Raw genomic sequence first — 54769 nt, 5'->3', positions numbered from 1 at the left:
AACGTCGCCCGGAACGTCGGCGGCTCCATGGGCGTCTCGCTCGCCCAGAACGTGCTGGCCTATCGCAGCCAGTTCCACCAGAGCCGGCTGGTCGAGAGCGTCAACCCGACGGCGCCGGGCTACCAGGAGACCATGCGGCAGGCGACGCAGTACTTCTCCGAGCACGGCTATGCCGGCGTCGAGGCCCAGAGCCAGGCGACCGCCTGGATCGGCAGCGTGCTCCAGACCGAGGTCGCCTACTGGGCCTATATCGACGTGTTCTGGGTGCTGGGCCTGGTCGCCGCCTGCGCGGTGCCCCTCGCGCTGAGCCTGAAATCGGTCAAGCTCGGCGGTGGCGCGGCGGCGGGCGGGCACTGACCGTCGATGGCGTCAGACGCCGTCCGGCGGCAGCGCCTCCGTGACCTCGACGCGGCGGTTGTCCGGCGACGGGGCGGCCTCGTTGGCGGCGGTCTCGGTCTGGGCCGGCGCCCTGTCGACGGCCGCCGCCACCGCGGCGACACCCTGGTAGCGGGTCAGGCGTCGATCGATCATGTCGTCGATCCGGCCGTGCAGCTCCGCGACCGTCAGGCTGCGGCGCTTGCCGCCGGACTTCTCGGTGAACAGGCTGCGGTTGGCCCGGGCGGCGCTGCGGAACTCGCGCCCCGCCACCTCGTCGGGCTTCTCGGAGGAGAGCGACAGGAAGCGCCCGGCGCTGGCGCTGCCCAGGAAGTGGGCGAGGTACAGCTCCGTGGTGGTGAGCGTCCGGCCGACCCGGGCCTCGATCCGCTCGCGGTCGCGCTTGATCAGCTCGGCCGCCATCAGGGCGGCGATCCGGGGATCGTTGCGCAGGTTGAGCACGCGGGCCCGCATGGAACTCGCGACGGTGATCGCGGAGCCACGGCCCTTCACGGCGGCGGCCTCTTCGTCGAGGCCGTAGCGGGCGCCGTAATCGCGGATCATCTCCAGCCAGGTGCGGGCGACGAACTGGAACAGGCCCTGCGCCGAGGAGGTCCCGGCCTTGGCCTCCGTGTCGAAGCTCGATTCCTTGTCGGCAAGCGCCATCATGTAGACCGGGTCGACCCCGGCTTCGTCGGAGGCCTTCACGATCGTGTCGACCACCTTGCGCGGCACGCTGCGCTCGCCGAACCGGACGGCGTCCTCGCCCTGCTCCTGGGTGACCCGCGGCAGGCTCGCGAGGTCGTCCTGGATCAGCGCGGCGGTCGCCGGCTCCTGGTCCTCGACGGGGAGCCCGGTCCAGGCGGCCGCGCCCTCGGCCGGCGCCGCGTCCGGGAATCCGGCCCGCAGGCCCTCGTCCGGCGCGCCGTCCCGCAACCAGCCGGTGCGGCCGTCGGCGGCGAGGGCCTGGGCGGTGCGCGGGCTAATATCGATCCGGTCATGGGCCTGCGCGGCGGGCGCGAAGAAGGCCGGCGCGAAGGCCGCCTGCGGCAGGCCGAACCCGGAAACGAAGCCCAGAGCTAGGGTCCCGGTGAAGCGCCGGAGGCCGTTGCGGCCCATGCGGCGAAGTGCCCGGTGCTTGGTCCCATCCTGCTGCCGCGGCAGCCAGGCCACGGTCTCATCCTCAAAACGACTCGTGCGGTCGGACGTCTTCGGCACGAGTCGGCTCACGTCGTCGGCGCAACGCGCCGGCTCCGGGAAAACCCCCATCACTGGTCCTCTTCCAGATTGTCCCTTGCGTCGGCCCGGCGTCTGGCGGCCGGGCTCTTTGAAGCGGCGGCCCTATCGGCGCCGGCCGTGACCAGAATGGGACGGCTCCGTGATTCAAGCGTGGCACGGTCAACGAAGGGTTAACCCTGCTTTTTCAGGCCGCCTTAACGCCGTGATCCGGCCGTGCTTGCCGGTCTCGAAGCGCAAAGTTGTCGCATTCGACTTGGAACGGGCCACGGTCGAGCCAGTTAAATATCGCCCCGGGGGGCTCGACTACTCATTCCCCAGACGCGACGCGCGTCCCCACAAGGACACTATTTTCCGATGAGCATGCAGACCGGTCGCCGCGTCGGCGTCGCGTTCGTTGGCATGGGTGGCGCCGTTGCCACCACCGCCATCGCCGGCATCGAAATGATCAAATCCGGATCGAACCGGCTTGACGGGCTGCCGCTCGCCGGCCTCTCCGTCGCGGGCATGGTGGACTACAAGGACCTCGTGTTCGCCGGCTGGGACCTGAACGGCGACGACCTCGCCTCGGCCGCGACCGGTCACGGCGTGCTGTCGAGGGACGACATCGAGAACGGCGCCCAGGTCCTGAAGGGCATCACGCCCTGGCCGGCGGTGGGCAGCGCGAAGTTCTGCAAGAACATCGACGGGCAGAACCGCATCGTCGCCAAGGACCATCGCGAGGCGGTCTCGGTGATCGCCAACGACCTGCGCCGCTTCCAGAAGGAGAGCAACCTCGACGAGGTGGTCGTCGTGAACCTCGCCTCCACGGAGCGCTGGCCGGACCTCAACGACCCGACCCTGAACTCCACCGCCGCCTTCGAGAAGGGCCTGGATTCGAGCGACGAGGCGATCTCCCCGGCGATGCTCTACGCCTACGCGGCGATCAAGAGCGGGATCCCGTACGCCAACTTCACCCCGAGCATCGCGGCCGACGTGCCGGCCCTGCTCGGATTGGCCACGGAGATGAACGTCCCGGTGGCCGGCAAGGACGGCAAGACCGGCCAGACCATGATGAAGACGGTGCTGGCTCCCGCCTTCAAGGCCCGCGCCCTCCATGTCGACGGCTGGTTCTCGACCAACATCCTGGGCAACCGCGACGGCCTCGCCCTGAACGACCCGAACTCGCTGCAGTCGAAGCTCAACACCAAGGGCACGGTGCTCGACTCGATCCTCGGCTACCCGGTCGAGGACCACCTCGTGCACATCCACTATTACCGCCCCCGCGGCGACGACAAGGAAGCCTGGGACAACATCGACGTCACCGGCTTCATGGGCCAGCGGATGCAGATCAAGGTCAACTTCCTCTGCAAGGACTCGATCCTGGCGGCGCCGCTCGTCATCGAGATCGCCCGTGTGCTCGATCTGGCGAAGAAGCGCGGCGACGGCGGCGTGCAGGAGCAGCTCTCGACCTTCTTCAAGGCCCCGATGGTGAAGAACGGCCGCGGGCCGGAGCACGCCTTCGGCAAGCAGGAAGCGATGCTTCTCGACTGGCTCGGCGTCCACTGATGTCGGGTGCCGCGGCGCCGGCCGCGCTGCGTGAACTCTTCGTGGAGATGAACGACCTCAAGCGCGTCCGCTCCGCGGGCCGCGAGGGGTCGATCGCCGAGCGGCTGTTCGCGCAGGGGTGGGGCCTACTCACGGGTGGGGCCTCGCCCGACGATGTCGCCCTCGACATCACCGCGACGACGCTCGCCGCGACGCGGCTCTGCGACCTCGACGCCGCCTTCCTGTCGGCGGCGGGGCTCTCCGATGCGGCGGCCTCCGCGGTCCTGGTCGCGGGCTTCGATGCCGTGACCGGCGACCTCGATCCAGCCCTGCGGGATCGCCTGCGCGGCCGGCTCGCGCCGCGCCCGCCGGGCCGGCCCGGACCTTTGCCGTCCTTCGTGGCGGCCCTGGCCCAGCAGCCGCGGGCGGGCGTGACCTGCCCCGGCCGCGCCCGGATCCTGCTGGAACCGCCGGAGAACCACGCCGAGCATTGCCTGATCGTGGCCGTCTACGGCGTCTGCCTCAGCCCATTCTACCGGGCCGATCCCGGAACCGTGTTCCTGGCCGCGATGGCGCATCACTTCCACAACGCCGCGATGCCGGATGCCGGCTTCACCGGCGAGATGCTGCTCGGTGACCATCTCGGCCCGATCATGGCCGTGACCACCGGCTGGGCGATGTCCGAGCTCGACGGGCCCCTGCGCGGGCATGTCGAGCGGGCGCGCGCGGTGCTGCCGGACGACGCCACCGCAGAGGGCCGTGCCTTCCACGCGGCCGACTGCGTCGATCGGGTCTTGCAGATCGCCCAGCATCTGCGGGGTGCCTCGACCACGATGGCGGCGGTGCTCGACGAGTGGGAGCTGGTCCATGCCGGGCCGGTGAAGGGGTTCCACGACCGTGTCCTGCGCGACATGCGCATCCCTTAGGACCGAACCCGCGTTGTCCGTCAGACCCGGTCGCCCATCTGACGGGGCGGTCTTGAGAGCCCATGATCCCGTTCGAACTCCAATCGCCGCAGACCGGCAACCCCCTGAAGCCCGATGCGCCGCACGCCCTGCGCGACGCCGGCACCGGCGCGCGCTGGCCCGTCATCGACGGCATCCCGTACCTGCGGGTCGGCCGCGAGGCGCTGGTCGAACGTGTCCTGGCCCACCTCGATGCGGGCGAGCCCGACGAGGCCCTGGCCGCCCTGCTGGTCGATCAGGACGCGTGGTGGAACGGCCCTCCCGCCGACCCGGCCGGGATCATCCGGCTGATCAAGGGCCGGCGCGACGCGACCCTCCGGGAGGCGGTCGACTGGCTCGGCTGGGGCCGGGTCGGCGACTACTTCCTGCATCGCTGGACCGACCCGACCTTCCTGGCCGGCCTGACGCTGCTCGAGGCCCATTGGAACGAGCCGCGCTGCGTCTTCGAATTCGCCTGCGGCATCGGCCATTACCTGCGGGAACTCGAGCGCCGCGGCTGCAAGGCCGCCGGCGCCGACGTGGTCTTCGCCAAGCTGTGGGTCGCACGCCATTGGGTCGTGGGGCCGAAGGCGCAACTCGTCTGCTTCGACGCCGGCTCGCCGCACTGGCCGATCCCCGGCGCGCCGGTCGATCTCGTGGCCTGCAACGACGCCTTCTACTTCCTCGACGATAAGCCGGCCCTGCTCGAGAACCTGCGGCTGAATGCCGGGGACGACGGCTGGCTCGCGCTCAGCCACATCCACAACCGCGATTGCCCGGGCTTCTCCGCCGGCCGGGCCGTCACCGCCGAGGAGATCGCCGACCTGTTCCCCGACGCCCTCGTGTACGACGACGCGGAATTGACCCGCGCCCTGGTCGAGGGCCGGGCGCCGGTGCCCCAGGAACCCACGGCGCTGCGGAGCTGCGAGGCGTTCTCGGTGGTGGCGGGCCCCGGCATGCGTCCGGCTCCGCGGGCGGTGGTGGACGGCCTGACGCTGCCGAAGGCCGGCACCGTCGTGCAGCTCAACCCGCTGTATCGGCCGGAGGGGGACGGCTACGCGATCCGCTGGCCCTCCGAGCGCTACGAGGCGGAATACGCCCCCCGCGCCACCTACCCGATGCGATCGCCGGGCCCCGCGCAGCTCACCTTCGACGGCCGCATCGACGGGCCCGAGACGCAGCGCGTCCGCGCCCGCGAATTCGTCGATCTGCCGGAGCGCTGGTGATGGACGGGGTCGGCTGGGGCATCGTCGGCTACGGCTGGGTCGCCCGCGACTACATGGCCCCGGGCATCCGCGCCGCCGGGCACCGGCTCGTCGCGGTCAGCGATCCGAACCCGGAGAGCCGCGCGGCGGCCGAGCGCGAAGGCGCCCGCGTCCATGCCGACCTCGCTGGCCTTATCGCCGAGCCCGCGGTCGAGGCGGTCTACGTGGCGACGCCGAACCACCTGCACCGGGGCGCCGTCGAGGCGCTGGCCGCCGCCGGCAAGGCGGTCCTGTGCGAGAAGCCGATGGCGGCGACGCTCGATGACGCCGAAGCCATCGTGCGGGCGGTGGAGTCCCGGAAAATCTTCTACGGGACGGCGTTCGACCAGCGGCACCATCCGGCCCACCGAATGATTCGGGCCCAGGTCGCGGCGGGGCGGCTCGGCACCGTCACGGCTTTGCGGATCGTCTACGCCTGCTGGCTCGGGCGCGACTGGTCCGAGGCCGGCCAGCCGAACTGGCGGATCGACGCCGCCCAGGCCGGCGGCGGCGCCCTCATGGACCTCGCCCCCCACGGGCTCGACCTCGTGGATTTCCTGCTCGGCGAGCCGATCGCGGATCTCGCGGCCCTCACCCAGACCCGCGCCCAGGACTATTCGGTCGATGACGGTGCCCTGCTGATCGGCCGCACCGGCGGCGGCGCCCTGGCGAGCCTGCACGTGGCCTACAATTGCCCCGACGCGCTCCCTCGGCGGCGCCTGGAGGTGGTCGGCACCAAAGGCATGCTCGTCGCCGAGAACACGATGGGCCAGACGGCCGGCGGCACGCTGCTGTTCATCGACGGCGCGACCGGGCGTTCCGAGCCGCAGGCCTTCGATGCCGACAGTTCGCCCTTCACCGAGCAGGTCCGCGCCTTCGGCTCGGCGTTGCGCCGGCCCGAGGAACGGACGGCTTATTCGGCGGCTCGCGACCTCCACACCATGCGACTCGTCGCCCGCGCCTACGGGCAGGGGTAGGCGCGTCAGGACGGGATAGCCAACCACGGAACCAGGCTCCGGGGCGTCCCACCCCCACTCCCATATCCCGACGCGGGCACCTCGGGATGAGGGAGAGGGGTGGAGAGAGGCCGCGGCGAACGGTTCGACGAAGACGGGAACACGACTTGACCAACCCAGACGCCATCCACGACCAGGACGACCGCGCCCGCCACGACCGGATCAAGGCGCCGCGGGCCTACCGCTTCGGTGCCAAGAGGCCGATCGAGGGGCTGCCCGCGATCCTGCCCGACCCGGTCAAGGCCTATCTGGACGTCCTGCCGGAGGGCCGCGTGGTCGGCTTCCCCCTGGCGCCGCTGGACCGCACCGGCGTGCCGGTCTGGTTCGTCGCCCTGTTCCTCGACGACCCGTTCTTCGTCGGCGCGATGCCGTCCGGCATCGGCTACGGCGCCACCGACGAGGAGGCGCTGATCGGCGCCGTCGCGGAGATCGCCGAGAACCTGATGCCCTCGCTGGCGGTGCTGCCGCGAGCCAAGGAGCGGGCGAGCTACACCGACCTCGCCCGGGTCTACGGCGCCGCCTCGGTGGCCGACCCGCTGACCCTCTGCCTGCCCGCGGGCTCCCCGGTCGGCCGCGACACGGTGCTCGAATGGACGCCGGCGGTCCGGTACGCCACCGGCGAGATCGTACTGATGCCGCTCGATGTGGCCGCCACCGATTATTTCGAGCTGTCCGAGGGCTACAAGCCCTTCACGAACCTGATCACCAACGGCCTCGGCGCCGGACCCGACGTGCCCTTCGCGCTGGGCCACGGCGTCCTGGAACTGCTCCAGCGCGACGGCAACGGCCTGCTGTTCCGGGCGCTCGACCAGGGGGTGATGCTCGACCTCGACGGGATCGGGCCGGAGAACGCCGCGATGCTGGCCCGGCTCAAGGAGCTGGGCATCCGGGCGCTGCCGAAGTTCGCCACCGACCAGTTCGGCCTCACCAACCTCTACGTCGTCGGCTACGACGAGGATCCGGCCCGCACCCCGGCGCCGATCGCCCTCTCGGCCTGCGGCGAGGCCTGCGATCCGGACCGGGAGCGGGCGCTGCGCAAGGCGCTGCTGGAGTTCCAGGCGGCGCGGGTGCGCAAGACCTTCGGGCACGGCCCCCTCGACATGGCCGCCACCGTGACCCCGCCGGGCTACGTCGATGCATTCATCCAGAAGGCCCTGCCGAGCCTCGATCTCGAGGAGAGCCGCGCCCTTCAGGCGATGCTCGAATGGATCGAGATGCCGGCTGCCGGCCTCCGGGACGTGCTGGCCGACACCGTCTATGGCCAGCGGAGCACCAAGCGGTTCTCGGAGCTGCCCTCCACCCCGGCCCCGGACGGCCATGCCCGCGGCAAGATCGCCTGCGACCGGCTGCTGGAGGCGGGGTTCGACGTGCTCTACGTCGATTGCTCGCCGCTCGGCGGCAGCGTCGGCGTGGTCAAGGCGATCGTGCCCGGGCTCGAGGTCGAGACCATGAGCTACTACCGCATCGGCGAGCGCAACACGCGCAAGCTGCTCGAGCGCGACCATCCGCTGATCCGCTTCGGTACCGAGAGCGAGACCCTGCGCCCGGTGCGCCTGACCCCGGAGGCGTTGGAGCGCTTCGGGGGCCAGCCGCTGTTCGACACAGCCCTCGCCGAGCGGATCGTCGGGCGGCACTATCCGCTCTACCGCGAGCCGGAATCGCACCACGCGCCGTTCCGGCTCGCCCAGAAGCAGGGGAGGGCGGCGTGACCCTGCGCTTCGCCTACAACACCAACGGCGCCGCCAACCACCGCCTCGACGACGCGCTGCATCTGATCAAGGCAGCGGGCTACGACGGCGTGGCCCTGACGCTGGACATTCACCACCTCGATCCGTTCGCCGAAACCTGGGCCGCGGAGGCCGGCCGGGTCGCGAGCCTGCTGGAACGGCTCGAGCTGGCCTGCGTCATCGAGACCGGCGCCCGCTTCCTGCTCGACCCCAACGCCAAGCATGAGCCGACCCTGGTGACCGCCGACGCCGCCGGGCGCGCCCGGCGGGTCGGCTTCCTCAAGCGCGCGGTGGAGATCGGCGCGATTCTGTCCGCCGAGGCGGTCTCGTTCTGGGCGGGCGTGCCCAAGCCCGGCGTGGATCACGGCGAGGCCCGGCGCTGGCTGGGGGAGGGGCTGCACGAGGTCGCGGCCTTCGCGACACAGGCCGGGATCGTGCCGTGCCTGGAACCCGAGCCCGGCATGCTGATCGAGACCCTGGACGATTATGCGGCCCTCGACGTCCCCGGGCTGAAGCTCGCCCTCGACACCGGGCACTGCCTGGTCACCGGTGAGCGCGAACCGGCCGCGGCCGTCCGCGAGTTCGCCGACCGTACCGGCACCGTGGCGATCGAGGACATGAAGCGCGGCAGCCACATCCACCTGCCCTTCGGCGAAGGCGACATGGACGTGCCGGGCGTGCTGGAGGCGCTGGAGGCGGTCGGCTACGGCAAGCTGGTCTGCGTCGAGCTCTCCCGGGAGAGCCACCGGGCCGACGTTATGATCCCGCAGGCGCTCGATTACCTCCGCGCCTGCCGCCGCCCCGGCCCGGTCCTCGCCGGCGAGCAGGAGACGCGGCGGCAATGGCAATGATGGGATGCGCGATCGGGGCTCAGGACGCGGCGCGGGTCCCCTCTCCCGCGCGGGCTACGATGTTCACACATCGCTGCCGGATAAGGGCAACGGCTGAACCCACGCGCGTCTCCCTCCCCCCTCTGCGGAGGAGGGTGGCCCCTGCGTCAGCAGGGGTCGGGAGAGGGGAGCACGGTTTCAGGATGGAGCGTTTCGAACGCAGCTGCCCCATCCTGCACCGTCGCTCCCCTCTCCCGACCCCTTCCGGGGGCCACCCTCCCCCGCAGAGGGGGGAGGGAGAGCGCGTGGCTGCTGAGATGCGACGTCCGTTGCAGCCGAGAACCCGTCGTGTCGCGATGCGCGAATCCACCCGCCCGCACGGGAGAGGGGGCAGCCGCGTGCGTCCTGTGTCTCGTTGAGAAGCGTCCCCCAATGCGAATCCTCTTCCTCAGCCGCCGCTACTTCCCGGCGATTTCGGGCATGAGCGTCTACGCCCAGAACCTGCTGCGCGAGCTGGTCGGCGCCGGCCATGACGTGACGATGATCTCCCAGTACCGGGGCGATGCCTTCGGGACCCGGGTCTATGGCGGCGGCCCGCCGCCGCCCGTGCCCGGCGTGCGGGTGATCGGCCTGGAGCAGCTCGGCGAGCAGCAGGCGGGCGATTTCGAGCGCGACATCGCCACCATGGTCGAGGCGATCGAGCGGGAGCATGCGCGCACGCCTTTCGACGTGCTGCACGCGCAGTACGGCTATCCCACCGGCTGGGCGGTCCTGCTCGCCGCCCGAAAGCTCGGGGTGCCGAGCGTGGTCTCGATCCAGGGCGGCGACGGCCACTGGGTCGGCTCCTGCTGCGAGACGCACCGGGTGGCGATGTGCGAGGTCCTGGCCCATGCCAACGCCCTGCTGATCGGCGGCGCGTCCTTCGTGGACGAGGTCTGCGAGCGCCTCGGCTCCGATCCGGGCCGGTTCACGATCGTGCCCGGCGCGGTGGACACCGACCGCTTCGCGCAAGGGACGCCCGACGGCCTGCCGGCGCCGCATGCCGGCCCGGTCCGGCTGTTCTACCACGGCCGGGTCGACCGCCGGAAAGGCGTGCTCGACTTCATTAACGCCCTGGCGATCCTGCGCGAGCAGGGCACGCCTTTCGCCGCCACGATCTCGGGCATCGGACCGGACGTGGATCCCGCCCAGGCGCTGGCCGCGGACCTCGCCTTCGCGCCGCGGGACATCGCCTTCACCGGCTATGCCGAATACGGCCACGTGCCGGACCTCTACCGCCGGGCCGACGTGTTCGTCTCGCCGACCTACGCGGAGGGGTTCTCCAACACGATCCTGGAGGCGATGGCGGCGGGGCTCGCGGTGGTCTCCTGCCACGCGGTCGGCGTCTCGGACTGCCTGCGCGACGGCGAGAACGGCCTGATGGTCGATCCGGGCGACGTTCCGGCCCTCGCCGCCGCGCTGACCCGGGTCGTCACCGACGCGGAGCTGCGCCGCGGTCTGGCCACGGCCGGCCTCGAGGAATGCCGCCGGGTCTATTCCTGGAGCGCCGTCGGCCGGCAGATCATGGAGGTCTACGGGCGCGTTCGGCATGAGCGCCCGGCCACGGATTTCTCCGTCGACCTGCCCGACGATCCCACCTGCCGCTTCCGCACCGAGCCGCACCTCCTCTGACGCAGGAAGCCCCGCCGCGTGCCCACCGCCCTCGCCTTCTCTCCCCATCTCGACGACGCGGCCTTCTCCTGCGGCGGCCTGCTCGCGAGCCTCGCCCGGGAGGGCTGGCACGTCGTGATGGCCACGCTGTTCACCGGCAGCGTCGCCGATCCGACGGGGTTCGCGCTGGCCTGCCAGCTCGACAAGGGGCTGTCGGCGGAGGTCGACTACATGGCCCTGCGCCGGGCCGAGGACGTGCGGGCCGCGGCCGAACTCGGGATCGCGCCGCCCCGGCACCTGCCGTTCCGCGAGGCGCCGCACCGGGGCTACGGTTCCGCGCCGGAGCTGTTCTCCGAGACCCGCGCCGAGGACGCCATCGCGGCCGACTTGGCGCCGGCCCTGGCCGCGCTGATCGCCGCGGAGAAGCCCGCTCTCGTCCTCGCCCCGCAGGCCATCGGCGGCCATGTCGATCACGTCCAGGCCGTCCGGGCGCTCCGCAGCCTCGACGGGCCGCCCCCGATCCTGTGGTGGCGCGACTTTCCCTACACGGTCCGCGAGGCCGCACCCCGGGAGCCCCTGGCCGAGCTGTTCGCCGGGTTGCCGTCGCACCGGATGACGCTGGATCCGGAGGCCCAGGCGCGCAAGCGCGCCGCCTGCGCGGCTTATGGCAGCCAGATCGGGTTCCAGTTCGGCGGCCCGGCCGGCCTCGACGCCCGGCTCGCCCGGGAGGAGGGGATCGAGCGCTTCCGCCTCGCCGGCCGCCTCGCCGCACCGATTCCCGGCCTCGATGCCGCCTGAGCCGCAGGCTCCCAAATCCCTCGCCGACCCGGCGGCGCTCGCGGCCCGCCGGGCCCTGATCGACGCGCCGCACATCGCCCCGATCCGCGCGCTGGCCGACCGGATCGCCGCCGAGCGGGGCGCGCCGGTCCCGGTGCCCGATCCCCTGGACGGCGGCGTCGCGGCCCGGATGCTGCTGCTCCTGGAGACGCCGGGGCCGGCCGTGCTGCGCACCGGCTTCGTCACCCGCGACAGCGCCAACGGCACCGCCGCCAACCTGTTCGGCTTCCTGCAGGAGGCCGGCATCGCGCGGGGCGACACCCTGATCTGGAATGCGGTGCCCTGGCTGATCCACGCGGCGGGCGCCCTCAACCGGGCCCCGCGCCGGGCGGAGGTCGCGGCGGCCGCGCCCTATCTGGCGCCGCTGCTGGACCTGCTGCCCGGGCTCGCCGTGGCGGTGCTGGCCGGACGCACCGCCGGCGGGGCGGCGCCGGCGATCGCGGCCCTGCGCCCGGGCCTGCCGCTGATCGCGGTCCCCCACCCGAGCCCGACCTATGTCTGCACCGCCCCGGAGGTGCCCGCGCGGATCCGGCGGGGCCTGTCGGAGGCGGCGGCGATCCTGTGCCGCGCCCCGCGCTGAGGATCGGATCCCCATCGGATCCCGGCCTTCCCTGGCCTTGGGCGCCGGTTCGGCCTACATGGCGAGGCAACGGGCCGCGGTCCGGGATCATCCGGTACGGGCGCAGGCCTTCGGCCGGGCCGCGCAGCCGGAAGGGCGGACGCCGAACGGCATGAACTTTCAGGGACAGCACCGGGGACCGGCGGAGCCGGTCGAGCCGGTCAAGCACGACGCTGTCGCGGACAAGCCGCGCAAGAGCTGGACCGGCCGGTACGCCTGGATCGGCACGGCCGCCAGCATCGTGCTGTTCGCGGTCTCTCTCGGCGTGCTGTGGAAGCTCGTCCAGAGCGTGAGCTGGGCGGAGGTGCGGGCGGCGGTGGCGGCGGCCACCGGCGAGCAGCTCGGCCTGGCCTTCCTGTTCGTCGGGATCAGCTACCTGTTCCTGACGGGCTACGACGCGCTGGCCCTGCGCCAGCTGCGGATCAAGGTGCCGTACCGGATCACCGCGCTCGCCTCGTTCACCAGCTACGCGGTGAGCTTCACCCTCGGCTTCCCGCTGCTGACCGCCGGCACGATCCGCTACTGGATCTACGCCCGGCAGGGCCTGTCCACGGCCAAGATCGCCGCGCTCACGGTCATCGCGGGCTTCACCTTCTGGCTCGGCATGGGCGTGGTGCTGGGCCTGAGCCTGATCATCGAGGCCGGCCAGCTCGCCGGGCTCGCCTTCACGTCGATCCGGATCAACCAGGGCGTCGGCCTCGTGGCCCTCGGCCTGGTGCTGGGCTACCTCGCCTGGGTCTCGGCCAAGAAGCGCAGCATCACGGTCAAGCAGTGGCGGCTGGAGCTGCCGGGCGCCTCGGTTTCGATCGGCCAGATGATCGTCGGGATCGGCGACGTCTGCGCGGCGGCGGCGGTGCTCTACGTCCTGCTGCCCCAGGGGATGACGCTGGGCTTCACCACCTTCCTGGCGATCTACGTGCTGGCCGCGATGCTGGGCATCGCCTCCAACGCCCCCGGGGGCATCGGGGTGTTCGAAGCCACCGTGTTGCTCGCCCTGTCGAGCCTGCCGCGCAACGAGGTGCTGACTTCGCTGCTGCTGTTCCGGGGCTGCTACTACGTCGTGCCGTTCATGGTCGCCCTGGCGATGCTGGGTCTCTACGAGATCGTGAAGCGGGCCGGCGGCGCGCGCGATCCGGGGCCGCCGGAAGGCACGGCCGGCCCGTCCGGCCGCCCCTGGCCCGACGACACCGAGTCCCGGTAACCCCACCGGACCGCCGTCGACCATGACCGACCGCCCGCGCAGTTCCCAGGCCTGGACGGGCGCTGCCATCGCGGCCGGCCTGTTCGCCGTCGCCCTCGCGCTGTCCGGCCGGCTCGACCTTCCGCTGATCCTGGCCGGCCTCGGCTCGGTCTGCCTCGGCGGCTGGCTCGGGGGGCGCGGCCCGGAGGCCCCGCGGCCGCGGCCGGCGGCGACGGCCCAGCGCCACGCGATCGCCGAGGCGCTGCTGGCCCACGTGCCCGATCCGGTCATCCTGGTGGACCGCCGCACCCTGGTGGTGGAGGCCAACCCGGCGGCCCGGGTGCTGCTGCCGGCCCTGCTTCAGGCCCGGCCCCTGTCCTTCGCGCTGCGCAGCCCGGAGGTCCTCGACGGGGTCGAGGCGGTGCTGAGTTCCGGCATGCCCCGCCGGGTCCCTCTGTCGACACGGGTGCCTCTGGAGCGGACCTTCGAGGTCCAGATCGGCGCCCTGCCGATGCCCGACGGGTCGGGGGTCAGCGCGGTGCTGTTCCTGCGCGACCTCACCTCGGCCCGCCGGCTCGAGGCGATGCGGGTCGATTTCGTGGCCAATGCCAGCCACGAGCTACGCACGCCGCTGGCCACCCTGATCGGCTTCATCGAGACCCTGCAGGGCCCGGCCCGCGAGGACACGCAGGCGCGCGAGCGCTTCCTGGAGATCATGCGCGTCCAGGCCCAGCGCATGACCCGGCTGATCGACGACCTGCTGTCCCTGTCGCGGATCGAGCTGCGCGAGCACGTGGCCCCGACCACCGTGGTCGATCTCGGGGCGCTCGCCCGCCAGATGGTCGACGCGCAGGGGCCCCCCGCCGAGGCGCGGGGCGCCACCGTGCGGTTCGCGGACGGCGACGGCCCATATCCCGTGCCCGGGGATGCCGACGAGCTCGCCCGGGTGATCGAGAACCTGATCGAGAACGCCGTGAAGTACGGCGGCGGCCATGTCGGCGTCGGCCTGTCCCGGGAGGACGACCCCCGGCTCGGCCGCCGGATCGTGCTGTCGGTGACGGATGACGGCCCCGGCATCCCGCCCGAGCACATCCCGCGCCTGACCGAGCGCTTCTACCGGGTCGACGTGGCCTCAAGCCGCGCCCGGGGCGGGACGGGCCTCGGCCTCGCCATCGTCAAGCACAGCCTCAACCGCCACCGGGGCCGCCTCGCCATCGAGAGTACGGTCGGGCAGGGGACCACCGTGCGCGTCAGCCTGCCGGAATACGGCGGCGACGCCGAGGTGGCCCGGGTCGCCGATCAGGCCGGGCCGGCATAGGGGTCGATCCCGAGCCCGGCCTCGACCCGCGGGATCCAGGCGCGGATGGCCGGGTAGGCGGCCAGGTCGAAGCCGCCCTCGTGGGCCATGCGGGTGTAGGCGACAAGCGCCACGTCGGCGAGCGTCAGCACGCCGCCGGCCATGAAGGCGGAGCGTTCGAGCGTCGCCTGCATCAGCCGGAGCGCGTCCGCGCCGCGCTCCGCGAGCTTCGGATCGAGCGCCTCCGGTGCGCGCTTGAGGTAATGCATCTGGTAGCGGCGGACCGCGATGTAGGGCTCGTGGCTGTACTGCTCCCAGAACATCCATTGCAGCATCCGGGCCCGGGCCCGCGCCGCTTCGGGAATCAACGCCGAGCCTTCGGCCAGATGGATGATGATCGCGTTCGACTCCGACAGCGTCTCGCCGTCGGGGAAGACGACCAGGGGCACCCGGCCGGCGGGGTTCAGCGCCAGGAACGCCGGCTCACGCGCCCCGCCGCCCGGCACATCGATGGTGCGCCACGTCGCCGGGATGCCGAGATGATCGGCCACCCATTTGACCTTCAGGCAGTTCCCGGAGCCCGGATCCCCGTAGATGACCAGTGGTTCAGTCATCGGCGGCCTCGCAGTGCTGGGTGACACGGTTCACATATCGGCTGGTGGATGTGGGCCAAGGCTGACCCCAAGCGCGTCTCCCTCCCCCCTCTGCGGGGGAGGGTGGGCCGGCCGTCAGGCCGGGTCGGGAGAGGGGAGCAACGGTGCAGAACAGGACTTCGCCCGTCAGGCCAGTCGCGCCCCCTCCTGAACCCGGGTTCCCCTCTCCCGACCCCTGCTGACGCAGGGGCCACCCTCCCCCGCAGAGGGGGGAGGGGCGGCGCGTGTTGGCCTGGGACAGGTTTCTCTCGCGGCCCAGAACCATCCGGACTGCAATAAGTGAATCCGTTAGCCCGCACGGGAGCGGGGCCCCGCATTTCGAGCTACCCACGCGTTACCCGGCCCGACGAAGGAATCCGATCGCATACCGATGCCCGCCCACTCTGTCGGCCCATCCGCGATTCGGCAACGCGATCCGCAAGGCCCTTGACCTTCCCATGATGGGAAGCCCCATCTGAGGCGGCATGGATGCTTCGATCGGAACCGCCCCCGTGCCCGAACCCGTCTCCCTGAGCTTCCCCGTCGACGGGATGTCCTGCGCGTCCTGCGTCGGGCGGGTCGAGCGCGCCCTGAAGGCGCTGCCCGGTGCCCGCGACGTGGCGGTCAACCTCGCCACCAACCGCGCCAGCCTCGTCCTCGACGGCGGCGCGGGTCCGGCCGACGCCGCGGCCGCGCTGGCGGATGCCGGCTACCCGGTCCCGGAGACCGAGAGCCGGATCGCCGTCGCGGGGATGTCCTGCGCGTCCTGCGTCGGACGGGTCGAGCGCGCGCTCGCCGCCCTGCCGGGGGTGAGCGGCGCCAGCGTCAACCTGGTCACCGGCCAGGCCGCGATCCGCCATCCGGAGGGCCTGGTCTCCACCGGCGACCTCGTGGCGGCCGTGGCGGCGGCAGGCTACGAGGCCCGCCCCCTCGACGACGGGCCGCGAATCGATCCCGCGACCCGGCAGCAGGCCGAGGGCCGCGCGCTCCGCCGCGACCTCGCCGCGGCGGCTTTGCTGTCCGCCCCGGTGGTCGTCCTCGACATGGGCGGCCACATGGGCGGCCACGTCCTGCCCGGCTTCCATGCCGGCCCGGCCGCGGCCCTGGTCCAGGCCGCCCTGGCGACCCTGGTGCTCGCCTGGCCCGGCCGCCGCTTCTTCCTGCGGGGCGTACCGGGCCTGCTGCGCGGCCATCCCGACATGAACGCCCTGGTCGCCCTCGGGGCGGGGGCCGCCTACCTTTACTCCCTGGTCTCGGCCCTGACCCCAGGCTTGCTGCCCGCGGGCGCGGCGCATCTCTATTTCGAGGCCAGCGTGCTGATCGTCACGCTGATCCTGCTCGGGCGGAATCTGGAGGCCGGCGCCCGGGGCCGGACCGGTCAGGCCATCGCGCGGCTGATGGATCTGGCGCCCAAGTCCGCCCGGGTGATCCGCGACGGGGCCGAGACCGAGGTGCCGCTGGCGGAACTCCGCATCGGCGATGTGGTCCGCGTCAGACCCGGCGAGCGGGTCGCGGCCGACGGCGCGGTCGTGTCCGGCACGAGCCATGTCGACGAGAGCATGGTGACGGGGGAGCCCGTGCCGGTGCGCAAGGGGCCGGGGGACCACATGGTCGGCGGCACCCTCAACGGGCGCGGCAGCCTCGACCTGCGGGTCGACGCGGTCGGCGGCGCCACCGTGCTGGCGCAGATCGCCGCCCTGGTGGAGCGGGCGCAGGGCGGCAAGCTGCCGATCCAGGCGCTGGTCGATCGCGTCACCGGGCGCTTCGTGCCGGCGGTGATCGGGATCGCGCTCGCGACCTTCCTGGGCTGGCTGATCTTGGCCCCGGCCCCCGCCCTCGGGCCGGCCCTGGTCAACGCCGTGGCGGTGCTGATCATCGCCTGCCCCTGCGCCATGGGGTTGGCCACGCCCACCGCCATCCTGGTCGGGACCGGGCGGGCGGCGGGCCGGGGCATCCTGTTCCGCGACGGCGCGGCCCTGCAACGCCTGCGCGACGTGCGCGTCGTCGCGCTCGACAAGACCGGTACCCTCACCGAGGGCCGCCCGCGGGTCACCGATCTCGTCGTGGCCGCGGGTTTCGCGGAGGACGAGGCGCTGGCGCTGGCGGCCGGCCTGGAGAGCCGGTCCGAGCATCCGCTGGCCGGCGCCGTGGTGGCGGCCGCCCGCGCCCGGGGCCTCGACAGGTCCGAGCCGGAGCGCTTCGAGGCGGTGGAGGGGTTCGGCGTATCCGGACGGGTCGCGGGCCGACGCGTGGCTCTCGGCGCGCCGCGCTACCTCGACCGGCTCGGCATCGCCCTGGACCCGGACCTCGCAGCCCGGGCCGGAGAGCTGGCCGTAGACGGCAAGAGCCCGATCCACCTCGCCCTCGACGGCCGCCATGCCGGATTGCTGGCCGTGGCCGACCCGGTGAAGCCGGGCGCCCGCGAGGCCGTGGCGGCGCTGAAGGCGCAGGGCCTCGTGGTGGCGATGGTGACGGGCGACGACGCCCGCACCGCCGCCGGGATCGCGAAGAACCTCGGCATCGACGATGTGGCGGCCGGGATCCTGCCCGGGGGCAAGGTCGAAACCGTGAAGGGATTGCGGGCGGCGCATGGGCCCGTGGCCTTCGTGGGCGACGGCATCAACGATGCCCCGGCCCTGGCCGAGGCCGATGTCGGCCTCGCCATCGGCACCGGCACCGACATCGCCGTCGAGAGCGCCGACGTGGTGCTGATGTCGGGGGAGCCGCAGGCGCTGGTGGAGGCGCTCGCCCTGTCCCGGGCGGTGATGGCCAACATCCGCCAGAACCTGTTCTGGGCTTTCGCCTACAACGCGGCGCTGATCCCCGTGGCCGCGGGCCTGCTGGTGCCGTTCGGCGGGCCGGCCCTGTCGCCGGTCCTGGCCGCGGGCGCGATGGCGTTCTCGAGCGTCTTCGTCCTCGGCAACGCCCTGCGGCTGCGCCGGGCCGGGGGCCGGGCCGCGCCCGCCGCCGAAGCATCCGCGCCGGTGCCGAGGCCGGCATGAGCGCGGGACCCATCACCATCGGCGAGGCGGCCCGGCGCACCGGCGTCTCGGCCAAGATGATCCGCTGGTACGAGGCGACCGGCCTGCTGCCGCCCGCGACCCGCTCCGAGGCGGGCTACCGCCACTACGACGACGCGGACCTGCACACCCTGCGGTTCGTCCGCCGCGCCCGCGACCTCGGCTTCAGCGTCGAGGCCATCGCGGACCTGCTGGCACTGTGGCGCGACCGCGCCCGGCCGAGCGCCGGCGTGAAGGCGATCGCCGAGGAGCAGATCGCCGACCTGCGCCGCCGGATCGGCGAGCTGGAGGGCATGGCCCGGACCCTGGAGCGCCTCGCCGAAAGCTGCTGCGGCGACCAGCGGCCTGATTGCCCGATCCTCGACGACCTCGCCACGTCGGATGGGCCGCGCTTAACTCGAACATCGAGTCGCGGTCTGGGTCAGCGGAGCCCTGTGCGGAGGGGGTGAGAATGACGGGTTTAATACCGGAGGTGGACGCTCGGCGTAAGTTTGTCGCCAACGAGCAGGCGAAGCTGACGGCGACTTATATCAATGGCTTGTCCATTGCTGTCTTCGCTGTCGGCGGCCTCTCACCCTTCATCACGGCCCTTGGTATCGTCACGGAGCAATATGGCTTCCTTGCCGGCGCTTTCATTCTGCTCGGCGTTTTCTCGTTGTCGAGCAGTACCCTAGATCTGGTGGCACGATCCCCTCTCGGGAGTCTGGACCCATGACGACACTTCAGTTCGCAAGTTTCCTCGCCGTTCCGCTTGAGGGGCTTGCCCTTGGATTTGGCATGTTGTGGCTGACCGGCAAGGCGCATTGAGCCGCCGAACAACGTCCAAAATCATCGATCGAAGGCGGTTCGGAGTTTTGCGCGACAAGCGCGGCCGTTGACGCCGCGTCTGGCCCCGGCTTTGCTGGACCGGCCGAGTCTCTCGCCGAGACCTCAAGGCCACGAAAGCCCCGGACCCATGCCCGCCCTCGAACGGATCCGCGCCTTCGCCGACACGATGACCGCGTGGCGGCACGACCTCCACGCCCACCCGGAGCTGCTCTACGACGTGGAGCGGACGGCGGGGTTCGTAGCCGATCAGCTGCGGGCCTTCGGCTGCGACGCGGTGGAGACCGGTATCGGCCGGACCGGCGTGGTCGGGGTGATCCGCGGCAACGGCCGGAATTCGAACCGCGCCATCGGGCTGCGCGCCGACATGGACGCGCTGCCGATCCAGGAGGTCCGGGACCTGCCCTACCGCTCCACGGTGCCGGGCAAGATGCACGCCTGCGGCCATGACGGGCACACCACGATGCTGCTCGGGGCGGCCAAGTACCTCGCCGAGACAAGGGACTTCGACGGTGCCGCGGTGCTGATCTTCCAGCCGGCCGAGGAGGGCGGCGGCGGCGGCGAGGCGATGGTCGAGGACGGCCTGATGGAGCGGTTCGGCATCGAATCGGTCTACGGGATGCACAACATCCCCGGCATGGCGGTCGGCACCTTCGCGATCCGGCCCGGGCCGATCATGGCGTCCACCGACCGCTTCACCCTCACCATCGAGGGGCGGGGCGGCCACGCGGCCCTGCCGCAGAACGCCGTCGACAGCGTGCTGGTGGCGAGCCACGTGATCATCGCCCTGCAGAGCATCGTGTCGCGCAACCTCGATCCTCTGGACTCGGCCGTAGTCTCGGTCTGCGCGCTCGATGCCGGCGAGGCGTTCAACGTGCTGCCGCAGAGCGTGACCATGCGAGGCACCATGCGCACGCTCTCCAAGTCAGTCCGCAGCCAGGTCAAGGCGCGGATCGAGACCCTGGTCACCGAGGTGGCCGGGGCCTTCGGCGCCACCGGCGTGGTCGAATACGGGTCGAGCTACCCGGTCACCGAGAACCACCCGGCCGAGACCGACTTCATGGCCGGCGTGGCGGAGGCGCTGGTCGGGGCGGAGAATGTCGACCGGACCGTCGCGCCGATGATGACGGCAGAGGACTTCTCCTACATGCTCGGCCGCCGCCCCGGCGCCTACATGTTCATCGGTAACGGCGACAGTGCCTCGCTCCACCACCCGCACTACGATTTCAACGATTCCGCGACCCCGTACGGGGCTTCGCTGTGGGCGCGCCTGATCGAGACGGCGCTGCCCCGGACGGTTTGACCGGCGGCCTGACGGGCGGCGCGAGCCCGGCGGGCGCGGCTTCCGTCCCGCGCCCGACCCTGCGGCAGGCCGTGCCGGTCTGGCTGCGGGTGGCGGCCTTGTCCTTCGGCGGTCCCGCCGGGCAGATCGCCGTGATGCACCGCATCCTGGTGGACGAGCGGCGCTGGATCTCCGAGCGGCGCTTCCTGCACGGGCTCGGCTTCTGCACGCTCCTGCCGGGGCCGGAGGCGCAGCAGCTCGCGACCTATATCGGCTGGCTGATGCACGGCCCCGCCGGCGGCCTCGTCGCGGGCGGGCTGTTCGTGCTGCCGGGGCTGCTCGCCCTGATGGGCCTGAGCTGGCTCTACGTCCTGTACGGCGCGGTCGATCTCGTCGCCGGCCTGTTCTTCGGGCTCAAGGCGGCGGTGCTCGCCATCGTGCTGCACGCGCTCTGGCGCCTCGGCGGGCGGGCCCTGCGCGGACGGGCGGACCGGCTGATCGCGGCCGCCGCCTTCGGGGCGATTTTCTTGCTCGCGGTGCCGTTCCCGCTGGTCGTGGTCGCGGCGGGCGCCCTCGGCCTCGTGCTGGGGCGAAGGCCCGCGGCGACGCCTGCGGAGGCGGAGGGAAACGACGAGGCCGGGTTCCTGATCGGTGCGGCGATGCTGCCGCGCGAGCGCGCGGGGCCATCGGAATCCCTGCGCGTCGCCGTCCTGTGGCTGGCGATCTGGCTCCTGCCGGTGGCCGCCCTGCTGCTCCTGCCCGGGCCGCCCCCGGTCTTCGGGCAGGTGGCTGTGTTCTTCGCCAAGATGGCGGTGGTGACCTTCGGGGGCGCCTACGCGGCGCTCGCCTACGTGGCCCAGCAGGCGGTGGAGCATTACGGCTGGCTGCGGCCCGGGGAGATGCTCGACGGGCTCGGGCTCGCCGAGACCACCCCGGGGCCGCTGATCATGGTGCTCCAGTTCGTCGGCTTCCTGGCCGGCTACCGGGCCCCCGGCACCCTGCCGCCGCTGCTGGCGGGGACGCTGGCCGGGCTGCTGACCACGTGGGTCACCTTCGCGCCGTGCTTCCTGTGGATCTTCGCGGGTGCGCCGCTGATCGGGCGCCTGCGCGGAAGCCGCCTGCTCGCCGGCGCACTCTCGGCGATCACCGCCGCGGTGGCGGGGGTGATCCTCAACCTCGCGGTCTGGTTCGGGCTGCGGACGCTGTTTTCCGAGGTCCGGACGATGCCGCTCGGACCACTGCGCCTCGACCTGCCCGTCCCCGCCAGCCTCGATCCCGCCGCCCTGGTGCTGACGCTGGCGGCGATCCTGGCGGTGTTCCGGTTCGGCCTCGGGGCGCTGCCGACCCTGGCGCTGTGTGCCGGGGCCGGGATGCTGCTGCGGCTGTCGGGCCTGGCCTGACCGGCGCGGTCAGGCCCCGTAGCGGGCCTTGAGCAGCGCGTAGGTCAGCCGGGCGGTCTGGACCTCGCCGCCCTCCGGCCGTCCCGGCTTGGTCGAGGGGTTCCAGCCGTACAGGTCGAAATGGCCGTGCGCCTTGGTCTTCGGGGCGAAGCGGCGCAGGAACAACGCCGCGGTGATCGCCCCGGCGAACGGGCCGCCCGAGACGTTGTTGAGGTCGGCCACCTTCGAATCGAGCAGGCTCGCGTAGGGGGCGTGCAGCGGCATCCGCCAGATCGGGTCGACCGCGCTCCGCCCCGCCTCCGCTACGGAGGCCGCCAGGGCCTCGTCCTCGGTGAAGAACGCCGGCAGGTCCGGCCCGAGCGCCACCCGGGCGGCGCCCGTGAGCGTCGAGAAGTCGAGGATCAAAGCGGGCTCCTCCGCGTCGGCGAGCGCCAGCGCGTCGGCCAGGATCAGCCGCCCCTCCGCGTCGGTGTTGCCGATCTCGACGCTCAAGCCCGCCCGGCTGGGCAGCACGTCGCTGGGGCGGAAGGCGTTGCCCGAGACCGCGTTCTCCACCGCCGGGATCAGCACGCGCAGGCGGATCTTGAGGCCCCCGCCCATGATCATGTCGGCGGCCGCCAGCGCCACCGCGGCGCCGCCCATGTCCTTCTTCATCAGCAGCATCGCGGAGGAGGGCTTTATGTCGAGCCCGCCGGTGTCGAAGGCGACGCCCTTGCCGACAAGCGTCACCCGCGGCGCGTCCGCCGGCCCCCAGGTCAGGTCGATCAGGCGCGGCGCCCGGGGCGAGGCGACCCCGACCGCGTGGATCAGGGGAAACGCTTTGGCGAGCGCCTCGCCCTGCGTGACCTCGATCGACGCCCCGTGGCGCTCGGCCAGCGCCCGGGCGGCGGCCTCGATCTCGGCGGGCCCGAGATCGTTGGCGGGGGTGTTGATCAGGTCGCGGCCCATCGCCACCGCGGCGGCGACCCGCTCGACCTCGGCCCCGTCGATCCCGGCCGGCGCCGCCAGCCGCGCCTTCGTCCCCCCGGCCGTCCGGTACCGGCCGAAGCGGTAGCTGCCCATCAGCCAGGCCAGCGCGGCCTCGGCCGGGTCCGGGGCGTTCTCCAGGCGAAACGTCCCGTCCGGAAGCAGGGCGGGCAGCTTGCCGGCGATCAGCCGGTCATAGGTGGCCGCCTCCGGATCGCCGAGGCCGAACAGCACCCGCGCGAGACCGCCGTCCGGGCCCGGCAGCAGCGCCAGGCTCCCGGCCTTCGGCTTGAAGCCGATTGTTTGCGCGAAACGCCTGTGCGCCGGTTCCAGGGCCGCTTCGGCCTCGCTCCAGGATGCCGTCGTAACCAGGGTGACCGGAACGGACGGCGTGTCGGCGGGCAGCAGGGCGGCGTGCGTCGCTGGGGTGTCGGCCTGGGTCATGTGCCTCTCGTGCGGCGGTCGGGCCGGCAGCGGCTTAACCGGTGGTTAGGGTTAACGCTCTATCACCGGCCGGCCGGGAGGGTGAAGCGTGGGCCGGAGCCCGCCCGGCCAGTGCCGGCGGAGCGCACCATGATGACGGCCCCGATCCGGGTCATCCCGACCCCGGCTTCCAACCGCCGCCGCGCCGGCCTTGCCGCCGCGGCCATCATCGTGGCGCTGGGCCTTGCCGGCTGCAACACCCGGTCCCCGGAGACCACCGGCTCGATCGGCGAGCGGCAGGTCGCGCCGCGCCAGGAGTCGGCCTCGCGGCAAGACCTCGAAGGGCTGGCCGAGCGCTTCAACGCCAATCCCGGCGAAGGGCGCGCGGCCCTCGCGTATGCCCGCGCCCTCCGGTCGAACGATCAGGCGGCCCAAGCCTCCGCGGTGCTGCAGCAGGCGGCCCTGCGCAACCCGCGCGACACGTTCATCCTCGGCGCCTACGGCAAGTCGCTGGTGGAGGCCGGCCGCTACCGCGAGGCGATCGACGTCCTCGCCAACGCCCATTCCCCGGCCTCACCCGACTGGCGCATCCTGTCGGCCCAGGGCTCGGCCTCCGCGCAGCTCGGCGAGCAGGCGCGGGCCCAGAGCTTCTACGAGGCCGCGCTCAAGATCCGGCCGAACGAGCCGTCGCTGCTCTCGAATCTCGGCCTGTCCTACGCGTTGTCGCGCAACCTCGACCAGGCCGAGCAGACCTTGCGGCTGGCCGCCGACCAACCGGGCGCCGACGCCCGCGTCCGGGCGAACCTAGCCCTCGTCCTCGGCCTGAAGGGCCGATTCGCCGACGCCGAGACCGTCCTGCGCCGGGACATGGGTCCCGAGGAGGCCGCCTCCAACGTGGCGTCCCTGCGCAAGCTCGCCGCCCAGCCGAATCGGTTCAAGGCGCTGTCGGGGGCAGGGGCGCCCGAGCGGGGGTGACGGGCATCCCGCGCCGGTGACGATCCGGCTTTGCTGCGCGCGCTCCCTCCCCCGCAGAGGGGGGAGGGAGACGCGCTCGGGGTTAGTTCTGGCCCACATCCGGCAGCGATGTCTGCACCTCGTAGCCTCTGCGGGCGAGGGGAGACGCTTGTGGCCGGCCCCCGCATCGCCGCTAAAATGCGCGCCTTCGCCGGGGATGCGACCGTGCGGCATGCGTCCCGGCGCCCGACAGCGTAGCGCGGCTGTCATCGCAACCCGGTAGCGGCCAGATTCGAAAAGTTCTATATCGGGATCTGGCTGCGCCGCGCGGCTCCACGGGCGTCCAAATCGCCCCCGCGCATCGTCCTGCCCGGGCACTCCCGGGGCGGCGCGCGCCCGTCGGGCGCTACACAGGCCGAACACAGACTTCGTAGCGCAGGTCTTGCCTGCGCGTGTTCGACAACCCGCAGCGAGGATTGAACCAGCCGTGCCATCACTCGACAGCTACAAGGCCCGCCAGACGCTCGAAGCCGGCGGCAAGACCTACACCTACTACTCGATCCCCGAGGCCGAGAAGAACGGCCTCGCCTCCGCCACCGCGCTGCCCTTCGCCATGAAGGTCCTCCTGGAGAACCTGCTGCGCTTCGAGGACGACCGCTCCGTCCGCAAGGCCGACATCGCAGCGACGGTCGGCTGGCTCGCCGAGAAGGGCAAGGCCGAGGTCGAGATCGCCTTCCGGCCCGCCCGCGTGCTGATGCAGGACTTCACCGGCGTCCCGGCCGTGGTCGATCTGGCGGCCATGCGCGACGCCATGGTGGCGCTCGGCGGCGACCCGCAGAAGATCAACCCGCTGGTGCCGGTGGATCTGGTCATCGACCACTCGGTGATCGTCGACGAGTTCGGCACCCCCAAGGCGCTGGCCGACAACGTCGCGCTGGAATACTCGCGCAACGGCGAGCGCTACACCTTCCTGAAGTGGGGCCAATCGGCGTTCGACAACTTCTCCGTGGTCCCCCCGGGCACCGGCATCTGCCACCAGGTGAACCTGGAATACCTGGCCCAGACCGTCTGGACGAAGTCCGAGGACGGGGCCGAGATCGCCTATCCCGATTCGCTGGTCGGCACCGATTCGCACACCACCATGGTCAACGGCATGGCGGTGCTCGGTTGGGGCGTCGGCGGCATCGAGGCCGAGGCGGCCATGCTCGGCCAGCCACTCTCGATGCTGATCCCCGAGGTCGTGGGCTTCAAGCTGTCGGGCAAGCTGCCCGAGGGCACCACCGCCACCGACCTGGTGCTCACCGTCACCCAGATGCTGCGCAAGAAGGGCGTGGTCGGCAAGTTCGTGGAGTTCTACGGCCCCGGCCTCGACGACATGGCGGTCGCCGACCGGGCCACGATCTCCAACATGGCCCCGGAATACGGCGCCACCTGCGGCTTCTTCCCGATCGACCAGCGCACCATCGACTTCCTGAAGGTCACCGGCCGCGCCGACGACCGGATCGCCCTGGTGGAGGCCTACGCCAAGGCGCAGGGCATGTGGCGCGACGCGAACACGCCCGACCCGGTCTTCACCGATTCGCTGCAGCTCGACATGGGCGAGGTCCGGCCCTCGCTCGCCGGCCCGAAGCGCCCGCAGGACCGGGTGCTGCTCGACGCGGCCAAGCCGGGCTTCGCGGCCTCGATGGAGACCGAGTTCAAGAAGGCCGCCGACCTCGCCAGCCGCTACGCGGTCGAGGGCACGAACTTCGACATCGGGCACGGCGACGTGGTGATCGCGGCGATCACCAGCTGCACCAACACGTCGAACCCCTCCGTGATGATCGGCGCAGGGCTCCTCGCCCGCAACGCCGTCGCCAAGGGCCTGCGCTCGAAGCCCTGGGTGAAGACCTCGCTCGCCCCCGGCTCGCAGGTCGTCGGCGAGTATCTGGAGAAATCCGGCCTGCAGGAGCCCCTCGACGCGCTGGGCTTCAACCTCGTCGGCTTCGGCTGCACCACCTGCATCGGCAATTCCGGCCCGCTGCCGGAGGCGATCTCCAAGGCGATCAACGACAACGACGTCGTGGCCGCCGCGGTGCTCTCGGGCAACCGCAACTTCGAGGGCCGCGTGAACCCCGACGTGCGGGCGAACTACCTCGCCTCGCCGCCGCTCGTCGTCGCCTACGCGCTCGCCGGCTCGATGCAGATCGACATCACCACCGAGCCGCTGGGCCACGGCTCCGACGGCAAGCCGGTCTACCTGCGGGACATCTGGCCGTCCTCCGCGGAGGTGCAGCAGTTCATCGAGGAGAACATCACCTCGGAGCTGTTCAAGCGCCGCTACGCCGACGTGTTCGGCGGCGACCAGAACTGGAAGGACGTCGAGGTCACCGAGGCCGAGACCTTCGCGTGGAACCCCGGCTCCACCTACGTGCAGAACCCCCCGTACTTCGTCGGCATGGAGAAGACGCCCAAGCCCGTGGAGGACATCGAGGACGCCCGCATCCTCGGGCTCTTCCTCGACTCGATCACCACCGACCACATCTCGCCCGCGGGCAACATCCGGGCGGCTTCGCCGGCCGGCGAGTACCTGCAGGCGCACCAGGTCCGCGTGCAGGACTTCAACCAGTACGGCACGAGGCGCGGCAACCACGAGGTGATGATGCGGGGCACGTTCGCCAACATCCGCATCAAGAACCAGATGGTCCGGGACCCGTCCGGCACGGTGGTCGAGGGCGGCTGGACGCTCTTCCAGCCCACCGGCGAGAAGATGTTCATCTACGACGCGGCGCAGAAATACGCCGAGAGCGGCACCCCGCTCGTCGTCTTCGCCGGCAAGGAATACGGCACCGGCTCCTCGCGCGACTGGGCGGCCAAGGGCACGAAGCTGCTCGGCATCCGCGCCGTGGTCGCCGAGAGCTTCGAGCGCATCCACCGCTCGAACCTGGTCGGCATGGGCATCGTCCCGCTGGTGTTCCAGGGCGAGACCTCCTGGGCGTCGCTGGGCCTGAAGGGCGACGAGACCGTCACCATCAAGGGCCTGTCGGGTGAGCTGAAGCCGCGCCAGACCCTGGTCGCGGAGATCACCGCGGCGGACGGATCGAAGATGGCGGTGCCGCTCACCTGCCGGATCGATACGCTCGACGAGCTGGAATACTTCCGCAACGGCGGCATCCTGCCCTACGTGCTGCGCTCGCTCGCGGCCTGATCCACGACGGGCGGCGTCCGCGCCGCCCATCCGGTTCTTTTGAGGCGGCGCCCCCGGGGCGCCGCCTTCTTTTTGGCTTGGACGAGCACGTTTCGTTTGCGCACAACCTTGTTTGACGCGGCCAGCGCCCCATAACCCGGCTCCTGAAGCCAGGATGGGACCCCCGATGAAGCATCTCAGCAAGACCCTCGCCGCCGCCGCCGGACTGACGGCCCTCCTGTCGAGCGCGGCCTTCGCCGCCCAGGTCGAGCGCGTCCGCGGCACCATCGACAAGGCGGAGGGCAGCACCCTCACGATCAAGACCGAGGACGGCAAGTCCGAGACCGTGGATGTCGGCGGCGCGAAGTTCGCCTGGGTGGTCCCGTCGAGCCTCGACGCGATCAAGGACGGCGTCTTCATCGGCACCGCCACCAAGGGCGAGAACCCGATGACGGCGCTCGAAGTCGTGCTGTTCCCCGAGTCGATGCGCGGCACCGGCGAGGGCCATTACGGCTGGGACTCGATCACCGACCAGACCGGCGGCGCCGGCTCGAAGGTGAAGAGCGCCATGACCAACGGCACCGTGAAGGCCGAGACCGCTAACGCCCCCAAGGTGAAGAGCGCGATGACCAACGGCACCGTGAAGGCCGACAAGGCGGCGTCCGGCGGCGAGCGCACCCTGACGGTGAGCTACGGCAAGGACGGGTCCAAGGAGATCGTGGTGCCGGCTTCTGCGCCGATCGTCGCCTTCGAGCCGGCCGACAAGGCGATCCTGGCCCCCGGCTCCAAGGTCTTCGCCGTGGTCGCCAAGGATGGCGCCAAGGCCGAGGGCAAGCTCGTGGCGGTCGGCAAGGACGGCCTGACCCCGCCGATGTAATCTTGGGATTCTCGCGCGCCGCGGTCGGCACGGCTGGCCGCGGCGCGCGGATTGATCATCGAAGCGCGGGCGTTCTCCCGGTCCCTCGGCCTATGGCTGAACGCGCGCGCGGTCGTGTGGCATCGCTCCGCGTCCAGGAGCATCGTACGCGGGCGCACAAATTTTCGGCACGATCGGGCGCTGCGCATAAGCAAGGGATTGGTGCGCTTATGCGCTGATGCGGGTTGCATGCTCAGAAACCCGGATCGGATCTTCTAATCAGCGTCGGAAAGATAAATATCTATAAATCGAGATTGATTATTGTAAAAAATATATATGAACAAACCAAATTGACTTCAGAAAGTACTCATCTGCCTATTGTCACCGCATCGTAAACCAGGCGGTTTTGGCCGTTGATGTTTTCGCGAGGTTACGAGATGATCTTGGATCGATTTTCCAGGATGCGGGATCAGCGCGATGGCATTGTTGCGTGACGCAAAAATACTCGTGAAGTTTGCCATTCCGCTCGTCATCGTGGCTTTGGCAGCCGGAGGATTGATCGTCTACGCGCGGGCCAGCCTGATCGCCCAATCGGCGCAGACACGGCAGATCGTTGACGTGCAGGCCAAGCGCCTCGCGATGATCCTCGGCCTCCAGATCGATTTCGGCGAGATCGCCGTCCAGGCGCGCAACCTCGTGCTCGAGACGCGGGAATCGCAGATGGCGGGGTACCAGACCCTCATCAAGCAGAACACGGCGCACGCGTTCAGCCTGCTCGACGCCCTGATGCAGATGGCCGACACGCCCGCGCGGCGCTCGGCCGGGGAGACGCTGCGACAGATCCTGACGGCGTTCGGTGCGGTGATCGACCGGGTCGCCGCGAGCGGGGAGCGGGGTGAGGCCGAAGCCGCCGGCGCCATCCTGCTGGCCGAGGGCAATCCGCTCCGCGCCAAGCTGGTGGAGATGATCCAGGCTCGGGTCGACGTCCTCACGGGCGACCTCCAGCGGGAGCGGGATGCGTCCGAGGCGGCGGCCTCCCGGGCGACCCTTCTGCTGGTCGCGGCGGCGACCATCGGCCTCGCGATCGCCATCGGGGCGGGCGTGGCCGTGGTCGTCCTCGGGGTGACGGCCCCGCTCAAACGGCTGGTCCGGACCCTCGAGCGCATGGGGCGCGGGGAGACCGACAGCGAGATCCACGAAGCCGCCCGTGGCGACGAGATCGGCGCCGTCGGGCGCGCCGTCGAGGGGATCAAGCGCATGGTCGCCGCCGAGGCGGCCGAGCAGGCCGAGATCCGGCGCCGTGCCGACCAGGCGGCCTCGTCCGAGCGCAGGCGCGCCCGCGCCGAGCTGGCGGACAGCTTCGAGCAGACCATGGTCGGCATCGTCGGCGCCGTCTCGACATCGGCCACCGACCTGCAGCGGGCCGCCCAGGGCATGACCGACACGGCCAGCCTGGCGGCGATGCAGGCCGCCACCGTCGCGTCGGCGGCCGAGGAGGCGGCCGGCAACGTCCAAACGGTCGCGGCGGCCGCGGAACAGCTCGGCACCTCGGTTCAGGAGATCGGACGTCAGGTCACGGGCTCGGCCGGCCTCACCCGGATCGCGGCCCAGGAGGCCGGGCAGACGACCAAGCTGGTCCAGGCCCTGAACCAGACCTCGGCGAAGATCGGCGAGATGGTCGGGCTGATCGCCGACATCGCCAGCCAGACCAACCTGCTGGCGCTCAACGCCACCATCGAGGCGGCGAGGGCCGGAGAGGCGGGGCGCGGCTTCGCCGTCGTCGCCTCGGAGGTGAAGGAACTGGCCGGCCAGACCGCCCGGGTCACGGAGGAGATCACCGGCCAAGTCGGCGCGATCCGGGCCGTGACCGAGAATGCCGTGGCGGCCATCGGCGGGATCACCAGCCGGATCGGAGAGATCGACGGCGTCACCGCCAGCATCGCGGCCGCGGTCGAGGAGCAGGGTGCCGCGACGCAGGAGATCGTCCGCAACGTCTCCGAGGCCGCCCTGGGGACCGGTGCGGTCACGAGCAACATCGTCGGCGTCGCGGATGCGTCGGAGAAGACCGGGGCGGCCGCGACCCAGGTGCTGGACGCGGCGGCCGTGCTCTCGGATCAGTCCGGGCGCCTGAACGCCGAGGTGGCCCGCTTCCTCGACGGCATCCGGGCCGCCTGAGGACATGGTGCCGGTCCGAGAAACCGGCAAACGATCTCGATTTCAAAAGGTCTTGGACCCATCCCTTTTAAGGTGTTTGGCCACGTGCGCCTCGTGGGATCGGCGCTCCTGAGCAGATCACGTGCCCCCCTTTCCCGGACAGGTGAAGCGAAGCGGAACCTGATCCGGGACCCAGCACACGAAGCGCCGCGTCAGCGGCACAGGTTGATCAGACGGACGCTGCGCGCCGTATTGTGCTGGGTCCCGGATCGCATTCCGCTGGCGCTGCATGCGCCCGGGAAAAGGGCCGTGCAGACAGCTCGACGCCATGTCCTGGCTCTCGGCCCAAAACCTTGCGCGTGCGGGGCCGAGCCCTGCGAAGACCCGGGGCTTCGCGCCCCGAACCCCGCCAAAGGGCCGCAGGCCCTTTGGAAACCCCTGTTCGAGCCGAGAGAGCGCTCCGGATCAGGCCGCGAGGGCGACGGTGTAGTCGGCTTCGGTCTTCCTGCGGATCTCGTCCTCGGTGACGCCGTCGGCGAGCTCGATCAGCGTCATGCCGCCGTCGCCCTTCTTGTCGATCGCGAACACCCCGAGATCGGTGATCACGAGGTCGACCACCTGGGTTCCGGTGAGCGGCAGGTCGCAGGCCTTGAGCAGCTTTGGGCTCTCGGTGCCGTCCTTGTTCCTGGCGACGTGCTCCATCACCACGATGACGCGCTTCACCCCGGCGACGAGGTCCATCGCGCCGCCCATCCCCTTCACCATCTTGCCGGGGATCATCCAGTTGGCGAGGTCGCCGTTGCCGGCCACCTGCATGGCGCCGAGGATCGACAGGTTGATGTGCCCGCCCCGGATCATCCCGAAGGAATCCGCCGACGAGAAGTAGCTCGTGGTCGGCAGCGCCGTGATCGTCTGCTTGCCGGCGTTGATCAGGTCCGGGTCCTCCTCGCCCTCGTACGGGAAGGGGCCCATGCCGAGCATGCCGTTCTCGGATTGCAGCTGCACCGACATGCCGTCCGGGATGTAGTTCGACACCAGCGTCGGGATGCCGATGCCGAGGTTCACGTAGAAGCCGTCTTCCAGTTCCTTGGCGGCGCGCGCCGCCATCTGCTCGCGGGTCCAGGCCATCGTTCTATTCCCTTTCCCTCGATCAGTGGGTGCCGCCGCCGGCGGCGGCCGCGGGGGTGCTGTCGCCGCGCTTGCGCGTGGTGCGCTGCTCGATCCGCTTCTCGCGCGCGCCGACCTCGATGATCCGCTTCACGAAGATCCCGGGCGTGTGGATCGTGTCCGGGTCGATCTCGCCGGGCTTCACGAGGTGCTCCACCTGCGCCACCGTCATCGTGGCGGCGGTCGCCATCATCGGGTTGAAGTTGCGGGCGGTCATCCGGTAGCGCAGGTTGCCCTCGGTATCGCCGGTATGGGCGTGCACGATGGCGAGGTCCGCGAACAGCCCGCGCTCCATCACGTATGCCTCGCCGTCGAACTCCCGCACCTCCTTGCCCTCGGCGACCTTGGTGCCGACGCCGGTCTTGGTGAAGAAGGCCGGGATGCCGGCGCCGCCCGCGCGGATGCGCTCGGCCAGGGTCCCCTGCGGGTTGAACTCGATCTCCAATTCGCCCCCGAGATATTGCCGGGCGAACTCCTTGTTCTCGCCGACATAGGACGAGATCATCTTGCGCACCTGCCGCGTGTCCAGGAGCTTGCCCAGGCCGACCCCGTCGATGCCGGCATTGTTCGACACGATGGTCAGGCCCTTGACGCCCGAGGCGCGCACCGCCTCGATCAGCTCGTCGGGGATGCCGCAGAGGCCGAACCCGCCGCACATGACCATCATGTCGTCGCGCAGCAGGCCGGCCAAGGCCGCGGTGGGATCCGTGTAGACCTTCTTCATCGAACCGTCCTTTTCCCGCCCGGTCTGGCCCGGCCGAAATCTTGGGAACTACGTTTCCTCGGGCCTGCTGTCCCCGATTCCGCGGCCGAAATCCAGTGCCGGGGCACGTTGCCCGCATGGTGTCCGGGGCGATCCGTAACCCGACACCCTGGGGAGAGCGGGGGCGCCGGGCAGGCCCCCGCAGACAAGGCGCCCGGAGCGCGCTATGAGGTTAACGCAACGAGCAGACCCTACCGGGCCGCGACGGCTTGAGGGGGCTGGCGCCGCACCCGGCCCCTGGCCGCGCCCGCGGCTCGCCCATCCGGAGCATGATGTCGCCGCGCCGCCCCATCTTCGTAGCCGCCTTCGGATGCCTCGTCCTCGCGGGGCTCGGCCTGCAGGACTGGTCGGTCGACGGCGGCCGGGCGATGACCTTCGCGGGTCCCGCACTCGATGCGTACGGCCTCGCGCTGACCGCCGAGGGACCGGCGCAGCTCACGCTCCTTCCGATCCCGCGCCTGAGCCTCGAGCGTGTCCGCCTCGCCGCCGGATCCGCCGGGCCGACCCTCGCGGAGGGCGGCCGGCTGACGATCGACCTCGATCCGATCGCTCTGCTCGCCGGCCGCGCCGCCCTGGGCGGCCTGCGCCTCGACGCGGCGCGCCTGTCGCCGGATGCCGCCGCCTGGCGCGAGCCGCTGGCGCGTCTGGCCGGCCGCATGCGCGCGGGTGCGACTCAGCACCCGCGACGGATCGCCCTCACCGGCGCCCGCGTCGGGGACGGCGCGGACGCAAGGGACATCGACATCGATCTCGCCTGGCCGTTCTGGAGCGCGAACGCCGAGGCCCATGCCAGCATGACCTGGCGGGGCGTGCCGACCCGGATCGCCCTGGCCCACATGCTGCCGGCCTATATCGCGCAGGGCCTGCGCACGCCGTTCACGGCGACGGTGACCTGGCCGGATGGCAGCCTGGCGGCCGAGGGGACGGTGGGGCCTCCCCCCGACGGCGGCGGGCTGCCGCCCCTGGCCGGCCGCGCCCGGTTCGAGAGCCGCGCGCTCCCGAAAACTTTGGCTTGGCTCGGGCGCGACGCACCGCTCGCCGCGCTCGCCGGCGCCTTCTCGCTCGACGGACGGTTCGAGGCCGGGGACAGGTCGGTGTCGTGGCCGAGCCTGCGGGTGGGGCTCGGCGACGACGTCCTGGATGGGGCCGGCGCCGTCACCCTCGGGACCGGACCCGAGCCGCGCCTCTCGGTCCAGGCGACCCTGGCGGCCGAGACCCTCAACCTGTCGCCGCTCCTCGCCGACCTGATCCGGCTGTTCGAGGCCGAGCCGGCCTCCCTGGCGCTGGGTCCGCTGACAGGGGGCGATCTCGACCTGCGCCTGTCCGCGGCCGAGGGCCGGGTCGGTCCGGTCCTGGCGCAGGACCTCGCCGCCAGCATCCTGGTGCGGGACGCGGCCGTGGAGGTCGCGGTGAACCGGGCGCGCCTGCAGGACGGCATGCTCAAGGGGCGCGTCACCCTGGCGAGCGCCGCGGATCCGGCCGAGACCGAGGTCCGGATGCAGGGCAGCCTGGACCGGGTCGACGTCGGGTCCCTCCTGGGCGAGATCGGTGCGGGACGCTGGTTGAGCGGGCCGCTGCAGGGCCAGTTCAGCCTGGAGGGCAGCGCCCGCGACAGCGTCGCCCTGCTCGCCAGCCTCGGCGGCCGCGCGACCCTCTCGGTCGACGGCGGCGCGATCGCGGGCCTCGATCTCGCCGAACTCGTCCACCGCAACGGCGCGGTGCCCACCGGGGCGCTGGCACGCCGGAACGGCCGGACCGCCTTCGAGCGCGCCGCGATCACCCTGCGCTTCTCCGACGGGATCGGCGAGTTCGCCGAATCCGGCCTGCGGGGCCCGAGCGTCGGGGCGAGCCTGCAGGGTCAGGTGTCGCTGCCGGGCCGGCGGATCGCGGCCCGGGGCGACCTCGCCCTGCGCGCGCTCGCCGACCTCCCGGGCCGCGGGCTGCTGTTCGAGGTCACGGGCCCGCTGGATGCCCCCACGGCGCAGATCGTGTCCCACGGCGAGGCGATGCTGCCCGATCCCTTCAAGGTGCCGGCCGCCCTCGGGCTGAGCGGTGCCGCCCGCGCCTACGCACCCTGACCCCGATCCGCGCGCCTGCCGCCCGACCCCGAGCTCCGGCCCCGAACCCCTCCGTGACCCCCATGCGCCGCCAGCTTATCGAGGATCCCGTGACCCGCGCCGGGCCGCTGTCGCGGCGGCTCGCGGTGTTCTCGATCCTCGCCACCGGTCTCGCCCTGATCCTGGTGCGCGACCCGCGCGCCGACACCGACGCGGCGCTGGTGGCGCTGGCGGCCGGGCTGTGCGTCGCCCTGGCCGCGGCGGTGGCGGCCGTCTTCGCGTTCGTGCATGTCTGGCGGGAGGGCGCGCGCGGCCTGGGCGCCGCGCTGGCCGGGCTGGTGCTGGCGCTCCTCCTGCTGGGCTACCCGGCCTATCTCGGCGTGCGCGGCCTGCGCCTGCCGGTCCTGTCGGACATCACCACCGACATCGACAACCCGCCGGCCTTCTCGCGCTCGCGCGCCGCCTTCGCGGCCCGGGGCGGGCGCTACCCGGCCGATCCCGGCCCGGCGTTCCGCGAGCGTCAGCGCGCCGCCTACCCGCAGATCGCCCCGCTGACCCTCGACATCGGCGCCGACGAGGCCTTCGAGCTGGCCCGCAAGGCAGCCCTCAACCGGCATTGGCAGATCGTCGAGGCGATCCGCCCCGGGGGGCGCACCGGCAACGGCCGGATCGAGGCCGTGGCCCGGGGCCTCATCCTGAACCTGCCCGACGACGTCACCGTGCGGATTCGCCCCCGGGCCGACGGCGCCCGGATCGACGTGCGCTCGGCCTCGCGGCTCGGCGGGCGCGACTTCGGGACCAACGCCGACCGGATCCGCGCCTATCTCGACGACGTCGCCAACCTGGCGCTGGCGGTGAAGTAGGGTCAGGCCGGCGCGTAGGTCGCGTCGAGCCGCGGCGGCCCGTCGCAGGCGACCAGCCCGCGCCCGACCAGATCCTCGAGATGGGCGAACACCGACAGGGCGGCCGCGCCCCGCAGCCGCGGATCGAGCCCCTGGTAGATCGCCGCCACCACCTCCGGGATGCGCGTGTCCCCGGCGGCCAGCCGGGCGCGGATCGCCGCCTCCCGCTGGCGGCGGTGGCCGATCAGGCAGCGGACGAGCCGCGCGGGCTCCTGGACCGGGCCGCCATGGCCCGGCCAGTAGGTCGTCTCGGTGCGGCCGCGCAGCTTCTCCAGCGAGGCCATGTAGGCCCGCATCTCCCCGTCCGGCGGCGCGACGATCGTGGTGTTCCAGGCCATCACGTGGTCGCCCGAGAACAGGGCGTCCGCCTCGGGCAGCGCGAAGGCGAGGTGGTTCATGGTGTGGCCGGGCGTCTCCACGGCCACGAGGGTCCAGCCGGGACCGGAGACGGCGTCGCCCTCCGCCAGGATGCGCGCCGGCGCGTGCGCCGCGTCCGAGCTGGCATCGAGCATCGGCGCCTCGCCCTCCGCCAGGGCGCGGGCGGCCCGGTGCGGGCCGCAGCCGACGATCGGCGCCCCGGTCCGGGCGGCCAGCAGGCGGGCGCCCGGCGAATGGTCGCGGTGCGTGTGGGTGACCACGATGGCCTCGACCCGCTCGGGGCCGAGGTCGTCCAGGAGCGCCGCGATGTGGCCGGGGTCGTCGGGGCCGGGATCGATGATTGCGACGCGGTCCTGGCCAACCACGTAGGTGCAGGTCCCGGTCGCCGTGAAGGGGCCGCCGTTCGGGGCGATCCGCCGCCGGATCAGCGGCGCCACGCGCTCCATGCGCCCACTCTCGGGCAGGGACCGCTCGACGCGCGGCCCGCTCTCGTCCTCGACCGTCATCGCCACCCCGTTCCGTCCCGGCGGTGGTTCTACGGCTGCGCGTGAGCGCTGCGCAATCGGGCGCAGCGGCCGTGGGGGCTTCCCTGAGGACAACGGTCCCGGAGAGGGCCGTTCCTCAGGGCGTGCGGGCTTCAGCCCGCGCGATGCGACCGGCCGGATCGGACGCGCACGGGGACCGGTACGGGGGCCGGCGCCACGCCGAGGCCGAGTGCGGCCGCGCGCGCCGCGTCGGCGGCACCATCGACAATCTCGGTGACACGCGCCGCCAGGGCGGCGAGCTTGGATCGAACGGCTCTCTTTGCAGCTTGCAGCATCTCGGATCCCGGTTCGGACCTAGTGACCTTACAGCGAACGCGACCGTCTGACTCCCGTTCCGTCACCCAATCGTCGCGGGGCGGTCCGCCAGCGAGACGAAACCCGGCCGCTTTGTCAAGTGCGCGGAACCAGAACCGAACCTTGGCGTTTTTGAGTCCAGAACGACGCGGCCGCCCGCGCCGGACCTTTCAAAGGATACGCACAATGCTCGGTTGGGCCGTAACTTTCCTCGTCGTGGCTCTGGTCGCCGCTCTGCTCGGTTTCGGTGGTATTGCCGGCACCGCCATGGAAGCTGCCAAGCTTGTGTTCTTCGTGGCGATCGTCCTGTTCGCGATCTCGGCCGTCGTCGGCCTGATGCGCGGCCGTTCGCCGACATTGTAAAGCGATCGTAGGGGCCGGCGCTGGCGCCGGGCTGACGACAGACTTGGAGAGAGCCGCCGTCCTCGACGGCGGCTTTTTCATCGCGGAGATGCCAGGATCCACAGGATCCGCCGTCTCGGGCTCAGGCCTTCTCGCGCTCGCCGCCGTCCAGCTTCGCGATGAGTTCGGCGAACCGGTCGGGCACCGGCTGCAGGGCGACCGTATCGTACATCGCGCGCAGCTGCGCGGCGATGCGGTTGCGGGTCTGGTCGCTCAGGCCGCCCCCGCCGGCGCGTGCCGCGGCGGATGCGGCCACACCCTGGGACTCCCCGGGTTGACGCGATGCGGGATGGGCCGTGGGCTCTGCGGCGGTGCCAGCATACGGATCGCCCGCACGGGGGTCCGCATCCTTACCCTGATCCGCCATTCACACGCCCCTTGTTGCCGAAGTCCGCTGGGCCGCATTGTACTGCGGCTCGACATACGCCATGGCTGCGGCTGCAACGCCCGCCCGCCGGATCGGTTCCGCTGGGGGCGGAACGGAGTGCGGGCCTCCGCGTTGGGCGGTAGGCTGCGCAGGATACAAGCCGGCCCCGGCACGACCTCGGTCGAGGACCGAGGCATCGCGGCCGGGCAACACGGCGAGGCACAGGGGATCGAATGTCGACATCGCAACTCGTGGTACAGCACCTGCCGTACCTGCGCCGCTACGCTCGGGCGCTCACGGGGAGCCAAGTGGCGGGCGACGCCTATGTCGCGGCCACCCTGGAAACCCTCGTCAACGAGCCGGATACGCTCGGCCGCAGCACCAACATCAAGGCCGACCTGTTCCGGGTGTTCACCCGGATCTGGAATTCCCTGTCGGTGAACGGGCGCAGCGAGCAGGTCCAGCACGACCTCCCGGCCGAAGTCCGCCTCGGCCAGATCACACCGCTGCCGCGCCAGGCCTTCCTGCTCTCCTGCCTCGAGGGCTTCTCGGAAGAGGACGCCGCGATCATCCTGGCCGTGGACGTCTCCGAGGTCCGCGACCTGGTGGACGAGGCCGGGCGCGAACTCGCCGCCGACATGGCCACCGAGATCCTCATCATCGAGGACGAGCCGCTCATCGCCATGGACCTCGAGGCTCTGGTCGAAGGCCTCGGCCACAACGTCATCGGTGTCGCCCGCACCCGCACCGAGGCGATCAAGATCGCCGGCGAGGGCAAGCGTCCCGGCCTGATCCTGGCCGACATCCAGCTCGCCGACGGCTCCTCGGGCCTCGACGCGGTGAACGACCTGCTGAAGACCTTCGAGGTCCCGGTGATCTTCATTACCGCCTACCCGGAGCGCTTCCTCACCGGCGAGCGGCCCGAGCCGGCCTTCCTCATCGCCAAGCCGTTCCAGCCGGCGAACGTCTCCGCGGTGATCAGCCAGGCGCTGTTCTTCCAGCAGACAGCGCGCCGCCGGGAAGCCAAGTCGGCCTGACCCAGAAAGTCGGCCCGATACGATAACCAGGGGCGGCCCGCCGCTTCCGGACTGGCGGGCCCGACGCGCAAGACCATCCCGATCAAGCCCCGGCGCAAGCCGGGGTTTTTGTTTGCCGCGTCTCGTGTCGTGTCCCTGGCCGGCCGCGCGCAAAAAAACGGGCTGGAGATGGCTCCAGCCCGTCGAAAAGGTTCCGGCCGATGCACAAGGGGAATGCGGGGAGGACCAGAATGGCCGGGTGTCGATAGAACGAGTGCCGCGCTGGGAGGTTCCGGCAAATACGCTTTTTAGGCGAACGTGACTTTTTAAGCACATGGGACGGTTGTGGATGGCGGGGGTGCGCCGTCGCACCAACATCCTGGACGCGAACGAATACTCAGTGCCCACAGAGACGGGACAGTTGTGGAACCTGCAATTGCAGACCGCGTTATGAAAACATCCTGTCAAGCTCTCATGATGAGGTCGGGGCGATGCTGCGGTCGGGTTTCATTCTGGGCGTGAGTGCTCCCGCGGCTCTTCTCACCGTGCTGATCCAGCCGGTGGTGCGTGAGACCGCCGACCGTTGGACGCCGCCGGTGCTCACGGCCGCGGCCTCCGCCGTCCACGCGCCGCTTCCGGGCATGCGCCCGGCCTCCCTGGCCCTCAGTCCGACGCGGGTCGCCGGTGTGCAGCGCGTCGACGGCCGTTCGGGCCCGGTCGCCGAGGAAGGGCAGGAGATCGGCATCCGGCCGATCCTGAAGCAGCCGCAGCAGCCGCGTCGTCTGGTCCGCGAGGGTTGCGAGACGGCGCTCAGCTCCCTGGTCGGCCCCGAAGCCCGCCGCATGGTTCCGGGCCGCTGCATCTCCTGAGCACCTGATCGGTTCAGCTGCGAGACACCAGAAAGCCCCGTCGTTCCGGCGGGGCTTTCTGGTGTCTGAACACTCGCAACGATCTCTATGGGATCGACGGGTTGGAGTTTTTATCTCTGCTCACGGCGGAAGGCTAAATCGTCTTCTCATATAGGCCCGATCCGTGCCGCGACACGCGGTCATTCCGGGGCCGCGCAGCGGAGCCCGGGATGACGGCGAGTAATAGGGGCAGGATATCAAGCCCGGGAGATGGATCTTCCACCTCCGTGACCCGTAGCGATAACGTGAGCCCATCGGTCCAAAAACAAGGACGGCGCCGGTCCTGGGGACGCGGCGCCGTTACGCGACTCGATCGGTTCGGTGCGTCACTCGGCGCGGCCGGTCCCCGTGGACTGCCCACCCTTGCGACCGGCGTTCGAGGCCAGTTCGCGGTCCTGCGAGAAGGAGCGCTTCTCGGCCGGCACGCTGCGTCCGCCTTTGCTGGCGATCTCGCGCTGCCGCGACAGGTCCATCGAGGCAAAGCCCCGCTTCGAGGTTGAATTTCCGGATGCCATCAGTTCCTCCTCAGGCTTCGCTTCACCCCGCAACAACCTTCAGCAATAACCAAGGTTCCTGTCATGAGACGTAGCCAAGTTTGGCAAAGCTAAGCTTGGCGGCAACCGCCGGCTGTGTGCGGCGTTGATCCCCGGTTGATCTGCGCGTTTCTCCGCAGGCGCCCGCTGCGGACCGGCCCGGGGCGGGCCTACTCTCGCGCGGCTGCGCCCGGTTCCCACGCCGCAGGCTTTCGAGGAGAGGTTTCCGCCAGTGACGAACCGCAACATGGTCAAGGACGCGGCCGGATCCGAGCCGGCCGTGAAGCCGAATACGCCGCCGCTCCCGCCGATGCCGGCCCCCGAGGATTCGCCGACGCCGACCACCCGTGAGGAGCCGGTGGATTCGCCCCATCTCAATGCCAGCCTGAAGCGTGAGGCGCCGGGCCCGGGGGAGCAGGGTCTTTCGACGAAGCGCTGAGGCCGTCGACCGTCAGCCGGGCCTCGACCGCGACTTCCGAGACAGGCCGACGATGAGGAGGCCGATCCCCAAGATCGTGGCGAGGCCCGCCACGGTCAGGATGCGCTGGACCAGCGGCGTGTAGAGACCGCGTGCGGCATCGTAGCCGTAGCACAGCAGCGCCAGACGGTCGGCCAGGCCGCCGACCCGCCCCTCGCCGGCCTCCGTCAGGGCGAGCCGGAGGTCCCGGCCGGTCAGCGCCAGGGGCGAGAGCACCCGCGCCACCCGGCCGTCGCCGGTCAGCAGCATCGCGGCGGCGGGATGGGCGAAGCTGTCGGTCCCGGGATCGTAGACGGCCGTGTAACCCAGTGCTCCGGTCAGCCGGGCGAGGGCGGCATCGGTGACGAGCAGGGGCGTGGCGCCGGCCGCGCGCGGCCCGAGCGTCTCTTGCAGCATGCGACGCGCGGCCGCGGCGTCGTCGCGGGGATCGATCCCGACGAGCACCCACGCGTACTGGTCCGCGGGGAGGCCGGTCGCGGCCAGCGCTTCGGCGGCCATGGACAGCATCGGGTCGCAGACGTTCCCGCAGGTGTAATCCACCGGCAGCAGGAGGGTGGCGCGCCCGCCCAAAGCCTCGCCCAGCGTGGTGGTGCGCCCGGTCCGCGCGTCCGTCACCGGCACCGAGAGCGGCGCCCGGGCTCCGGGCAGAGGGGCGGCCGCGACCCGGGCGAGGTCGGCCTGAACCAGGCGCGCCTGGGCGGCGCCGGGATTCGCCAGGCCGGCGCATGCAATCGTCAGTAGGCCGACGATCAGGTACTGGACCGTGCGGATTGCATCGGGCGTGGGACTGGACAAGGACTTGATGAACCGCATGGATATGTCGTCGGCCGGTCTGGCCCTCTCATCAGTACCACCCATGCCCGCGAGGGCGTGAAGCCCGTCGCGGAGCCAGTGCATGACCCTCGACACCGAGGTTTCCTCCCTGCGGCAGGTGCCGCTGTTCCGCGAGGTGGAGCCGGCGCGCCTGAAGCTCCTGGCCTTCACCAGCGAGCGCGTGCATTTCGAGCCGGGCCAACGCTTCTTCGCTCGGGGCGACGTGGCCGATGCCGCCTACGTGATCCTGATGGGCAGCGCCGAGGTGAGCATCGACGGGCCGGCCGGCCCGGTCCGGCTGGCGCTGCTCGGGCAGGACGCCCTGGTCGGAGAGATGGGCATCCTGGCCGACCAGCCCCGCTCCGCCACCGTGACGGCGGAGACCGCGGTGACGGCGTTGCGGATCGACCGGGGCGTGTTCCTGGAGCTGCTGGCGCAGTTCCCCCAGATCAGCATCGCGCTGATGCGGGTGCTGGCGCTGCGGCTGGAGCAGACCAACCAGGCGCTGGCCGAGAGCCGGGGCTGACCTCACGCGGTCGGATAGGTGATGAATTCCAGGAGCGAGCCGTCCGGGTCGCGGAAGTAGACGCTGAGGCCGGGGCCCGCCGCGCCGTGGCGCTCGACCGGGCCCAGCTCCACCGGCACGCCGGCCGCCTTGAGATGGGCCATCGCGTCCTCGATCGTGCCCGACCAGCGGAAGCACAGGTCGCTGTTCCCCGGGAGCACGGGCTGCGCCGCGACCGGCTCCGCCTTCACGCCCGGCCCGTGGCAATTGAGCTGCACGCCGCCGAACCGGTAGGCGAAGCCGCTGCCGCGCTCGATCACCTCGGCGCCGACCACATCGCGGTAGAAGGCGTTCGAGCGCGACCAGTCGGTGACGTGGATCACGCAATGGTCGAGGTGGATGGCCGGGCGCAGAAGGTCCCCGGGCACGACCGCCGCGTCGGCGGCAAGTGTCTCGGTCTCGGCCATGATCTGCCTCCGCGAATGTCGAAGTCCGGTTGCGTCGCCGCCGTCCGAGAACCGGCAGGCAACTTAGCAAGGCCGTGCTGGTCCTCAGCCTTCCCCTTTGAATTAGGGCGCAACCATGGCCGTGGCAGTGGGCGCTCGCGCGTCCGTGCGGCGCAAAAGCTACATCGTCGCAGACGGGGAGACGGTAGGCATAGCACCCTGGACCGTATCCCGCATGTCAGGCCCCATGATCGCATCCCACCTGTCGGCCTGGAGCCGAATTCGCCGGCTCCTGCTCTCGCGAATTCTGCTCGCCGTGGTGGCGATCGCGCCGCTGGCCGCCTGCCAGACCCGCCCGTCCCAGCTCGCGCAGGACGACGAATCGGCCTGGTACATCGGGACGAAGGCCGACAAGCCGTTCGACATCCCGCTGGTCGACACCGCCCGCCTCGATCCGAAGTACCGCCGCCAGCAGGTCAGCTACAACGGCCCGGAGAAGCCCGGCACGATCCTGGTCGACATCGACCGGCGCCAGCTCCTCCTGGTCCAGGCCGACGGCAGCGCGATGCAGTACGGCGTCGGCGTCGGCAAGGCCGGCTTCTCTTGGAAGGGCGAGGCGCGCGTCGGCCGCAAGGGCGTCTGGCCGGATTGGAGCCCGACCGTCACGATGGTCTCGCTCAACCCCGACCTGCCCCGCACCCGCAAGGGCGGCGTCGACAACCCGCTGGGCGCCCGGGCCCTGTACCTCTACCAGGGCAACCGCGACATCCTGTTCCGGATCCACGGAACCAACGAGCCCTGGAGCATCGGGGAGCAGATGTCGTCGGGCTGCGTCCGGATGCTCAACGAGGACATCGCCGACCTCTACGAGCGCGTCCCGGTCGGCACCCGGGTCCTGGTCAAGCGGAGCGGCAAGTACCGGACCTGACGTCGACCGGACCTGACGTCCGGTTCGCCGGCTTCCGGTCCCTTACCTTCGCGGATGTCGGCGGATCGCGGGCGCGATGCCCGTCCGTGCGAAGGGATTGCTAAGTCTGAGGGGCAACGCTTTCGCAATCTCTTCGCGTAACGGTCGGCCGAGCGCGCCCCGCGGGACGCGCGGGTCTTCCGAAGGCGCATGGCTGAGCCGGCAAAAGCGCCACAATGGCCGGCGATTCCGGGCGCTTCGAGAAACCCTTGCCGGTCGTTCGTGGACAGCTTTCCGATGACAAGATCGATGCTCGCCCTCCTGCTCCTCTGTTCCCCCGCCGCCGCAGCCGGGACGATCAGCGGACCGGCGACGGTGATCGACGGCGATACGATCGAGGTGCACGGCACCCGCATAAACCTCTACGGGATCGACGCCCCCGAGACGGCGCAGAGCTGCCAGACCGTGACCGGCCGGGAATACCGCTGCGGTCGCGACGCCGCCCTGGCGCTGACCGCCCATATCGGCACCGGCGTCGTCACCTGCGAGCGCCGCGAAGCTGCCGGCCCAGGCAGCATCGCCGGCCTCTGCCTCGCGCATGGCGAAGACCTGTCCGCCTGGATGGTCGCGAAGGGCTACGCGCTCGCCAGCCGTCAGGTGACGCCCGCCTACACCCGTCAGGAGGGCCAGGCTTGGGCGACCCGTCGCGGCCTCTGGGCGGGGACCTTCGAGAAGCCCGCGGATTGGCGCCAGGACCGGCGCCGCATGGAAGCCTCGGCCGGGGCGAGCGCGGCCGATTAGAGCATCGTCCCGAAAGGTGTCCACCGGCTTTCGGAAAAAAATGATGTAGACCAAGGAGCTAGCGCATCACGCCGGTTTGGGCGCGATGCGCTAGGCGCGCTCACGCCGTCTTGTCGTGGCCCTCGGTGAATTCCCGCCAGAGCAGGACCAGCGCCGCCATCACGGCCGGGCCGACGAACAGGCCGAGCAGCCCGAAGGTCTCGACGCCCCCCAGGATCCCGAGCAGCACCCACAGGAACGGCAGCTTCGTGGTGCCCCCGATCAGCGCCGGCCGAACGAAGTGGTCGGCCGCGAACGTGACCACGAATCCGGCCACGGCCACGACGACCGCCGCCTTCATCGAACCCGCCGCCACCAGGAGGAGCGCCGCGATCGCGATGGCGAGCGCCGCGCCGAACGGGATCATGGCGGCCACCGCCGTGAAGGCCCCGAGCAGCACCGGATGCGGAACGCCGGCGAAGTAGTAGACCACCCCGAGGATGAAGCCCTCGCCGAGGCCGACCAGAACGAGGCCGTCGACGGTACCGTGCACCGAAGCCACCATCTGCCGCGCGACGCGCTCGCCGCGGGGGCCGAACAGCCGGTCGCAGGCGGAGCGGGCCTGCTCGGTGATCGTGCGCCAGTCGCGGAACAGGAAGAACAGGGCGACCAGGCTGAAGCCGAACAGCACGATCCGGTGCACCACCTCGCGTCCGAAGTTGCGCGAGGCGCCGACCACCGAGTGGTTGTCGAACCGGTGCAGCAGGTCGGATCCGGCCTGGGCATGCCCGAGGTTGTCGTTCCACCACGCGGTCGCCTGGGCGGCGCCGTAGGGCAGGTGCTGCAGGAATTCCGGGGCCGGGATGCCGCTCGCCTCGGCGTTGCGCACGAACTCGGCGACGTCGTGGGCCTCGCGTGCCGCCTGAACGCCCAGGATCGCCAGCGGCGCGAGGAACACCAGGGCCACCGCGGTGGTCATCAGGGTCGGCAGCAGCAGGTTGTGCCGGCCCGGCGGGAAGCGGTGCTCCAGGCGGGCGTAGAGCGGCCACAGCGCGATCGCCAGCACCACCGCCCAGGCCAGCGCCGGAAGGAATTCATGCAGGATCCAGAGTCCGAGCGCGGAGAGCGCCAGCACCAGCACGACCCGGGCCGCGCCCTGGGAGCGCGCCCGCTCCGGCGGTGGCGGTGGCGGGGGACCGGGATGGGCCGGAGCCGTGACGGGCTGAACCGTGGGTAACATCCGTCTCGTCTCCTGACGCCGCGCAACCGATGCCGCGCACATAGACCGAATTCGTCGCGGCGCAGGGGGCGTTCGCGCACACGATCCGGTGCACGACCCCGAACCAGCGCTGCAACGCACCGGGAACCGCCGCGGTTGCCGCCCCTGACCCCCTCGTGTAGAGGTCGCGGCCGTCCGACGGGCCCGTAGCGCGGGCCCCGTACGCGTATTGGTGGCCGCGCGGGGCGTGAGCGCCGGGTCGCCCGGCGTCGAGGGGGGCACCCCGCCCGACCGATCCGGAAACCGAACAGCCCGCGAGAAGACATGTCCGACGAGCCCGCCCACGGCAGCGCCACCTTCCAGCGCGTGGCCGACATCATAGCCGAGACCGCCGACATCCCCCGGGACAGGATCACCCCGGAGAGCCACGCCATCGACGACCTCGGCATCGACAGCCTGGCGTTCCTCGACATCGCCTTCGCGGTGGACAAGGCTTTCGGGATCAAGCTGCCGCTCGAGCGCTGGACCCAGGAAGTCAACGAGGGCAAGGTCCCGGCCGAGCAGTATTTCGTCCTCAAGAACCTGTGCGCGCGCATCGACGGCCTGGTGGCCGAGAAGGCCGCCAAGGTCTGACGCGCCAGAGCCCGACGCCCCCATGCGCCTCGAATATTTCGAGATGATCGATTCTGTCCGGCACCTCGATCGGGCCGCCGGCCGGATCGAGGCGCTGGCTCGGGTGCCGATGGAAAGCCCTGTCTTCGAGGGACACTTCCCCGGCCATCCGCTGGTGCCCGGGGTGCTGTTGACCGAGACCATGGCGCAGGCCTCCGGCTACCTCGTGCTCGCCCATCTCGATTTCACCCGGATGCCGTTCCTCACCGGCGTGGACAAGGCCCGGTTCCGGTCCTTCGTCGGGCCGGGCGCGGAACTGATCGTGACGGCGACCCTCGAGCATGACGGCTCGGGCTACGCCGTGACGAAGGCGGCGATCAGCCATGCCGGGAAGGCGCTGTGCGACGCCGAACTGCGCTTCCGCACCATGGCGTTCCCGGATGGGCTCGACGCGCCGATGCGTGCGCGGGCCCGGGCCATCGGCCTGTTCGCGGACTCGGCGCAGCCATGAGCCGTCCCGTCGTCGTCACCGGCCTCGGCCTCGTCTCCTGCGCGGGCGAAGGGATCGAGGCGCATCTCGCCGCCCTCGATGCCGGCGCGGCACCCCGGACCGACGCCGAGACGTTCGCGCCCTATTGCGTACATCCGGCACCGCCGATCACGTGGGACGGGCAGATCCCCAAGCGCAGCGACCAGCGGCAGATGGAGGCGTGGCAGCGGCTCGGCGTCTACGCCGCCGGCCTCGCCCTGGATTCCGCCGGCGTGAAGGACGATGCCGCCCTCAAGCAGGGGCTCCATCTCGTCGTCGCGGCGGGCGGGGGCGAGCGCGACTACGCCGTCGACGGCGCGATCCTGACGGGCCTGCGCGATGCCGCAGATCCGGGTGCCTATCTCAACGAGCGGCTGCAGAACGACCTGCGGCCGACGCTGTTCCTCGCCCAGCTCTCGAACCTGCTCGCCGGCAACATCGCCATCGTGCACGGGGTCACGGGGGCCTCGCGCACCTTCATGGGGGAGGAGGCGGCCGGCGTGGATGCACTGCGGATCGCGCAGGCGCGGGTCGCCTCGGGGCAGATCGACGCGATCCTGGTGGGCGGCTCCTACAGCGCGGAACGGCCGGACGTGCTCGTGGTCCACGAGATGGGCGGCTATCTCGCCCGCGCACCGTACCGACCGGTTTTCGAGCGGGCTGCGGCGGCGCCCGGCTTCATTTTGGGGAGCTGCGCAGCCTTCCTGATGCTCGAATCGGAGGCGCACGCGGCCGCTCGCGGGGCTCGGACGCTCGCCCGGCTGGACCGGGTGGCGAGCGACCGCACGCGGCGCATCCCCGGCAGCGTCGCCGCCAGCCTCGAAGCGCTCTGGCTGCAGGCCGGCCTCTCGGCCCCGGACCGCGTCCTGTCCGGTGCCTCGGGGGTCACCGCGATCACCGAGGAGGAGCGGGACGCGCTCACGCGGCTCGCCCCCGGCGCCGACGTCCGGGCGCTGGGCGACGTGATCGGTCACGGTCTCGAGGTCGTCGCACCGCTCGGGGCGGCGCTGGCCGCCGGCCTCGTCGCGGCAGGGACCGCCCGCGAGGTGGCGGTAACGACCGTCGGCCATCGCCGTGGCGAAGGAGTTCTGCGCCTGCGTCCGGCCTGATCAGCCTGCGGAGACGGTCCGAAGCAATCGGATCCCGGAACGCCCGCACTTCGACAGGGGCCGCTATCGGCCTGCAGGCGTGCAACGTCCAGCCGCGTCACGGTTCTCTGTCGGCCGATAATAGGCCGGCCGTGTCGATCCTGATCCGCGCCGACATATTTCGGCGGACTTGCCAATGCGCGGGTGAAGGTCTATCTCAGCCGCATCGGCACGTGTCCGGATATCTTGGACCGTTACGCCTTCGCAGGGCGGTTCTGACTTTCCTATCGCTATCGGTCGATACCGGTATCTGCTTTTGTGAGCGGATGCCATTTCTCACTACGCCTGCGAAGATCGAGGAATTCCATGAGCACCGGAACCGTCAAGTGGTTCAACGAGACCAAGGGCTACGGCTTCATCCAGCCGGATGACGGCGGCAAGGACGTGTTCGTTCACGTCTCGGCCGTCGAGCGCGCCGGCCTGCGTGGCCTGAACGAAGGCCAGAAGGTCTCCTACGAGCTGGAAACCGACCGCCGCAGCGGCAAGGAGTCCGCCGGCCAGCTTCAGACGGTCTGATCGCCGCTCCGACGGCCCGTGTTGAAGCCGCTCCCGAGGGAGCGGCTTCTTCGTATCTGCATTCGATCCCGGGGTGACGGCGGCCCGCCGCGCCCAACTCAGGAGTGTCTGTGAGCTTTCCGAACAAGCAAGGCGTCGTCGATCGACTGGAGGCCGCTGCCAAGGCGCGGTCCGAGATGCTGGCCCGGTTCCGGGCCCGCCCGACTGCCGATGATCCGGCCGTCCTCGCCCGCCAGTCCGCGCGCCGCGCCGTGGTTGATGCCCGCGAGGCCCGCGCGTCCGAGCGCGCCGCCCAGCGCGAGGCAGACCTCGCGCGTGCCGCCGCCCAGGCCGAGGCCGAGCGTCAGGCCGAGGCCGAGCGCAAGGCTGCCGAGCAGCTCGCCGCCCAGGAGCGTGCCAAGGCCCTCCAGGCCGAGCAGAAGCTCCAGCGCGATGCACGCTACCTTGCCCGCAAGGCCAAGGCGGCCAAGAAGCGGTAAGGTCTCAACGCCGAAGCAGCTGCCGATCCGGCACGCGGGCGCGTGAGCATCAAGACATTGGGGACCGGTCCGATCGCGATGCGGTCGGCCACCCTCGAACGCCCCGTTCGAGACCCCGCCTCAGGAGCTTGGCATGACCCACAAATTCAAGATCGGCCAGCGCGTCTGCCGGGTGCAGCTCGGACTTCCGGGTGACAAGGGCGGCGGCGAGGTTTTCGAGATCCTGCGCCTGATGCCGGAGGATCAGACCGGCGAGCGCTCCTACCGGATCCGGACGGAAGCCGGTGAGCGCGCGATCCGCGAGAGTGAACTGGTCGCCGTCAACCGACTCTGACCGGCTCGCGCCTTGTTAGAGCGTCCTGAACATGACCAGGGCGTCGACCAAGCCGAGACCCGGATGCCGGAAGGCGCCCGGGAGCCGGCCGACCTGCTCGAAGCCGAGGCTCTGCCACAGCGACACGGCCCGCAGGTTGGTCGAAATCACGAAGTTGAACTGCATCGCCGTGAACCCGCGCTCGCGCGCCCGATCGAGGGCGTGCAGGCCCATGGCCCTGCCGATGCCGAGGCCGGCCGCAGCCGGGTCGGTCATGAAGCCGCAATTGGCGACATGGGCCCCGCCGCCCGCCTGATTGGCGCGCAGGTAATAGGTGCCGCGTACCGCCCCATTTCGCTCGGCGACGAAAGTCTCGCGATCCGCGCCGGTCCAATAGGCGACGGCCTCGACCTCGCCAAGCCGAGGATCGAGCGCGTAGGTCTCGCCCGCCCGGATGGTCGGCACGATGATCCGGGCGATCGCCGCGTGGTCAGAGCCGCGCGCCGGTCTGATCTCCAGGCTCAACCGAACTGCTCACGCAGGATGCGTTCGTCGAGGCTGTGCCCGGGATCGTGCAGCAGCACGAGCTCGGTGGCGCGGTCCAGCGAGGTCTCCACCGTGCAGACCCGCCGGAACTCGGTGTGGTCGGCGACTGCGGCCACCGGGCGGTGGGGGGCGTCGAGGACGTCGATCCGGATCTTCGCGTAATCCGGCAGCAGCGCGCCGCGCCAGCGCCGGGGGCGGAACGCCGAGATCGGTGTCAGCGCGAGCAGCTTCGCGTCGAGTGGCAGGATCGGGCCGCCGACCGAAAGGTTGTAGGCGGTCGAGCCGGCCGCCGTTGCGACCAGCACCCCGTCGGCGATCAGCAGGTCCAGCCGCACGTGCCCGTCCACGGCGATCTTCAGCTTGGCCGTCTGGTGCGTCTGGCGCAGCAGGTAGACCTCGTTGATCGCCCGGGCCCGATGGCTGCGGCCCTCGGTGTCGGTCACGTCCATCACCAGCGGGTGGATGACGCTGCGCTGGGCGGCTTCCAAGTGCTCCAAGAGGTCGTCATCCCGGAACTCGTTCATCAGGAAGCCGACCGTGCCGCGGTTCATCCCGTAGATCGGTTTGGGCCGATCCATGAATCGGTGCAGCACCTGCAGCATGAGCCCGTCGCCGCCGAGCGCGACCACGACATCCGCCTCCTCGGGAGAGACGTGATCGTAGCGCCGCATCAGGGCGGCGGCGGCCTCTCGGGCATACCCGGTGGGGCTCGCCACGAATGCGATCTTCTTGAATGTCGGCATGGCGTCAGGCGATGCCGGGCAGGCGCGTCGGGGTCGCGTCGGGGGTCACGTCACGACTCCAGTCTGATGAGCGAACCGCCCGGTTGACGTCGGTGCCCCGCATGCGTCTGACTCCTCGGGCACATGCGCGATCCTGGAGGCATAGCATGGAGCGTCCGCTCCTCGTCTACACCACCTTTCCCGACGCCGCCTCCGCGCTGAATATCGGCGAGGCCCTGGTCCGCGAGCGCCTCATCGCCTGCATCAACGTCCTGCCCGGGATGCTGTCGGTCTACAGCTGGAAGGGTGCGGTGGAACGGGGGGAGGAGGTCGCGGCGATCCTCAAGAGCCGTGAGGGTCTGGCCGATGTCCTGTCGGCCGCCTTGAAGGCGCGCCATCCCTACGAGACGCCGATCATCCTGCATTGGCCGATCGCCGGCGCCGATGCCGACACCGCCGCCTGGATCCTGTCCGAGACCGGAGCCGATGGCGCAGAGTAAGCTGGACCGCTGCGTCCGCACCGGGTCTGACGGTGGCTTATCGAGGCATTCGCTGAATGCTGGCGCTCGGTGTCTGCAATATTACGGCTTAAAGAATTGACTTCATAATCGTTCAATGCTGCATTCGTAGGGAGATGCGCGACGTATGCGCCTCCACGACTTGCGGTGATTCGCGATGAGGGGATTGTTTGCAATCCTTGCGATCGGCTTCGGCCTGCCGGAGGCGCATGCCCTGGACGCCGACGCGGTGGTCGGGACCTGGCGGCTCGTCACCGCCACGCGCAAGATCGTCGAGACCGGAGAAGTCGTGGACGCCTATGGCGGCCCGAAGCCGAACGGCTGGATCACCTACGGCCGCGACGGACGGATGATGGTCGTCTGCGCCTTCGAAGGGCGCAACAGGCCCGCGGCCAACGACGCCATGTCCGATGCGGACCGGATCCACCTGCACAGGACGTTCTTCGCCTATGCGGGGACGTACCGGTTCGATGCCGACCGCGTCACCCATAGCATCGACACGTCTTGGAACGAGGCCTGGACGGGGACCTCGCAGGTTCGGCACGTCGAGCAGAGTGGACGACAACTGGTCTACACGACCACGCCGTTCAAGTTCAATGTCGACGGGAAGCTGAGCGTCATCACGCTGATCTGGGAGAAATATCCCTGATTTCCTGTTCGCGGCTGTCTTGGGAGGACATCATGCCCCGCAATCACGTTCTGCCGGCCCTGGTTTTCGCCGCCGCCGCAATCCTGCCCGGCTTGTGCCTGGCGGAGGCGTTGGAGGCCGACGCCCAGAGTGCGGCGACCAAGTGGGATGAGGCCTACAACCGCGACGACATGGAGACGCTGGGCAAGCTCTACGCGCCCGACGCCCTCGTGGTGACGAAGGGCGCGACCCAGACCCGCGACGGCATTCCGAAATTCTTCTCCGGCCTGAAGGCGAAGGGCTGGGACGACCACAAGACGACGGTGAAGAACGCGGTCGCGAAGGACAACCTGCTCATCGTCTCGGGGCGCTGGGAGATGACCGGTCCGGTGGAAGGCGGCCCCAAGAAGAAGTTCGAGGGTAACTGGGTGAACGTCCTCGAACGGCAGAAGGATGGTTGGCGGACGGTGCTGCACACCTGGAACTGAGGCGCCTCAGCCACCCTGGTCGATCAAAGCGAGGCGCGGCACCACGGCGTTCCGGTCGATCACGGCCCCCGGGGCGATCACGGCGTTGGCGCCGATCCGGGCGCCGTCGCCGACCAGCGCCCCGAACTTTCGGGTTCCGGTCTCGACGCGCCGGCCAGCCAGCCGGAGCGCGATCGGCCGGTCCGGCGCCTCGTTGCGGTGATTCGCGATGATCGCGCCGGCCTCCAGGTTCACGTTCGCGCCCAGGATACTGTCGCCGACGAAGTTGAAATGTGCGACGGCCGCCCCGGCGAACAGGAAGGCGGATTTCAGCTCCGCGCCGGGGCCGACGGTGCAGTCCGCCTCCAGCCAGCAGCCCCCGCGCAGATAGGCGCCGGCCGCCACGAGGCAGCCCGGCCCGATGATCGCGGGTGGCTTCACGATGGCACCGGCCTCGACAACAGCCTGCGCGTGGATCGCGATGCCGTCCCCGACCCGGCACGCCCCGTCGAGGCCGGCGATGCGCTCGGCGACCAGTGCCGCCGCCTGGGCCGTGATCTCCCAGGGCGCCAAACCGAGCGCGCCCAGCCAGGAGGCGGGGTAGCGCGCGATCAGCGCGTGCAGGTCCGGGACGTCCTCAGCCATGATCGATCCTGACGGCGCAGTGGCGCAGCCCCCGATCCTGTCAGGCCGCGCGAACCGGCACCAGCCGCCTGTGGGCGGATTCGCTGGGCGGTCGAAGCGTCTGCCCGGGTACGGGTCGAAGACTTGACTTGGTAAGTTCGTGCGGAGGCCCCGATATGAGGCGAATCAGATCGGAATACGACTGTTGAAAAGCGGGAGATCTGGAAGTTTAATTGGCAATTTTATTTAGTGATACATAACAAAAATTATGACTCGGTCGACCGCGAGGCTATAGGGCCTACGGCGTCGGCTTCGGCGCCGCGAACTCGGGACGTCGAGACCATGAAGGCATTCAAGACCGCCGGCCGCATCGCGATGGTGCTGCTGGCTTCCGGTGCGGGCGGGACGGCCGTGCTGGCGGCTGGCGGCAAGCCGAGCGAGCCGCTGATGACCATCGAGGCGGCCCCGTCGGGCCCGGCCGGGCTGACGGCGGCCAATCCGCCCGCGCTCCGCTACGGCACCCTCTACGCCGACGCCAAGGGCCAGAGCCACGTCCAGTATTGCGACCTCAAGAACTTCATCTTCAAGAGCTACGCGCCGCCCGCCGCGCCTCAGTATGTCGGCTTCCCGCCGGGCGAGGTTGCGTCGGTCAAGTACGCGATCCTGCCGGTCGGCTACGTCGGCACCTGGCACACCGCCCCCGGCCCGCAATGGGTGATCACCCTGTCGGGGCGCTGGTCGGTCGAGGCGACGGACGGCTCCGTGCTGGAGCAGGGACCGGGTGAAGTGGAGTTCAACGCCGATACCGGATCCACCCCGCAGGGACCGGAGGGGCATGTCGGACACCTCACCCGCCAGGTCGGCGACGTGCCGAACGTCCAGCTGATCGTGTCGCTGAAGCCCCGGACGGGGAAGCGCTCGGTCGAGCCGTGTCAGCCGACCGCGCGGTGATCGTCTGGCTTGCCTGACCTGACATCAGCCATCCGGCGGACCCGCTCCGCCGGACCATCGGAAGAACGTTCAGGCGCCGCTGACCGGGTAGGTGCGGCCCTTCCAGGTGGCCGCGCCGGCGCGGCCGCCCCGCAGCAGCACGTTCCACTGGATCGCCAGCGCCACCAGCACGGCCGCCGGGTGCAGCGGGATCGTCGCCAGCGGTGCCCGCACCGCCAGGGTGATCGCCGCCCGGGTCACGAGCGACAGCGCACAGGCCGCGGCGGACGCCGTCAGGGCCAGCGGTGGGATCAGGCCGAGCAGCCCGGCCAGCACGAGAAGCGGCGGCAGGATCTGGCCGCAGCCGAGGAGTACGGTCCAGATCGGCAGGGCGCGGGGCGTGGCCATGCCCTCATGCGCGTTCTTGGAAAACCCGGCCCAGGCCTCCCCGAAGCCTCGATACATCCGGCAGGTCGCCAGCCCGGCGCCGGCCACGAGGTCGGTGCGGTAGCCGGCCGCGCGCAGGAGCCGGGGCAGCCGCACGCCGTCATGCAGGAAACCGCGGATCGCGCCGTGGCCGCCGATCGCCGCATAGGCCGCGCGCTCGAACAGGATGAGCTGCCCGCAGGCCGCGCCCAGGGCGGGATCCGGGCGGCGGCGCATCAGCGGCACCGGCAGGAAGCCGATGAGCAGGAAATCGATCATCGGCACGGTGAGCATCTCGCCGAGCGTCTCTGTGCGCTGCCGGGGAACGCCGCTGACCAGTGCCGCGCCGGCACGTCGCGCCTGGGCGACGAGCGACGCGGCGGCCTCGGGCTCCAGGCGGACATCCGCGTCGATGAACAGGAGGTGGCGGCCGTCGGCGAGCCCGGCGATATGGGCGCAGGCGTGGTTCTTGCCGGTCCAGCCCTCGGGCAGCGGCGGCACCGGGACGACGCGCAGGCGTGCGTCGCCAAGGCCGCGCACGATCTCTGCGGTCCCGTCCGTGGAATGGTCGTCGCCGACGATCACCTCGATGGGTACGGCGGTGCTGGCGAGGGCGGCCCGCACGGTCCCGGCGATGTTGCCTGCCTCGTTGCGTGCCGGGATCAGGATCGAGACCAGGTCGGGGTCGGCCACCGGGGCGGGCCGGCGGAGGGCGCAGAGGTTCACCGCGGTCAGGACCGCCGGCAGGGCGGCCGCGAACAGACAGAGGAAGGCCAGCGCCGTGAGGATCGGGTCGGTCATCGCCCGGGCTGCCCATCGCCGGCCCGGTGGGCCGGATCGAAGCGGCGCCCGGCCAGCCGCGCGGCGAGGCGCCGCCAGAGATCGTAGACGCCGCCGACGCCCTTGCGGCCGGCGACCAAGGCCCGGAAGCGATCCGGCTCGCGGCTGATCACGTCGCTGCTGAGTCGATCGAGGGTCGCGGTCAGGTCGGCCTCCAGGCGGGCGAGCCGATCCGTCCGCGACAGGGCCGCCAACGCCGCGCCCGAGATCCCCGGCCCGAAGGCCGCGAAGGCCTCGGCCCCGCGCTCGTCCCAGAACGCGTATTCGAGGGCGAGCGGCACGAACAGCGCGTCGGGGGCGATCTCGGCCAGCCGGGCCACACCGGGGCGCAGGCCGAGGGGCCGGACGCGGGTGTCGACGAAGCGCCCTTGCGCGGTGATCCAGAGGGCCGTGCCCGATCGCGTCAGGATCGACCGCGCGGCGGCCAGGAACTGTGCGGCGCCCCGGGCGCTGTCGAGGTCGACCCCGAAGGCGCCGATCCGCTCGAACACCCGGTAGCGCGCCAGCATGGCGGCGTCGAACGGCGCCCGATTCTCGCGACCCGGGAAGAGCCGGCCGGACAGCACGATGATCACCGCCGCATCCCACCAGGCGGGGTGGTTGCAGTAGATCACCAGCGGGCCGGCATGGTCCTGGGACGGCGGTACGCTCCAGTGCGGCAGGCGCAGGGCGTCGAAGTGCCGATGCAGGTAGCGCTCGAACCACGCCTCCATGAAGCGGCGGATCGGGGGTGAGACCGGGCGCAGGGGGGCGGGCGGCGGACGGCGCCGCTGTTTCCCTCCCCCCTCTGCGGGGGAGGGTGGCCCGCGAAGCGGGTCGGGAGAGGGGAGC

At 71.1% G+C, this 54769-nt stretch carries 56 protein-coding genes (1 of these 56 cut by a window edge); 40 read left to right on the top strand and 16 right to left on the bottom strand.

The window, feature by feature from the left end; genetic code table 11:
- Nucleotides 1–357, top strand: the 3' end of a protein-coding gene (locus MFF40_RS18840; RefSeq protein ID WP_147857094.1) for a DHA2 family efflux MFS transporter permease subunit. Its footprint begins 1293 nt before the window's first position; the window shows 357 of its 1650 coding nt (coding positions 1294–1650); the start codon falls outside the window, past its left edge; its stop codon occupies nucleotides 355–357.
- Between the two features lie 12 nt (nucleotides 358–369).
- Here the strand turns inward: MFF40_RS18840 and MFF40_RS18835 are convergent, their stop codons facing one another.
- Nucleotides 370–1644 (bottom strand): transglycosylase SLT domain-containing protein, encoded by a 1275-nt coding sequence (locus tag MFF40_RS18835; protein WP_147896954.1) that lies wholly within the window; start codon nucleotides 1642–1644, stop codon nucleotides 370–372.
- Between the two features lie 324 nt (nucleotides 1645–1968).
- Between MFF40_RS18835 and MFF40_RS18830 the strand changes: the two genes are divergently transcribed.
- The 11 genes from MFF40_RS18830 to MFF40_RS18780 all read left to right on the top strand — a co-directional run bounded on the left by MFF40_RS18830 (nucleotide 1969) and on the right by MFF40_RS18780 (nucleotide 14503).
- Nucleotides 1969–3159, top strand: coding sequence for an inositol-3-phosphate synthase (locus tag MFF40_RS18830; RefSeq protein ID WP_147856578.1), 1191 nt, complete (start codon nucleotides 1969–1971; stop codon nucleotides 3157–3159).
- Nucleotides 3159–4064, top strand: coding sequence for an HD domain-containing protein (locus tag MFF40_RS18825; protein ID WP_147896953.1), 906 nt, complete (start codon nucleotides 3159–3161; stop codon nucleotides 4062–4064). The genes MFF40_RS18830 and MFF40_RS18825 overlap by 1 nt, the downstream gene beginning before the upstream one ends.
- A 62-nt stretch (nucleotides 4065–4126) precedes the next feature.
- Nucleotides 4127–5308 carry a class I SAM-dependent methyltransferase gene (locus tag MFF40_RS18820; protein WP_147856576.1) on the top strand — a complete coding sequence of 394 codons (1182 nt, stop codon included), beginning with the start codon at nucleotides 4127–4129 and terminating at the stop codon, nucleotides 5306–5308.
- Entirely contained in the window at nucleotides 5308–6303 is a 996-nt protein-coding gene (locus MFF40_RS18815) for a Gfo/Idh/MocA family protein (RefSeq protein WP_147896952.1), read from the top strand. Before MFF40_RS18820 ends, MFF40_RS18815 begins: the two co-directional genes overlap by 1 nt.
- A gap of 146 nt (nucleotides 6304–6449) precedes the next feature.
- Nucleotides 6450–8051 (top strand): YcaO-like family protein, encoded by a 1602-nt coding sequence (locus MFF40_RS18810; RefSeq protein ID WP_147896951.1) that lies wholly within the window; start codon nucleotides 6450–6452, stop codon nucleotides 8049–8051.
- The gene (locus MFF40_RS18805) at nucleotides 8048–8920 is read left to right on the top strand and encodes a sugar phosphate isomerase/epimerase family protein (RefSeq protein ID WP_147896950.1); all 873 of its coding nucleotides are present in this window, start codon (nucleotides 8048–8050) and stop codon (nucleotides 8918–8920) included. The genes MFF40_RS18810 and MFF40_RS18805 overlap by 4 nt, the downstream gene beginning before the upstream one ends.
- A 411-nt stretch (nucleotides 8921–9331) precedes the next feature.
- Entirely contained in the window at nucleotides 9332–10570 is a 1239-nt protein-coding gene (locus MFF40_RS18800) for a glycosyltransferase family 4 protein (RefSeq protein ID WP_238261750.1), read from the top strand.
- A gap of 18 nt (nucleotides 10571–10588) precedes the next feature.
- Complete coding sequence (locus MFF40_RS18795) at nucleotides 10589–11347, top strand: PIG-L deacetylase family protein (protein ID WP_238261748.1); 759 nt, start codon at nucleotides 10589–10591, stop codon at nucleotides 11345–11347.
- Nucleotides 11337–11966 (top strand): uracil-DNA glycosylase, encoded by a 630-nt coding sequence (locus MFF40_RS18790; protein WP_238261746.1) that lies wholly within the window; start codon nucleotides 11337–11339, stop codon nucleotides 11964–11966. Before MFF40_RS18795 ends, MFF40_RS18790 begins: the two co-directional genes overlap by 11 nt.
- Nucleotides 11967–12117: 151 nt before the next feature.
- A complete protein-coding gene (locus MFF40_RS18785) occupies nucleotides 12118–13206 on the top strand; it encodes a lysylphosphatidylglycerol synthase domain-containing protein (RefSeq protein WP_238261782.1) in 1089 nt (362 codons plus the stop codon).
- A gap of 22 nt (nucleotides 13207–13228) precedes the next feature.
- The gene (locus tag MFF40_RS18780) at nucleotides 13229–14503 is read left to right on the top strand and encodes an ATP-binding protein (protein WP_238261744.1); all 1275 of its coding nucleotides are present in this window, start codon (nucleotides 13229–13231) and stop codon (nucleotides 14501–14503) included.
- Here MFF40_RS18780 and MFF40_RS18775 read toward each other — a convergent pair.
- The gene (locus tag MFF40_RS18775; protein ID WP_147857564.1) at nucleotides 14485–15096 is read right to left on the bottom strand and encodes a glutathione S-transferase family protein; all 612 of its coding nucleotides are present in this window, start codon (nucleotides 15094–15096) and stop codon (nucleotides 14485–14487) included. The genes MFF40_RS18780 and MFF40_RS18775 overlap by 19 nt on opposite strands.
- A 503-nt stretch (nucleotides 15097–15599) precedes the next feature.
- On the opposite strand from MFF40_RS18775, the gene MFF40_RS18770 reads away from it, so the two are divergent.
- The 5 genes from MFF40_RS18770 (at nucleotide 15600) to chrA (ending at nucleotide 21641) form a co-directional block, all read left to right on the top strand.
- Nucleotides 15600–18116: a heavy metal translocating P-type ATPase gene (locus tag MFF40_RS18770; RefSeq protein ID WP_238261742.1), complete on the top strand. Its 2517-nt coding sequence runs from the start codon at nucleotides 15600–15602 to the stop codon at nucleotides 18114–18116.
- A complete protein-coding gene (cueR, locus tag MFF40_RS18765; RefSeq protein ID WP_147856483.1) occupies nucleotides 18113–18583 on the top strand; it encodes a Cu(I)-responsive transcriptional regulator in 471 nt (156 codons plus the stop codon). Before MFF40_RS18770 ends, cueR begins: the two co-directional genes overlap by 4 nt.
- Before the next feature lie 2 nt (nucleotides 18584–18585).
- A complete protein-coding gene (locus MFF40_RS18760) occupies nucleotides 18586–18849 on the top strand; it encodes an amino acid transporter (protein WP_147856484.1) in 264 nt (87 codons plus the stop codon).
- Nucleotides 18850–19089: 240 nt separating this feature from the next.
- Nucleotides 19090–20262 (top strand): M20 aminoacylase family protein, encoded by a 1173-nt coding sequence (locus tag MFF40_RS18755; protein ID WP_147856485.1) that lies wholly within the window; start codon nucleotides 19090–19092, stop codon nucleotides 20260–20262.
- Complete coding sequence (chrA, locus tag MFF40_RS18750; protein WP_147896943.1) at nucleotides 20259–21641, top strand: chromate efflux transporter; 1383 nt, start codon at nucleotides 20259–20261, stop codon at nucleotides 21639–21641. Before MFF40_RS18755 ends, chrA begins: the two co-directional genes overlap by 4 nt.
- A 9-nt stretch (nucleotides 21642–21650) precedes the next feature.
- On the opposite strand, the gene MFF40_RS18745 is transcribed toward chrA, so the two are convergent.
- Complete coding sequence (locus MFF40_RS18745) at nucleotides 21651–23051, bottom strand: leucyl aminopeptidase family protein (RefSeq protein ID WP_147896942.1); 1401 nt, start codon at nucleotides 23049–23051, stop codon at nucleotides 21651–21653.
- 129 nt (nucleotides 23052–23180) lie between these two features.
- Between MFF40_RS18745 and MFF40_RS18740 the strand changes: the two genes are divergently transcribed.
- From MFF40_RS18740 to MFF40_RS18725, 4 genes are all read left to right on the top strand, one after another.
- A complete protein-coding gene (locus tag MFF40_RS18740; protein WP_147855684.1) occupies nucleotides 23181–24005 on the top strand; it encodes a CDC27 family protein in 825 nt (274 codons plus the stop codon).
- Nucleotides 24006–24471: 466 nt separating this feature from the next.
- Complete coding sequence (gene acnA / locus MFF40_RS18735) at nucleotides 24472–27171, top strand: aconitate hydratase AcnA (RefSeq protein ID WP_238261740.1); 2700 nt, start codon at nucleotides 24472–24474, stop codon at nucleotides 27169–27171.
- Between the two features lie 166 nt (nucleotides 27172–27337).
- Nucleotides 27338–28027, top strand: coding sequence for a metal ABC transporter permease (locus MFF40_RS18730; RefSeq protein WP_147855686.1), 690 nt, complete (start codon nucleotides 27338–27340; stop codon nucleotides 28025–28027).
- 456 nt (nucleotides 28028–28483) lie between these two features.
- The gene (locus tag MFF40_RS18725; protein WP_238261738.1) at nucleotides 28484–30181 is read left to right on the top strand and encodes a methyl-accepting chemotaxis protein; all 1698 of its coding nucleotides are present in this window, start codon (nucleotides 28484–28486) and stop codon (nucleotides 30179–30181) included.
- A 444-nt stretch (nucleotides 30182–30625) separates the two neighbouring features.
- Here the strand turns inward: MFF40_RS18725 and MFF40_RS18720 are convergent, their stop codons facing one another.
- Together MFF40_RS18720 and MFF40_RS18715 are read right to left on the bottom strand one after the other, a co-directional pair.
- A complete protein-coding gene (locus tag MFF40_RS18720; protein ID WP_147857041.1) occupies nucleotides 30626–31288 on the bottom strand; it encodes a CoA transferase subunit B in 663 nt (220 codons plus the stop codon).
- Between the two features lie 22 nt (nucleotides 31289–31310).
- Complete coding sequence (locus tag MFF40_RS18715) at nucleotides 31311–32051, bottom strand: CoA transferase subunit A (RefSeq protein WP_147857042.1); 741 nt, start codon at nucleotides 32049–32051, stop codon at nucleotides 31311–31313.
- A 311-nt stretch (nucleotides 32052–32362) separates the two neighbouring features.
- On the opposite strand from MFF40_RS18715, the gene MFF40_RS18710 reads away from it, so the two are divergent.
- Nucleotides 32363–34168, top strand: a complete 1806-nt coding sequence (locus MFF40_RS18710) for an AsmA family protein (protein WP_238261736.1) — start codon at nucleotides 32363–32365, stop codon at nucleotides 34166–34168.
- A gap of 62 nt (nucleotides 34169–34230) precedes the next feature.
- The gene (locus MFF40_RS18705; protein WP_147898648.1) at nucleotides 34231–35010 is read left to right on the top strand and encodes a DUF1499 domain-containing protein; all 780 of its coding nucleotides are present in this window, start codon (nucleotides 34231–34233) and stop codon (nucleotides 35008–35010) included.
- 2 nt (nucleotides 35011–35012) lie between these two features.
- Here MFF40_RS18705 and MFF40_RS18700 read toward each other — a convergent pair whose 3' ends face one another.
- Nucleotides 35013–35933, bottom strand: a complete 921-nt coding sequence (locus tag MFF40_RS18700; protein WP_147898649.1) for an MBL fold metallo-hydrolase — start codon at nucleotides 35931–35933, stop codon at nucleotides 35013–35015.
- A gap of 519 nt (nucleotides 35934–36452) precedes the next feature.
- Between MFF40_RS18700 and MFF40_RS18695 the strand changes: the two genes are divergently transcribed.
- Entirely contained in the window at nucleotides 36453–36629 is a 177-nt protein-coding gene (locus MFF40_RS18695) for a DUF1328 domain-containing protein (protein ID WP_007568853.1), read from the top strand.
- A gap of 121 nt (nucleotides 36630–36750) precedes the next feature.
- Here the strand turns inward: MFF40_RS18695 and MFF40_RS18690 are convergent, their stop codons facing one another.
- On the bottom strand, nucleotides 36751–36924 hold the full coding sequence (locus tag MFF40_RS18690; protein ID WP_238261734.1) for a NepR family anti-sigma factor: 174 nt from the start codon (nucleotides 36922–36924) through the stop codon (nucleotides 36751–36753).
- A gap of 344 nt (nucleotides 36925–37268) precedes the next feature.
- Between MFF40_RS18690 and MFF40_RS18685 the strand changes: the two genes are divergently transcribed.
- Together MFF40_RS18685 and MFF40_RS18680 are read left to right on the top strand one after the other, a co-directional pair.
- On the top strand, nucleotides 37269–38072 hold the full coding sequence (locus tag MFF40_RS18685; protein WP_147855105.1) for a response regulator: 804 nt from the start codon (nucleotides 37269–37271) through the stop codon (nucleotides 38070–38072).
- Nucleotides 38073–38542: 470 nt separating this feature from the next.
- A complete protein-coding gene (locus MFF40_RS18680) occupies nucleotides 38543–38920 on the top strand; it encodes a hypothetical protein (RefSeq protein WP_147855106.1) in 378 nt (125 codons plus the stop codon).
- A 365-nt stretch (nucleotides 38921–39285) separates the two neighbouring features.
- Here the strand turns inward: MFF40_RS18680 and MFF40_RS18675 are convergent, their stop codons facing one another.
- Entirely contained in the window at nucleotides 39286–39474 is a 189-nt protein-coding gene (locus MFF40_RS18675) for a con-10 family general stress protein (protein WP_147855107.1), read from the bottom strand.
- A 250-nt stretch (nucleotides 39475–39724) separates the two neighbouring features.
- Here MFF40_RS18675 and MFF40_RS18670 point away from each other — a divergent pair, with 250 nt between their 5' ends.
- Nucleotides 39725–39931, top strand: coding sequence for a hypothetical protein (locus tag MFF40_RS18670; RefSeq protein WP_147855108.1), 207 nt, complete (start codon nucleotides 39725–39727; stop codon nucleotides 39929–39931).
- Nucleotides 39932–39943: 12 nt separating this feature from the next.
- Here the strand turns inward: MFF40_RS18670 and MFF40_RS18665 are convergent, their stop codons facing one another.
- Complete coding sequence (locus MFF40_RS18665; RefSeq protein ID WP_238261732.1) at nucleotides 39944–40783, bottom strand: SCO family protein; 840 nt, start codon at nucleotides 40781–40783, stop codon at nucleotides 39944–39946.
- 82 nt (nucleotides 40784–40865) lie between these two features.
- Here MFF40_RS18665 and MFF40_RS18660 point away from each other — a divergent pair, with 82 nt between their 5' ends.
- Nucleotides 40866–41309 carry a cyclic nucleotide-binding domain-containing protein gene (locus MFF40_RS18660; protein ID WP_147855109.1) on the top strand — a complete coding sequence of 148 codons (444 nt, stop codon included), beginning with the start codon at nucleotides 40866–40868 and terminating at the stop codon, nucleotides 41307–41309.
- A 2-nt stretch (nucleotides 41310–41311) separates the two neighbouring features.
- Here MFF40_RS18660 and MFF40_RS18655 read toward each other — a convergent pair whose 3' ends face one another.
- Nucleotides 41312–41755, bottom strand: a complete 444-nt coding sequence (locus tag MFF40_RS18655; protein ID WP_238261730.1) for a VOC family protein — start codon at nucleotides 41753–41755, stop codon at nucleotides 41312–41314.
- A 226-nt stretch (nucleotides 41756–41981) separates the two neighbouring features.
- Between MFF40_RS18655 and MFF40_RS18650 the strand changes: the two genes are divergently transcribed.
- Nucleotides 41982–42662, top strand: coding sequence for a L,D-transpeptidase (locus MFF40_RS18650; protein WP_238261727.1), 681 nt, complete (start codon nucleotides 41982–41984; stop codon nucleotides 42660–42662).
- A 276-nt stretch (nucleotides 42663–42938) separates the two neighbouring features.
- A complete protein-coding gene (locus MFF40_RS18645; protein WP_147856185.1) occupies nucleotides 42939–43442 on the top strand; it encodes a thermonuclease family protein in 504 nt (167 codons plus the stop codon).
- A 100-nt stretch (nucleotides 43443–43542) separates the two neighbouring features.
- On the opposite strand, the gene MFF40_RS18640 is transcribed toward MFF40_RS18645, so the two are convergent.
- Entirely contained in the window at nucleotides 43543–44661 is a 1119-nt protein-coding gene (locus MFF40_RS18640) for an AI-2E family transporter (protein WP_147856186.1), read from the bottom strand.
- Between the two features lie 303 nt (nucleotides 44662–44964).
- Here MFF40_RS18640 and MFF40_RS18635 point away from each other — a divergent pair, with 303 nt between their 5' ends.
- The 6 genes from MFF40_RS18635 (at nucleotide 44965) to MFF40_RS18610 (ending at nucleotide 48258) form a co-directional block, all read left to right on the top strand.
- Nucleotides 44965–45273 (top strand): acyl carrier protein, encoded by a 309-nt coding sequence (locus tag MFF40_RS18635; protein ID WP_147856187.1) that lies wholly within the window; start codon nucleotides 44965–44967, stop codon nucleotides 45271–45273.
- Nucleotides 45274–45295: 22 nt separating this feature from the next.
- Nucleotides 45296–45763 carry a 3-hydroxyacyl-ACP dehydratase FabZ family protein gene (locus tag MFF40_RS18630; RefSeq protein ID WP_147856188.1) on the top strand — a complete coding sequence of 156 codons (468 nt, stop codon included), beginning with the start codon at nucleotides 45296–45298 and terminating at the stop codon, nucleotides 45761–45763.
- On the top strand, nucleotides 45760–46890 hold the full coding sequence (locus tag MFF40_RS18625) for a beta-ketoacyl-ACP synthase (RefSeq protein WP_147898656.1): 1131 nt from the start codon (nucleotides 45760–45762) through the stop codon (nucleotides 46888–46890). The genes MFF40_RS18630 and MFF40_RS18625 overlap by 4 nt, the downstream gene beginning before the upstream one ends.
- Before the next feature lie 345 nt (nucleotides 46891–47235).
- Nucleotides 47236–47445, top strand: a complete 210-nt coding sequence (locus MFF40_RS18620; protein WP_007568877.1) for a cold-shock protein — start codon at nucleotides 47236–47238, stop codon at nucleotides 47443–47445.
- Nucleotides 47446–47555: 110 nt separating this feature from the next.
- Complete coding sequence (locus MFF40_RS18615) at nucleotides 47556–47924, top strand: DUF6481 family protein (protein ID WP_147898657.1); 369 nt, start codon at nucleotides 47556–47558, stop codon at nucleotides 47922–47924.
- A gap of 133 nt (nucleotides 47925–48057) precedes the next feature.
- Nucleotides 48058–48258 carry a hypothetical protein gene (locus tag MFF40_RS18610; RefSeq protein ID WP_147855991.1) on the top strand — a complete coding sequence of 67 codons (201 nt, stop codon included), beginning with the start codon at nucleotides 48058–48060 and terminating at the stop codon, nucleotides 48256–48258.
- A gap of 15 nt (nucleotides 48259–48273) precedes the next feature.
- On the opposite strand, the gene MFF40_RS18605 is transcribed toward MFF40_RS18610, so the two are convergent.
- Nucleotides 48274–48756, bottom strand: coding sequence for a GNAT family N-acetyltransferase (locus MFF40_RS18605; RefSeq protein WP_238261780.1), 483 nt, complete (start codon nucleotides 48754–48756; stop codon nucleotides 48274–48276).
- Between the two features lie 2 nt (nucleotides 48757–48758).
- Nucleotides 48759–49526, bottom strand: coding sequence for an NAD kinase (locus MFF40_RS18600; RefSeq protein ID WP_147855990.1), 768 nt, complete (start codon nucleotides 49524–49526; stop codon nucleotides 48759–48761).
- A gap of 146 nt (nucleotides 49527–49672) precedes the next feature.
- Between MFF40_RS18600 and cutA the strand changes: the two genes are divergently transcribed.
- From cutA to MFF40_RS18585, 3 genes are all read left to right on the top strand, one after another.
- On the top strand, nucleotides 49673–50005 hold the full coding sequence (gene cutA / locus MFF40_RS18595; protein WP_147855989.1) for a divalent-cation tolerance protein CutA: 333 nt from the start codon (nucleotides 49673–49675) through the stop codon (nucleotides 50003–50005).
- Nucleotides 50006–50180: 175 nt separating this feature from the next.
- Complete coding sequence (locus MFF40_RS18590; RefSeq protein WP_147855988.1) at nucleotides 50181–50672, top strand: lipocalin-like domain-containing protein; 492 nt, start codon at nucleotides 50181–50183, stop codon at nucleotides 50670–50672.
- A 32-nt stretch (nucleotides 50673–50704) separates the two neighbouring features.
- Entirely contained in the window at nucleotides 50705–51139 is a 435-nt protein-coding gene (locus MFF40_RS18585) for a YybH family protein (protein ID WP_238261725.1), read from the top strand.
- A gap of 6 nt (nucleotides 51140–51145) precedes the next feature.
- Here the strand turns inward: MFF40_RS18585 and MFF40_RS18580 are convergent, their stop codons facing one another.
- Complete coding sequence (locus tag MFF40_RS18580) at nucleotides 51146–51763, bottom strand: LbetaH domain-containing protein (RefSeq protein WP_238261723.1); 618 nt, start codon at nucleotides 51761–51763, stop codon at nucleotides 51146–51148.
- Between the two features lie 321 nt (nucleotides 51764–52084).
- Between MFF40_RS18580 and MFF40_RS18575 the strand changes: the two genes are divergently transcribed.
- Entirely contained in the window at nucleotides 52085–52693 is a 609-nt protein-coding gene (locus MFF40_RS18575; RefSeq protein ID WP_147855985.1) for a cupin domain-containing protein, read from the top strand.
- A gap of 69 nt (nucleotides 52694–52762) precedes the next feature.
- Here the strand turns inward: MFF40_RS18575 and MFF40_RS18570 are convergent, their stop codons facing one another.
- Both MFF40_RS18570 and MFF40_RS18565 read right to left on the bottom strand, forming a co-directional pair.
- Nucleotides 52763–53899 carry a glycosyltransferase family 2 protein gene (locus MFF40_RS18570; RefSeq protein ID WP_238261721.1) on the bottom strand — a complete coding sequence of 379 codons (1137 nt, stop codon included), beginning with the start codon at nucleotides 53897–53899 and terminating at the stop codon, nucleotides 52763–52765.
- Nucleotides 53896–54651: a lysophospholipid acyltransferase family protein gene (locus tag MFF40_RS18565; RefSeq protein ID WP_238261778.1), complete on the bottom strand. Its 756-nt coding sequence runs from the start codon at nucleotides 54649–54651 to the stop codon at nucleotides 53896–53898. Before MFF40_RS18565 ends, MFF40_RS18570 begins: the two co-directional genes overlap by 4 nt.
- Between the last annotated feature and the right edge of the window lie 118 nt (nucleotides 54652–54769).

The sequence above is a fragment of the Methylobacterium mesophilicum genome, assembly GCF_022179445.1.
GTDB classification, from domain to species: Bacteria; Pseudomonadota; Alphaproteobacteria; order Rhizobiales; family Beijerinckiaceae; genus Methylobacterium; species Methylobacterium mesophilicum.
This window is presented reverse-complemented; position numbering and strand designations above follow the sequence as displayed.

Bases quoted from the DNA above. Each gene is read 5' to 3' on its own strand.
- MFF40_RS18835 (WP_147896954.1), bottom strand. From the start codon at position 1,644: ATGGGGGTTTTCCCGGAGCCGGCGCGTTGCGCCGACGACGTGAGCCGA.
- MFF40_RS18830 (WP_147856578.1), top strand. From the start codon at position 1,969: ATGAGCATGCAGACCGGTCGCCGCGTCGGCGTCGCGTTCGTTGGCATG.
- MFF40_RS18825 (WP_147896953.1), top strand. From the start codon at position 3,159: ATGTCGGGTGCCGCGGCGCCGGCCGCGCTGCGTGAACTCTTCGTGGAG.
- MFF40_RS18820 (WP_147856576.1), top strand. From the start codon at position 4,127: ATGATCCCGTTCGAACTCCAATCGCCGCAGACCGGCAACCCCCTGAAG.
- MFF40_RS18815 (WP_147896952.1), top strand. From the start codon at position 5,308: ATGGACGGGGTCGGCTGGGGCATCGTCGGCTACGGCTGGGTCGCCCGC.
- MFF40_RS18800 (WP_238261750.1), top strand. From the start codon at position 9,332: ATGCGAATCCTCTTCCTCAGCCGCCGCTACTTCCCGGCGATTTCGGGC.
- MFF40_RS18790 (WP_238261746.1), top strand. From the start codon at position 11,337: ATGCCGCCTGAGCCGCAGGCTCCCAAATCCCTCGCCGACCCGGCGGCG.
- MFF40_RS18785 (WP_238261782.1), top strand. From the start codon at position 12,118: ATGAACTTTCAGGGACAGCACCGGGGACCGGCGGAGCCGGTCGAGCCG.
- MFF40_RS18780 (WP_238261744.1), top strand. From the start codon at position 13,229: ATGACCGACCGCCCGCGCAGTTCCCAGGCCTGGACGGGCGCTGCCATC.
- MFF40_RS18775 (WP_147857564.1), bottom strand. From the start codon at position 15,096: ATGACTGAACCACTGGTCATCTACGGGGATCCGGGCTCCGGGAACTGC.
- MFF40_RS18770 (WP_238261742.1), top strand. From the start codon at position 15,600: ATGGATGCTTCGATCGGAACCGCCCCCGTGCCCGAACCCGTCTCCCTG.
- cueR (WP_147856483.1), top strand. From the start codon at position 18,113: ATGAGCGCGGGACCCATCACCATCGGCGAGGCGGCCCGGCGCACCGGC.
- MFF40_RS18760 (WP_147856484.1), top strand. From the start codon at position 18,586: ATGACGGGTTTAATACCGGAGGTGGACGCTCGGCGTAAGTTTGTCGCC.
- MFF40_RS18755 (WP_147856485.1), top strand. From the start codon at position 19,090: ATGCCCGCCCTCGAACGGATCCGCGCCTTCGCCGACACGATGACCGCG.
- MFF40_RS18745 (WP_147896942.1), bottom strand. From the start codon at position 23,051: ATGACCCAGGCCGACACCCCAGCGACGCACGCCGCCCTGCTGCCCGCC.
- MFF40_RS18740 (WP_147855684.1), top strand. From the start codon at position 23,181: ATGATGACGGCCCCGATCCGGGTCATCCCGACCCCGGCTTCCAACCGC.
- MFF40_RS18730 (WP_147855686.1), top strand. From the start codon at position 27,338: ATGAAGCATCTCAGCAAGACCCTCGCCGCCGCCGCCGGACTGACGGCC.
- MFF40_RS18725 (WP_238261738.1), top strand. From the start codon at position 28,484: ATGGCATTGTTGCGTGACGCAAAAATACTCGTGAAGTTTGCCATTCCG.
- MFF40_RS18720 (WP_147857041.1), bottom strand. From the start codon at position 31,288: ATGGCCTGGACCCGCGAGCAGATGGCGGCGCGCGCCGCCAAGGAACTG.
- MFF40_RS18715 (WP_147857042.1), bottom strand. From the start codon at position 32,051: ATGAAGAAGGTCTACACGGATCCCACCGCGGCCTTGGCCGGCCTGCTG.
- MFF40_RS18710 (WP_238261736.1), top strand. From the start codon at position 32,363: ATGTCGCCGCGCCGCCCCATCTTCGTAGCCGCCTTCGGATGCCTCGTC.
- MFF40_RS18705 (WP_147898648.1), top strand. From the start codon at position 34,231: ATGCGCCGCCAGCTTATCGAGGATCCCGTGACCCGCGCCGGGCCGCTG.
- MFF40_RS18700 (WP_147898649.1), bottom strand. From the start codon at position 35,933: ATGACGGTCGAGGACGAGAGCGGGCCGCGCGTCGAGCGGTCCCTGCCC.
- MFF40_RS18695 (WP_007568853.1), top strand. From the start codon at position 36,453: ATGCTCGGTTGGGCCGTAACTTTCCTCGTCGTGGCTCTGGTCGCCGCT.
- MFF40_RS18685 (WP_147855105.1), top strand. From the start codon at position 37,269: ATGTCGACATCGCAACTCGTGGTACAGCACCTGCCGTACCTGCGCCGC.
- MFF40_RS18680 (WP_147855106.1), top strand. From the start codon at position 38,543: ATGCTGCGGTCGGGTTTCATTCTGGGCGTGAGTGCTCCCGCGGCTCTT.
- MFF40_RS18675 (WP_147855107.1), bottom strand. From the start codon at position 39,474: ATGGCATCCGGAAATTCAACCTCGAAGCGGGGCTTTGCCTCGATGGAC.
- MFF40_RS18665 (WP_238261732.1), bottom strand. From the start codon at position 40,783: ATGCGGTTCATCAAGTCCTTGTCCAGTCCCACGCCCGATGCAATCCGC.
- MFF40_RS18660 (WP_147855109.1), top strand. From the start codon at position 40,866: ATGACCCTCGACACCGAGGTTTCCTCCCTGCGGCAGGTGCCGCTGTTC.
- MFF40_RS18655 (WP_238261730.1), bottom strand. From the start codon at position 41,755: ATGGCCGAGACCGAGACACTTGCCGCCGACGCGGCGGTCGTGCCCGGG.
- MFF40_RS18650 (WP_238261727.1), top strand. From the start codon at position 41,982: ATGATCGCATCCCACCTGTCGGCCTGGAGCCGAATTCGCCGGCTCCTG.
- MFF40_RS18645 (WP_147856185.1), top strand. From the start codon at position 42,939: ATGACAAGATCGATGCTCGCCCTCCTGCTCCTCTGTTCCCCCGCCGCC.
- MFF40_RS18640 (WP_147856186.1), bottom strand. From the start codon at position 44,661: ATGTTACCCACGGTTCAGCCCGTCACGGCTCCGGCCCATCCCGGTCCC.
- MFF40_RS18635 (WP_147856187.1), top strand. From the start codon at position 44,965: ATGTCCGACGAGCCCGCCCACGGCAGCGCCACCTTCCAGCGCGTGGCC.
- MFF40_RS18630 (WP_147856188.1), top strand. From the start codon at position 45,296: ATGCGCCTCGAATATTTCGAGATGATCGATTCTGTCCGGCACCTCGAT.
- MFF40_RS18625 (WP_147898656.1), top strand. From the start codon at position 45,760: ATGAGCCGTCCCGTCGTCGTCACCGGCCTCGGCCTCGTCTCCTGCGCG.
- MFF40_RS18620 (WP_007568877.1), top strand. From the start codon at position 47,236: ATGAGCACCGGAACCGTCAAGTGGTTCAACGAGACCAAGGGCTACGGC.
- MFF40_RS18610 (WP_147855991.1), top strand. From the start codon at position 48,058: ATGACCCACAAATTCAAGATCGGCCAGCGCGTCTGCCGGGTGCAGCTC.
- MFF40_RS18600 (WP_147855990.1), bottom strand. From the start codon at position 49,526: ATGCCGACATTCAAGAAGATCGCATTCGTGGCGAGCCCCACCGGGTAT.
- cutA (WP_147855989.1), top strand. From the start codon at position 49,673: ATGGAGCGTCCGCTCCTCGTCTACACCACCTTTCCCGACGCCGCCTCC.
- MFF40_RS18590 (WP_147855988.1), top strand. From the start codon at position 50,181: ATGAGGGGATTGTTTGCAATCCTTGCGATCGGCTTCGGCCTGCCGGAG.
- MFF40_RS18585 (WP_238261725.1), top strand. From the start codon at position 50,705: ATGCCCCGCAATCACGTTCTGCCGGCCCTGGTTTTCGCCGCCGCCGCA.
- MFF40_RS18580 (WP_238261723.1), bottom strand. From the start codon at position 51,763: ATGGCTGAGGACGTCCCGGACCTGCACGCGCTGATCGCGCGCTACCCC.
- MFF40_RS18575 (WP_147855985.1), top strand. From the start codon at position 52,085: ATGAAGGCATTCAAGACCGCCGGCCGCATCGCGATGGTGCTGCTGGCT.
- MFF40_RS18570 (WP_238261721.1), bottom strand. From the start codon at position 53,899: ATGACCGACCCGATCCTCACGGCGCTGGCCTTCCTCTGTCTGTTCGCG.
- MFF40_RS18565 (WP_238261778.1), bottom strand. From the start codon at position 54,651: ATGGAGGCGTGGTTCGAGCGCTACCTGCATCGGCACTTCGACGCCCTG.